Source organism: Streptomyces caeruleatus, assembly GCF_001514235.1.
GTDB classification, from domain to species: Bacteria; Actinomycetota; Actinomycetes; order Streptomycetales; family Streptomycetaceae; genus Streptomyces; species Streptomyces caeruleatus.
Window position 1 is genome coordinate 114,292 of the sequence record NZ_KQ948925.1, and the last position, 57,267, is coordinate 171,558.

A 57,267-nucleotide genomic window follows, 5' to 3' on the forward strand; every position below is an offset into this window, starting at 1 on the left:
TGCCTCCCGGCGGACGAGCCGGCATGACCATCCGCGACGCCGCACCCTCGGACGCCGATGACGTCTACCGTCTGTTGAGCGGGTTCGTGACGAGCTATGGGCCCAACCGCGCGGTCTTCGACGACGTCACGTTCCCCCGGATCATCGAAACCGCCGCAGACGGCAGAGCCGAGTTCCTGGTCGCCGAGCAGGACTCGCGCGTGGTCGGGTACCTTCTCGCGCTGCGCATGCCCACCCTTTTCGCCGGCGGAACGATCCTCGAACTGCTGGAACTCACCGTGGACGCGCCCGTGCGTGGCCGCGGTACAGGTTCCGCACTGATCCGGGCCGCGCAGGCACGGGCCTGGGAGGCAAAGGACGTCGAGGTGACCGTGCCGACCCGCAGGGCGGCCGATTTCTATCGTGCTCTGGGGTTCCACGAGACCGCCGCCTACCTCAAGTGGTCCACCATGTGATCGGGAAACCACGGCCGGACCGGACGGGCGAGCGCGAGTCAAGGCCATGGGCACGGACGGCGAGGCGGCGAGGCGGCGAGGCGGCGACGCATGAGTGAAGTCGTCCCCTATCTGGTGGTGTCCCGCTGTCTGATCGCGGTGATGGGGTTCTTCACCTGGCTGAAGCGCCTGGTGATCCGCCGCGGACTGGCCGGGTCCGCTCTACGCGGCGCACTGGCCTCCTACGAGGAGGCCATACACATCACCTCCTACGAGTCCCACATCGAGATCCGCGCCCACGCCGACCGTCAGACACCGGTCGTCTCCGACGCCCCAGGGTGGACCGGCCGCACCGCAGCAGGCACGAGCGCGGCCCGGACGCGGCGGTCCCGCCGCCCAGGCAGGCGCCGCCTGCGCCGATGGTTGGGCCGTTAGCGACCCGAGCGGCAACTGCGCCGACGTACTCCTGCTCGACGGTCACGCTGCCATAGGTGCACACTCCCAGGCCGGGACACCTTGCCCCTGACGACAGAGGCCTACCCCCAACCGTGTGGCCCGCGCACTCGGTCACTACTTCGCAAACGCCGCCTAGCAGTAGCCATCCACCCTGGCGCCGGCTGGAGCGAGGTTGGGCCAGGGATGCCCTGCTCTGTCGGAGGCGGCGGACCGCAGGAGGTCAAGAAGGGTGCACCCCGGGTAGCCGCGAAAACTCGCGTAGGCGCCCCGGTAGTAGCAGCTCCAGTAGCTCACGACGCGCCGTTGAGTGCGCGCGAAGAAGGCAGGGTTGTCCACGATGAACTGCCCGTAAGCGAGGTTGCCGCGGGTGCCGGGCGTGGCGAGATCACGGAGCTCATCGCAGATGACGACCAGGATCTCCAAGACGTACTCGCCAGCCAGCTGCACGACGAAGGGGACGACCCATGGGTCCGTGGAACCAACGACCTTCTCCAGGTGACGCTGTCTGACCATCCCGTCGCAGTGCCTTGAGTACAGGCAGTGCAGAAGCTGCCGTTGACGCGACGAGAGCGCCGCCACCGCGTCGGTTGGCGGCTCGTCGTTGTAGAGGCGCCCGGGAATCAGAACCTGCTGCCCCTCGACAGCGACCGAGAACGAGGCATGCGGCTGGAGCCGAGAATCAGGCATCACCGCCAGGACCGCCTCGGCATCGCCTGAAAGCTCGGCTGGGAACACCGTGATCAACGGATTGCTGCTGTCGGAAAGCGGCTGCACGAGCCGAGCATAGGCGGATGCCTCGGCCAGGCAGCCGGCCTCAACGATCCCGCATCCGCCCGACCCGGCAAGGGGATGCAGTCAGAGCACCAGACGGCTCCCCCGCCTCCGACCGCCTCGGCGACTACGCCCGCACCCTCTGGCGGCTGACGATGCGCCGTGAATACGCAATTCCGGGGCTCTGCACGCAATCGTCGCGACGGCGGCACCGTAAACCGCGGGTGTGACAGGCCACCGGCGGGAATGTATTAGGTCTCGCCCGGACGGCTTCCGTCCGGGCGAGACCCAATTCAGGAGGCATCCCGCGATGCCGGCGCGATGAGAATCCGCCAAGCGGAGCGAGAACGAATGTGCATCCGAGAGCCTCAACGCGACAGGACATGAAGCTCGTTTCGCCGCCGTGAGCCTGCCCGGCTGGCCGACGTGCTCGACGTGGTCCGTGTGCTGAGACAGGTCGAGCGCCTGCACCTGGACGGCTGCGAGTGGTGGCTGAAGGGCCCGGTCTCCATGACAGCGGTCATCGATCAGAATTCGAGGGGACTCAGGCCCGGGTAAACGTTCTGCCAGCGGTACCGGGAACTGCGGAAATGCCAGTGGATGAACGCCCGCATGTAGCGATCCAGCCAGGGGCGTTGTTCGTCGCTCGCCAGGGCCAGGATGTGCCGGTAGGCCGCCAGACCGTTGTGCAGTGTCTGGCGATAGACCTCGAGGTAGGGGCGATCCCCCTGGACCGCCTGGCGGTACAGCCGGCCGACCACGAAGTCCTCGCCGTGGACTGCCTCCTTGTAGAAGGACAGAACATCGTTGATGTCGTTCAGGAAAGTCACGCAAGGGCTGAGGGCCGCTGACCAGAACGCCTGATGAGAGCGAGCGTTCAGGCAGGGGTCGGTGAATTGCAGTGATGTGAACCAGAACTGGGAGAAGCCGTTGAAGATGCGCACGAAGTCGCTGTCGACCTCGTCGGATGCCTGCCGGCTGAACTGTGCCTCCATCAGGACGCCGGTGATCGCCTGGTAGAAGAAGGTCTTGTAGACGGCGAGGAACGTGGGATCGCAGAAGGGTGCGATCTCGTCGAACATGTACTGGATGTAGCGCGTGTTCGGGGATTCCGTGGGAGGGGATGTCGACATGCCGGAACGCAGGATCGCTTCGGCTTCGGCCGGATCGTGGCAGCACACGTCGTCCGTTCGGGTCGTAAACACCCAGATCCGATCCAGAGCGAGAGCAAGCGCGTCGTCGGCGACGGGCACCATCAGGGCCCGCATCAGGGTGATGTGCCGCGTGGTGGCGGCGGAAACGGTGACGCCGAAGGCGTCGAACTCGGCGCTGAGGACATGGGCATCCGCGCGGGCCTGCTCCACGTCAACGGGTGGATCGAAGGGCTGGGTGAAGGCGATCATCTCGTCGACAAGGCCGGAGGCCAACACGCTCCCGACCATCGCGCGGTGACCCGGATCGGGAACGGCTGCGAGGCCTCGTCGCGGGGTGTAGTGGAGGGTGTCCACGCCGGGTGGCCGAGTGTGCCTGGCCATGAGGCGGGATGCCTGTTTCACGCCATGTCCTCCCCTTGTGCCGATTCCTCCGGACAGCATGTCCGTGGGCGCCGCAGCGCATGCGCACCATTGAGGGAGGGGCCGCCGCGACCTCTCACGCGCGGGCGCGCGCCGAAGGTGCGCCTGTGCCGGGTCCTGCTGTAGCGGTGAAGGCGACATCACCAGCGGCTGCCCGTCCGCCGAGGGGGCGGAGAGGTCGCGGGGTCGTGGCGGTACGGGCGCGGAGGGCGCTCGTGCTGCGCGCCCGCTGGGCGGGCTGCGGTCGGGCTCCTCGGTCGGGCTGAGCGTCAAGATCGATTGTCAGTGGTGGGTGAGAGCATCGGGGTATCGAGTCGGATGAGGGGGAGTTGTGATGTCCGGAAGCCAGAACTACATCAACCACGTTGCTCTTGTGCTGGATGCGAGTTCGTCCATGTCGCATCTGAGCCGCAAGGTCGTGGAGGTCGCTGACCAGCAGATCGCCTATCTGGCTCGCCGTTCGCAGGAGTTGGATCAGGAGACCCGTGTCACGGTGTACGTCTTCGCGGACCAGGTGGAGTGCGTCATCTATGACAAGGACGTGCTGCGGATGCCGTCCTTGAAGCAGTTGTACCGGGTCGGCGGGATGACGGCGCTGCTGGCGGCGACGCTCAAGTCGCAGCGGGAGCTGGCGCAGACGGCTCAACTGTACGGCGACCACAGCTTCCTGACGTTCGTGCTCACGGACGGACAGGAGAACGCCAGCCACCGTTGCCCGGACGCGCACAGCAGGGACCCGCGCGCGCTGGTCGGGGCCGTGGCCGAGATGATCGACAGGCAGGAGGACAACTGGACGCTGGCCGTTCTCGTACCGGATCAGATGGGCAAGCGGGAGGCCATGCAGTGCGGGTTCCCGAAGGACAACATCGCCGTCTGGGACGCCACGAGCACCCAGGGGCTGGAGGAGGCCGGGCAGGTCATCCAGCAGGCCACCGAGCAGTTCATGGTGGGTCGCTCCCGGGGTATCCGTGGATCGCGGGCGGTGTTCTCCACGGGTGCGCAGGCGGTCAACAAGGACACCATCGAGGCGGCCGGTCTGACGCCGGTGGATGCGTCGGCGTACCAGCTGATCCCGGTGGCCCGTGACGCGGCGATCCGTGACTGGGTCACCGAGTGCGGGCACACGTACCGCACCGGTGGTGCGTACTACCAGCTGAGCAAGTCGGAGAAGATCCAGGCGAAGAAGCAGATCGCGGTGCTGGAGAAGAAGACGGACCGCGTCTTCACGGGGCCGCAGGCACGGGCGCTGCTGGGCCTGCCGGATACGGAGATCCGTGTCACGCCGGATCACAACGACGAGTTCACGATCTTTGTGCAGAGCACCAGCGTGAACCGGAAGCTTGTGAAGAACACGCGGCTGCTGCTCATGCTCTGACGCAGCCACCACCACCGTGGGCAGTGCCGGCGCTGCCCACGGTGCCAGGCCAGTTCGACGGGCGTTCGACCTCGGGGGCCGAGTCGGTGAGTGCGGGCAGGATCGGTGAGTGCGGGCGGGCGGGCGGACGGAGATACGAACGGCGCCGCCGGCCCCGAGGCGGGTACCGCGTAGGGCGCCCGGAACTCCTCACCCGATCAAGAAGGTCGCACCAGGCGCGGCATAGTCGACCGGCCCGTCGAACCGGGTCGAGGCGCGTGTCGCCGCCTGGTGCGGGGTGAGGAAGGGTCCGACGTGGGTGACGATCAGCCGGCCGGCCCGGGCGGCGTCGGCCGTGTCCCCGGCGTTTTCGGGCGTGTGGTGCACCTGATGCACCTGTTCGTTCTCGGCGGGTGCGTCGGCGCTCTCGGCCTCGCACAGCAGCACGTCGCATGCCTCGGCCAGCCGCGTGAGGTTCACGCACGGTGCTGTGTCCCCGGAGTAGACCAGCGATCGGCCCTCGGTCTCGATGCGTACGGCGAAGGCCGGGAGGCCGTGGGCCACTGCGCGGCTGGTCAGGGTGAGGGCTCCGATGTGGGTCTGATGGCCGTCAGCCAGCTCATGGATGGCGAAGGCGGACTCGACGGGGCTGCGGGTCGGGCCGTTGGTGAGGAAGTGAGCCAGGCGGTCGGCGATGCCCGGTGGGGCGTACAAGGGGATGGGTGCGGCGAGTTGCAGGTCCGCGTGGAGCGCCGCGTAGTAGGCGGTGAGCAGGTCCGCGCTGTGATCGGCGTGCAGGTGGGAAATCCAGATCGCGTCCAGCTGATCGAGGCGGGCATGTCGTTGCAGTTGCGCCAGGGTCCCGCTGCCCGCGTCCATCCAGACCTTGGTGCCGGCGCTGGAGAGCAGGTAGCCGGAGCACGGGTTGTCCACGCTCGCGTAGGGCGTCGCACTCCCCAGGACAGTGAGGCGGAGAAGGTCGCCGACCATGGAGGGAGTCTAGGGAGTCCCGCGAACGCTTGCCCACAGGTGGTGACGAGATCCCCGGGCTGCGGCCGCGCGATGCGAAGTCGGCGTCCGACTTGAGACGAGCCGTCTCGTCTTGCTATGGTGGTGGTATGCGTTTCTTCTACTTTCTCTGAGTCCGGGCACGGCCGACGCCGCCGTTTCTGCTGCCCGTAGACCCTTCACATCCCCAGGGAAAGTCACATGCGCGAACGCGCCCGAACCGCCATGCCCGCTGCCGTGGCGCAGCTGTCCGTCAAGGACGTCACCAAGTCCTTCGGCACCCGGACCGTCCTCGACCAGGCCTCCTTCACCGTCCGGCCGGGCGAGAAGGCAGCCGTCATCGGCGAGAACGGCTCCGGCAAGTCCACCCTGCTGCGGCTGCTGGCCGCGGCCGAGACGCCGGACTCCGGTGAGATCACCGTCGGCTTCCCCGGTGGTGTCGGCCACCTCGCCCAGACCCTCGACCTCGACCCGGACTGCACCGTGCGGGACGCGATCGATCTCGCCCTGACCGAGCTGCGCGACATGGAACGCCGGCTGCGCGCCGCGGAGGAGGGTCTCGGTGAGGCGTCGCAAGGTGAACTCGCCGCGTATGGCGAGCTGTTGACCGCGTACGAGGAGCGCGGCGGATACGAGGCGGACGTCCGGGTCGACGCCGCCATGCACGGTCTCGGGCTTGCCGGGATCACCCGGGACCGTGTGCTCGGCTCGCTGTCCGGCGGCGAGCAGTCACGGCTGGCCCTGGCCTGCGTGCTGGCCGCCGCCCCCGAGCTGCTACTCCTGGACGAGCCGACGAACCACCTCGACGCGACGGCGGTGCGCTGGCTGGAGGAGCAGCTGCGCGCACACCGCGGCACCGTCGTGGCGGTCACCCACGACCGCGGCTTCCTGGAGAACATCGCCACGACGATCCTGGAGGTGGACCGGGACGCCCGCACGGTGCGCCGGTACGGCGACGGCTGGGCCGGCTACCGCTCCGCGAAGGCCGCTGCCCGGCGCCGGGCGGAGCAGGAGTACGCGGACTGGCTGGAGGAGGTGGCCCGGACCGAGGAGCTGGTCGAGGCCGCCGGGAAGCGGCTCGCCACGACCGGCAAGGACCCGCGGCAGGGCTTCGGCAAGCATCGGCGTTCGCACGAGGCGAAGCTCGGCGGACAGGTGCGTGCGGCCCGGGAACGGCTGTCCCACCTGCGGCGCAACCCGGTGGCGGCGCCACCGGAACCGCTGCGGTTCACGGCGGCGCTCACGTCGTCGGGCGGCGGCCAGGACGTCAAGGTGCCGCTCGCCGAACTCCACGGTGTGACGGTCGGCGAACGGCTGTGCCTGGACGGGACGTTGACGATCGTGCCCGGGCAGCGGCTGCTGGTCACGGGTGAGAACGGGGCGGGCAAGACGACCCTGCTGCGTGTCCTGGCGGGCGACCTGGAGCCGGACGCCGGGACGGTCCACCGCCCCGCCCGGATCGGCTACCTGGCGCAGGAGCTGCCCGCCCGCTCCACGCGGCTCCCGCTGCTGGCCGCCTTCGCGGCCGGGCGCCCGGGGTTGCCGGAGGAGTACGCCGAACAGTTGCTGACGCTGGGGCTGTTCCGTGCGGAGGACCTGCACGTGCCGGTGGCCGCCCTGTCCGCCGGGCAGCAGCGCCGGCTGCAGATCGCGGTCCTGGTGACCCGGCCCGCGGACCTCCTCGTCCTCGACGAGCCGACGAACCACATCGCGCTCGACCTGATCGAGGACCTGGAGTCGGCGCTTGCGGTGTACCCGGGAGCGGTGGTCGCGGTCTCCCACGACCGCGGCTTGCGCGGGCGCTTTCCCGGGGAGCGGCTGGAGCTGCGCGACGGCCGCAGGCACTGAACCCGCCCCGGCCTCCTGGGGCGTACTGCCTGCTTTGTCACGTACGTATCTAGACCTGTGCGCATCGCCGGTTCACGGTGGTCCCTCCTGTCCGTCCGATCCGTCTGGAGGGGATCCAGCAGTGAGACGTAGGCGATTTGTGGCAGGGGCGATCGGTACGTTGTCGGGGCTCGCGCTCGGCCCGGCCGCGGCGCGGGCCGAAGTGCCGACGCCCCGCGCGCAGGACTGGCAGGCCGTGCCGGCGCCGGGCAGTACTCCGGCCGCGCAACTGCGCCGTATCGCCGCGGCCGGGCCTCGGCTGGCCTGGGCGGTCGGCGAGGAGGGCCGGGCGGGGCCGTCGCAGGGGCGCGCTCTGGCCATGCTGTGGAACGGCGATGCCTGGATGAAGACCGACCTGGCGCACCTCGGCCACACGCGGTTGCTCGACGTCGCCGGTACCTGCTCGGCCGCCGCGTGGAGTGTGGGCCAGCCTGTCGGAACCGGCAGCGCGCTGCTGCGCTGGGACGGAACCACGTGGCGGGAGGCGGCGTTCCCGGGTACGGGTGAGACGGACGTCCGGCTGAACTCGGTGGCGGCGGGCTCCGACCGTCAAGTCTGGATCTGCGGGAGCCGGGGCGGCGGCGCCGGTCTGCTGTACGGCGACGGGGGCGGGGAGGTGTGGCGCTGGCTGGAGCCGATGCCCGTCACGAGCGTGAACCTGTACCGGGTGGTGGTGCGCCCGGCCGGGGAGGTCTGGGTCGGCGGCGACCAGTCGAACGGCGGTGGCTGGTCCGGCCTGGTGGCCCGCTGGGACGGTGCGTGGACGGTGCTGCCCCCGGTCGCGGGCCTGCGTCTGAGCATCGCCGATCTCCACGTGGCCGGGCCGGACGACGTCTGGGCCGTGGGCACCGAGGCCGGCATCGGCGGCCCGCCCGGTCGCCCGGGCAACCCCGCCCTGTGCCACTGGGACGGTACGGCCTGGACTCGGGCGGAAGCGGGCTTCACCGTCGGGTCGTTGAGTGGCATCGCGGGTGACGCGCAGGGCCGTGCCGCGTGGATAGCGGGCTGGAACTACCGGGATCAGGGCCGTAGTACGTATCTGCGTCGCGACGGTGACGCCTGGACCGTCATGCGAGGTCCGGCCGGTACGGCGCCGGCGCCGTACCTCAACGACGTGACGTCCGTTCCCGGCACCGGAGGGTTCTGGTCGGTGGGCATGACGAGTGCGACTCCGGCTCCGCCGACCGAGGCCTACACGGAGGGGCTCGAAGGCTGACGCGATCGGCGACTCTCCGGGGGTCAGTGGCCGTGCCGGCCGTGGAGGAATGCGATGAGAACGGCGGTGAGTTCCGCGGGGGCGTCCTCCTGGACGAGGTGGCCCGCGTGGGCGATCGGTTCCCATCGCGCGCCCGGGATCAGGGCGGCGAGTTCCCGTCCCCTCTCCGGGGGGATCCAGGCGTCGTTCTGGCCCCAGCAGATCAGTGTCGGGACGGTGATCTCGGCGTAACGGTGCTGGACCTCGTCGGTGTAACGCTGGTCGGCCTGGGCGATCTGCCGGTAGAAGGCCGCTTGGCCGGGGTCGCCGAGCCAGGGCTGGACGAGCCGGTCGAGAACCGCGGGGTGCAGGCCCGGGCCGCTGGCGGAACCGACGTACTCACGGACGAGGGCCTGGTGCAGTGGGGGCGGCAGCTGCTCGAAGACCTCGGCGTGCTCGCGCACGAGCCGGAAGAACGGGGACCCCCACGGCGCCAGCGCCACCGGGTCGACCAGGGCAAGGGCACGGTAGCGGGCACCGTGCAGCAGATGAGCCCGCAGGGCGACGGCGCCGCCGAAGTCGTGGGCGACGACGAGCGGTTCCTCCAGTTGCCAGTGGCTCAGGAGTTCGGTGAAGACGCGGCCCTGTGCGGCCAGGGACACGTCCTGGTCCGCGGACTTCTCCGACTGGCCGTAGCCGGGCATGTCCCAGACGAACACCTGGTGGTCCCGGGCGAGGGAGCGGGCGATGGCGCGCCAGACGTAGGAGGAGAACGGCGTGCCGTGCAGCAGGACGACGGGAGGCCGGTCGGTGTGTCCCAGCCGGTCCCAGTGAACCTCACCGGCAGTGCTGGCAAACGTCCTGGTCAGCTGCCATTCGCTCATGCATGCCCCTCCGCTTCCTGACCGTGCTGTCCGTGCAGCCCGTGCTGTCCGTCGAGTCCGTGTCCTCTGTCCAGGAACAACGTGGTCACCTGCTCGGCGAGTTCGTCCTGCGTCATCGTGATCCCGACCTGGACGGTGTGCAGTTGGAGACGGCGGGTCTCCGTACGGAGGCGACTGGTGAACATCTGATCACGTTCGGCGAGGTTGCGGGTGGCCTTGGCCGGATCGCTGGTCTTCCGGACGAAGCCCTCTCCCGCCGCGGCCCGGCTCCGGAAGACGTTCTGGCGGAACTCGGGGGTGGGCAGGAGCCAGACGGCGTGTTCGGGAACGGCGAGCAGCGGTTTCACGAGGTGGGGCAGCAGCCGGAAGCCCTCGACGACGACGCACGGCTCCCGCGGCAGCCGGAGGAGGTCTTCGACGATCAGGCCGAATCCTTCGCCGTGATACCAGTGGAACGTGTCGAGCATGGTCCGCGGGGACCGGTTCACCCAGCGTTCGTCCATGTCCATGGCCATGAACCGGTGCAGGAAGGGCGCCTCCTGGGGCGTGGTCCGTCGGGCGTGCTCCCCCATCACGTCGTCCGTGGCGTAGAGACGCCAGCCGTAGCGGTCCGCGAGGCGACGGGCGATCGTCGACTTGCCGGCTCCGCTGCCGCCGCCGATCCAGTAGACGTGCCGCAGCCGGGCGGCCGACGCGGCGGCGTCGGTCACCTCTTCGTCCTGTCCGGACAGCATCCCTCTCCCCCTGCGTAGGCCGGTCGATGCGAGGAGACCCAGTCTGGCGGCTCGTCAGCCGGTGGGGCCCTTCGACACCTCGGCGCACAGGTACGGGCGGGCGAGCAGCAGGCCGGTGCCGGTCAGTGCGATGCCGACGTAGACCGGCGCGAGGTGGAGGAAGTCGGTGTAGTGGATCGCGCCGTGCACCACGACGGCCGGGAGGAAACCCGCGGTCGCCGCCGCGGTCAGGGTCCAGAAGACCCAGCTCTCCCCGCGTCGCCAGCCCCACGCGCTGAGCAGCGTGATCGCGACGGCGGCGGACATCAGCGCGCCGCCGAAGCCCGCCCGGTCGTGGGCGACGAAGGGCACCAGGTGGGGGTTCACGGCTTCCAGCACGGGTGTGCTGGTGCCCAGGAAGGTCAGGTCGCTCGGCACGAACACCCCTGTCAGACCGACCACCGAGATCACCGCTCCGCCGGCGAACAGCCCGGCTCCGGTGACGATGAGCAGCAGTTGGCCGACCAGCGCCCGCCGTCGCTCCGGCTCCGGTCCTTCGGGCGCGAGGCGCCATCGCGGCGTGTGCGGGGTTCGGCGTACGGCGGCCAGGTACATCGGGAACAGCACGACGGCGGTGGCCGTGTGCAGGGGTTCCACGAAGCCGGTGGCCAGGAAGTAGAACAGGGTGGGGAAGCCGATCGCCCCCGAGATGAGGTACACCTCGCGGGCCCAGGGCCAGCCGCGTCTGATCCCGCCCACGGCGAGGCCGGTGTAGAGGGCGCCGATCGCCACCATGGTGCCGGCCATGGTGATCCGGTCGTGCTGGAGGAAGTGCACGAGGTGGTGGTTGGCGGCATGGAGTTCGTGCAGGGTCATGCCGAGGTAGTCGCGGTCGTACCAGAGCAGTACCGGTCCGAGTGTGATCAGCGCGGCGCCGAGTCCGGCGCCGGTCATGCCGAGCCCGACGAGCAGTGCCCAGCACCAGGCGGGCCAGCGGCGGGGGTCGCGGCCGAGGTCGCGCAGGCGTGGAGCGGGTGCCGTGGGTGTGGCGGCCTCGGTGACCCGTGCGAACCAGCCGGGTCCGGCTTCGACGAGCACCTCGGGGCGGGCGAGTACGACGGTGTCCGGATCGGCGAGTGCGGCTGCCGCGGCGGTGACCGACGGGTCGGACACGCGGACCAGGTGCGGGGCGTCGTCGCCGGTGAACCCGTCGACATGGGGCGCGAGAGCGGCCTCGGTCTGCGCGTCGCGGGCCCCGACGACCACCGGGATCGAACGCCCGGCAGCGGCCTCCCGTACGGTCTCCACGTCGGCGGCCGACACGGGTGACACCTCGACGACACCGGCCCCGAGCGGGGGCATGGCGCGGATCGTGTCGCGGGCGAGCGAGGGCGGCACCGATATGCCCAGGCGGACGGCCAGGGGCACGCCTGCCGTCTCGCCGGCGAGCCGCTCGGGTGGATGGCGGTGGCCGAAGCCCCGGGCGATCAGTCGTGCGCCGGCGGGACGGGAGCCGATCGAGGCCAGCAGCCGCAGCGCGGTGCGCTGCGAGCGGCGGTCGCCGAGGACGGCTGCGGCCGCGCCGCGCAGTGGGTGGTACGTCCAGTCCGGCATCAGTGGCTCTCGCTCCGGGAATCGCTGTGGCTCTCGCTCGGTGGCGTGGTCGCCGGGTCGTCGGGCGGGGTCCAGCCGAGGATCGGTGTCATGGATCGCAGCGTGGCCCGCGTCGGCGTCAGCCGGGCTGCCGTGTCGCGCAGCAGTACGGCGGGCGGCCATGCCAGCTGGCCGAGCGTGCCGAGGCGGGCGGAGCGGCGGGCGACGGCCTGGGTGCGAGGGCGGCGCTGGAGGTCGTACGAGGTGAGCGCGGCGGTGATGTCCGGGGTGCCGTCGAGGCAGTGGGCGAGAGTGACCGCGTCCTCCAGGGCCTGGCACGCGCCCTGACCCAGATTCGGGGTCATGGCGTGGGCGGCGTCGCCCAGCAGCGCGACGCGGCCGTGGGCGAAGGAGGGCAGCGGCGGCAGGTCGTACAGGTCGTGCCGGAGCACCGAGTCCGGGCGGACGGCGGCCAGCAGAGCGGGGACGGGATCGGGCCAGGCCCCGAAGCGGCGCAGCAGCTCTGCGTGCTCGGATGTGGCGGAGGCCGCTCCGGGTGGCAGGGAGGCGGTGGCGAAGCAGTACATGCGCCCGCCCGGCAGCGCCGTGTAACCGAACCTCTCGCCGCGGCCCCAGGTCGCGGCGCCTTCGGCGGGCGGGTCGGCGAGGGGGTCGGTGACCATGCGCCAGGCGGTGTAGCCGACGTACCGGGGACCTGCCGCCGTAGGCCACAGGGCGCTGCGGACCACGCTGCGCAGGCCGTCGGCGCCGATCACGAGGTCGGAACGGGACTCGCCCCCACGGTGTTCGACGATCACGCCATCGGCGTCGTCGCGGACCGCGGACACTTCGCTGCCCGGCCGCAGGCTGTCGGCGGGCAGTGCCTCGGTGAGCGCCCGCAGCAGGTCGGCCCGGTGCAGGACGACCAGGGGGTGGCCGAAGCGGCGCGTCAGTTCCGCGTTGTCCGTACGGGACAGCCAGCGGCCCCGCCGGTCGCGTACCCCGCCGGTGGCCTCGACGGCGCCGAGTGCCCGGACGGTGCCGGCCAGGCCGAGCGCCTCCAGGGCGCGCAGCGCGTTCGGCCACAGGGAGATGCCGGCGCCGATCTCGGTGAACGCGGGGGCTCGTTCCAGCACTTCGACGCGCCAGCCCCGGCGGTGCAGGGCGATGGCCGCCGCGAGGCCGCCGATCCCGCCGCCGACGACGGTCGCGGCACGCTGCGGCATGGGTCCTCGCTCTGGGCTCTGGGCGCCGCCCTCGGTCGGGCGGCCGTCGATCCGGTGCCCGAGCGGCGTGCGATGCGACGCGAGGCTGCTGAGCAGCGCTTATAGCAGCATGTCGACAGAGGCCTGTCAACGTGCGGCAGGGCACGCGACGGCGTGCCGCGAGCTGCCGACAGCGGGCAGCGACGCGGGTTTCGAAGAGGGGGGGCGGGCTCCGCGCGCTGTCCCGACGGACCGTACGCCGCGGACCCGCCCTCCCTCACCGCGTCAGGCCGCGGCGGTCCGGCGTTCGCGCCACCAGGAGGCCGCCCAGGCGAGCAGTGCACCGCCCGCCGCGTAGGCGCCGAGCACCCAGAGGGCCGACGTGGTGGCGTTGCCCGCGAAGTAGACGGTGTTGCGGACGAGGGTGGTGCCCGCGCCCGGGGGCAGGGCCTGGCCGATGGCGCTCCAGAAGGACGGGAGCAGCGGCGCCGGGTAGACGCCGCCGGAGCTCGGGTTGCCCAGCACGACGAAGAGGAGGACGACGACGCCGGTGCCCAGCAGGCCGAGCAGGGTCTGGAGGGCGAGCGCGGTCGTCGCCGAGGCGAGGACGACGAGGGTGCCGATGCCAGTCAGGGCCCAGAAGTGGCCGCCGAGCGCGTCGAACACCGGCCCCACGATCACCGCCCCGGCAAGGCCCGACACGATCGCGTACGGCACGAGGACGGCGAGCCGGATGAGGGTGCGGTGCCGGTTGGCGGGACGGGAACCGGCGGCCATGCCCATGATCGTCGCGGTGAGGTAGCCGCCGATCACCCAGCCCAGCACGAGGTAGAAGGACGTCATGCCGCGCCCGTCACCGGAGTTGGGTGACCGGATGTCGGTGACGGTGATCTGGCGCTTCTGGGCCGCCTCGATCTTCTGGGCGATCTGCGTGGCGGTCTGCGACACCGACGGTCCGCCGGCCGAGGCGACCAGGAGGGTGTCCTTGGTGCCGGTCGCGTCGAAGAGGAAGGCGGCGTCGGCCTCGCGCGTGAGGACCGACTGGCGGGCGGCGGCGGCGCTGGCGGCCGCCGTTGCCTCGACCGGGTTGCCGTCGAGGGCGTTGAGCCGGTCGACGATCTTCGCGGACGCCTGCTGCGGAGCGGCCACGGCGACCGGGATGCGGTGCGGCGTGGGCGAGTGGAAGGCACCGACGTACGAGACGACGAAGGCGAGCTGCACGAGCAGACCGCCGAGCACGAGCCCGAACGCGCGGAGCGTGACGGCGTCCTTGAACTCGGCGGCGAAACCAGGGGACTTGGCGGCGGAACCGACAGGGGTGTCGGCGGCGGAGTCCGTGGGGGACATGCCCGAAGGCGGGCTGGACTGGGAGTTCACGGGGGTGATCGTCGCACGGTCAGGTGAACGACTCTCTTACCGGGATCTCGCCGCCGCTCCTCGGCCGCCCATCCTCGGCCCCCTCCTCGGGCCGCCCCTCCCCCGCCGCCGCCTCCCGGTGCATCAGCCCTAAGGGAGTGTTAGGACTTCGTTCGCCCTGTTGAACGGCACTGTCGTGCCGTCGACTCTGTGTGCTTCCGGGCCGCAGACAAGGGAGTTTTCGATGGCCACACAGACCACACCCGTGAGCGCGCGGGAGTCGCGCCGCGGTGAGCGCAGGGTCGTCAGCAACATCGTGCGCGGATCGATCGGCAACTTGATCGAGTGGTACGACTGGTACGCGTACACCGCGTTCAGCGTGTACTTCGCCGCCGCGTTCTTTCCGTCCGGCGACCAGACGGCGCAGCTGCTGAACACCGCCGCGGTGTTCGCCGTCGGCTTCCTGATGCGCCCGATCGGCGGCTGGGTGCTCGGCCGTTACGCCGACCGGCGGGGGCGGCGCGCGGCGCTGACGCTGTCGGTGACGCTCATGGCGGCGGGTTCGCTGATCGTGGCGCTGACGCCGTCGTACGGGGCGATCGGGGTGGCCGCGCCGGTTCTGCTGGTGACCGCGCGGCTGTTGCAGGGCCTGTCGGTGGGCGGTGAGTACTCGACCTCGGCCACGTACATGTCGGAGGTGGCCTCGCCCGGCCGGCGCGGCTACTACTCCAGCTTCCAGTACGTCACGCTCATCGCCGGCCAGCTGACCGCGCTCGGCCTGCAGATCGTGCTCCAGCAGGTGCTCAGCGCGACGCAGATGGAGGCGTGGGGCTGGCGGGTCGCGTTCGTCGTGGGTGCGGCGGGGGCGATCGTCGTGCTGTGGCTGCGGCGCGGCATGGACGAGTCGGAGAGCTTCGAGCGCGCGGCGGCCGCAGGGGAGGAGGGCAAGGACGGCGGGCCCGCGCGCGGCAGCCTGCGGATGCTGCTGTCCTACCCCCGGCAGTGCCTGGTCGTGGTCGGGCTGACCATGGGCGGCACGCTGTTCTTCTACACGTACACCACGTATCTGCAGAAGTTCATGGTCAACACCAGCGGCATCGCCAAGCCGACGGCGGCCTGGATCAACTTCTTCGCGCTGCTGGTGTTCGTGCTGCTCCAGCCGGTCATGGGTCTGCTGTCCGACCGGGTCGGTCGCCGTCCGATGCTGATCGCGTTCGGGGTGCTCGGAGCCGTGGTCGTGGTGCCCTCGCTGACGCTGCTTTCGCACACCAGCGATCCGGTGTACGCGTTCCTGCTGATGGTCGGGCCGCTGGCGGTCAGCTCGCTGTACACCTCGATCAGCGCGGTGGTGAAGGCGGAGCTGTTCCCGACGTCGATCCGGGCGCTGGGCGTCGGTCTGCCCTACGCGCTGACGGTGGCCGTGTTCGGTGGGACGGCCGAGTACGTGGCGCTGTGGTTCAAGAACGCCGGGCACGAGAGCTGGTACTTCTACTACGTCACCGCCTGTGTCCTGATTTCGCTGCTCGTCTACATTCGGATGCGCGAGACGTCCGACGGATCGCCGCTGGAGAGCGAGACCCGCGATCACTGACGGAAGGAAGGCGACCGTGCGCGTGCTGCTGGCCGAGGACGACGACGGGGTGGCCGACGCCCTCACCGAGGCCCTGTACGAGCACGGTCATCTGCCCAGTCGGGTCCGGCGCGGCGAGGAGGTCCTCGTCCGGCACCGGCAGGCCGACCTGCTGCTGCTCGACCTCGGCCTGCCCGACCTCGACGGACTGGAGGTGCTGCGCAAGCTGCGTGCGGTGAGCGGCCTTCCGGTGGTGGTGCTGACCGCGCGGGGCGACGAGCGGTCGGTGGTGCGCGGCCTGCGCCTGGGCGCCGACGACTACCTGGTCAAGCCGGTGCGGCTGGCCGAGCTGCTGGCCCGGATCGAGGCCGTCACCCGCCGCGCCACGACGGCGGCCGTGACTGCCGCCGCTCCGGCGCCGCGTACGGTCCGTGCCGAGGACGTCGAGGTCGACCTCGGCGCGCGCCGGGTGACGGTCGGCGGGGCCGAGGTGCGGCTGACCACCAAGGAGTTCGCGGTCCTCGCCGCGCTGGCGGCCAGGGCCGGTACGGCGGTCAGCCGCCAGCAGCTGATGGACGAGGTCTGGGGCGACGCCTACCTGGCCGTGTCCCGTTCGCTCGACGTCCATCTCACCCAGCTGCGGGCCAAGATCGGCCGCCCCGAGGTGCTGACCACGATCCGCGGCTTCGGCTACCGGTTCGGCGGCTGAACGGGCCGGGGATCTCGCATGCGTACCCGGGTACTGACCGTCGTCCTGGCCTTCGCCGTGCTCGCGGTGGCCGGCTTCGCCGTGCCGCTGCTCGGCGTCACCGCCACCCAGCGCACCGAGCAGTTCGTCGCGGCCCGCGCCGCCGACCTGGACCGCTTCGCCGGGCTGGCCGAGCAGGCCGCCGTCAGCGGCGACACCGGCGCGCTGACCACCGAGGTCACCCGGTACACCGAGCTGTACGGCGAGGCGGTCGTGGTCGTCGACGCCCGCCGTGCCCCGGTGGCGCAGACCGGCGGCATGCGCGCGGCCGACCCGACCGTCGCCCGCCTGGTCGACGCGGCCTTGCGCAACCAGCCGGTGTCGCCCGGGGGCACGCTGCGCCCCTGGTCACGCGGCGACAAGCTGCTCGCCCGGCCGGTGGGCACCGGCACGCGGGTGTCCGGTGCCGTGGTGCTGCGGGCGTCGGTTCGGGCCGCCGCGGACGACATCGCGCTGCGCTGGGCGCTGGTCCTGGCCGGCGCGGGCCTGTTCGCCGTGGCCTGTCTGCTGCTCGCCCGCGCCGCCACCCGGTGGGTCGTACGCCCCCTGCACCGCCTGGACCGGGCGGTCGGCGCGCTCGCGGCAGGGCTGCCCGCCGAGCACGCCCGGGAGGGCGGCCCGCCCGAACTGCGCCAGCTCGCCACCGGCTTCAACCGCATGGCCGACGCCGTGTCCACCGCGCTGGAACAGCAGCGCCGCCTGGTCGCCGACACCTCGCACCAGCTGCGCAACCCGCTCGCCGCCCTGCGTCTGCGCATCGACTCGCTCCAGCCCCGCCTGCCCGACTCCGCCACCCGCACCTACACCGGCGTGACCGCCGAACTCGAACGGATGGAGCACCTCCTGGACGACCTGCTCGCCCTCGCCGACGCCGAACACCGCGCCGGCGAACTGGCCGTGACGGACGAACGCGAGGCGTCCTGCGACGCGACGGCGGTCGCCGCGGCCCAGACCCGGCTGTGGCACCCGGTGGCCGAACAGGCGGGCATCCGCCTGGAGTTCCTCCCCGGCACCGCCGTCCCGGCGAACTGCACGGAGGGCGAACTGGCCCAGCTGGCCGACATCCTGCTCGACAACGCGATCAAGTACGCCGGGAACGGCGCCCGTGTCCGTACGCGCTGTTTCGCCCAGGGCCCGGAGGCGGTGTTCGAGGTACAGGACGACGGACCGGGCCTGGCCGAGGGGGAACTCCCGCAGGCGGGCATCCGTTTCTGGCGCTCGCAGCGTCACCGCGAGGTGCGGGGCAGTGGGCTCGGTCTGGCCATCGCCGAGCGGTTGGCGGCCGGCCGGGGCGGACGGGTCGAGTTCGCGACGGCCGAACCGCACGGCCTGCGGGTCCGGGTGGTGCTCCCGCGCGGCGAGCACGGGGCGTCTGGTCCGAAGGGGCCTGCGGCATGACCAGCCCCGCCCGCCGCACCGCGCTGCGCGCCGCCCTCGGCACAGCCTGCACGGCCCTGCTCGCCGGCGCCGGGACGGCCGACGCCCGGCACACGGACCGTGGCCCCGAGGGCCGGCTGCGGATCGCGACCGGCGAGTCCGGCAACTTCTACGCGGCCTTCGGCCGGCTGCTCGCCGCCCAGGTGACGGCGGCCTACCCCCGGTTGTCCTGCGAGGTGATCAACAGCGAGGCCAGCGTGGCCAACATACGGCTGCGCGCACGCCGGGCCGATGTGGCGCTGGCACTGGCCGACATCGCGGGGGCCGCGTACGGCGGCTCGGCACCGTTCGGCCAGCGGGTACCGCTGCGGGCCATCGGCCGGGTCTACGAGAACTACCTTCAGCTGGCCGTGCGCGCCGACACCCGGATCGCCACCGTCGCCGACCTGGCCGGGCACACCGTCTCGCTGGGCGCGCCCGCATCCGGCGGTGCCGTCCTCGGCGACCGCCTGCTGCGCGCCGCGGGGCTGACGCCGGGCGCCGACGTCCGCGTCCGCCATCTGTTGCTGCCCGAAGCGGTGGGCGCCATGCGGGACGGCGCGATCGACGCCCTGCTGGTGTCGGGCGGCCTCCCGCTGCCGGCGCTCTCCGGCCTCGACACCCGCCCCGGCATCCGCCTCCTGCCGCTGGCCGACCTCCTGGCCCACCTGCGCGCCGACGCGGGACTCCTCGCCTCGGGTGTGGAGCCGGTGACGGTGCCGGCCGGGGCGTACCGCGGCACGCCCGAGGTCACCACCATCGGCGTCGCCAACCTCCTCCTGTGCCGCCCCGACCTGCCCGCACCCGTCGCCGCCGCCCTCACCCACGTCCTGGTACGCCGGGCCACCCGCCTTGTCCCCACCACGGCCCTCGGCACACAGTTCCTCGACGCACGCAGCCTGATCTCCACGGGGGTGGTGCCGCTGCACTCGGGGGCGGTGGCGGCCTACCGCGAGCTGCATGGGTAGCGTCAGCGGCGCGAGGCCTGGGCGCGGGACGCTGTACAGAGGCCCTTGTTTCCGACCCAGGGCTGCTCATGGAGGCCGGGGTGGGTCGGGTTCACGGCGTCGAGGGCGTCCAGGGCGTCGAGTGCCGGTCGGACGAACGGCTTGGTGGCCTTCTGGTGCTGGGGCAACTCGTAGGTGGACAGGCAGCCGCCGGGTGCCCCCGGACCCGGCCGAGCCTCTCTCCGTACAGCTTCTGGTAGCCCTTGGACGTCGCCCAGGCAGCAGGAAGGGCGACTCGCCGTGGTACGGCACCGCGTACTGGCCGCCGTTGTACGACAGCGACTCGCGCACCGTGGGGATGAGTCCCGTATGTCGTAGTCGCCTTGGCGGGCGTAGCCGTCGAGGCGGGTCAGCCATCCTCGCGACGCCCAGATCGGTGCCTCGTACGGGCCGATGGCGACGACGTCGTAGTGGCCGGATCAGGGCCGCCGACGCCGCGGTACGGGTCAGTCGTGCTCGGCGTTCGTCCGGCATCGATGCTCCCGGATTGTCACTCGGGGAGTTGCTCCGAGCTTGCGAACGAGACGTAGTCGGACAGGTTCAGGAGGCAGCCGGGGACGCGGTCGGCCGTGGACGCGCCGAAGTAGGTGCCGACCTGTTTCTCGCCGTCGGCGGGGACCCCCATTCCCAGCACGTAGAAGACCCCCACGACCTCGACCAGGAAGGTGACACAGAGATGCCGGCCTGAACGGGGACCCGCACGGCTCAGCGGCGTGCGCGGGCGAGCAGGGCCGCGTGGGGCAGCGCCAGCCGGCCGTGTTCGTCGGTGAACTCCGCGCCGAGGAGGTCGAAGTGGCGCTTGATCTCCGCGCGCATCCGGGGTGTCTGGCTCTGCACGAGCCGGCCTCCGGAGGCTACGCCCGCCGCGGGACCGGCCCACCACTCGGCGGCGTCGGTGTGGTGGTCCCAGCGCAGGGTCTCGCAGGCCGCCTCGCGCAGTCCTGCCGCCGTCATCAGGCCGGTCAGGCCGCTCTCGTCGCGGGAGAAGTCGTCCTCGGGGGCCAGCCCGTCGGGCAGTTGCGGTGGACGTGCCGCGCCCGCTGCCTGGATCGCGCGGCCGAGCAGGGTCTGGCCCGGTGCCGGTGGCGCCGCCCAGATCGTCAGGGCGATGCGGCCGTTCGGCCTGAGGACGCGGCGCAGTTCGGCGAGGGCGATCCGGGGCCGACCTACGTGGTTCAGGACGAAGTTGGCCACGACGGCATCGAATTCCCCGTCGGTGAAAGGGAGTTCGGGGAGCACGGCCAGGCGGACGTCGGCCGTCGGTGCGGCCCGCGCGGCCAGCTCGACCATGGTCGGCTCCGCGTCCACGGCGGTGACCTTCGCGCCACGGGCACACGCGGCGGCCGCGACCGTCCCCGGGCCCGTGCCCACGTCCAGCACCCGCGCGTCCGGACCGACACGAGCGGCGTCGAGCAACCGGGGCACCGGGTGGGCACACAGTCGGGCGTAGCTGCGGGCGTAGGCGGCTCCTCGGCCGGCCCAGATCAGCCGTTCGCTCGCGTCGAAGGCCGTCATCGTCAGCGAGGCTTGTGGGCCGCGGCGAAGGCGTCGGCGGCGGCGAGGTCGAAGTCTCCGTGATCGCTGCCCAGGCCCTGGGCCACCAGGGCCGCCGCGGCGGAGCCGAGGACCGCCGAGTCGTACGGGGTGCGGCCCAGGCCCGTGCCGCGGACGAAGCCGGCCGAGAACGCGTCGCCGCAGCCGGTGGTGTCCACGACGTCGATCGCGAAGGCGGGGACGTTCTCGGTGCCGTCCGGGGTGACCAGCAGGGCGCCGTCGCCGCCGCGGGTGACCGCGACGAGGCCGGCTCCGGCGGCGAGGAGCTTGTGCGCGCCCTTGACGAGGTCGTCCTCGCCGGTGAAGCCGAGGACCTGGTCCTCGTTGGGCAGCATGTGGTCGACGAAGGGCAGGAGGGCCTCGATCTGCTCGAAGCTGCCGAGTGCGCCGGGTGCGAGAAGGTCCACTGACGTGATCACGCCGTGTTCCTTGGCGTGCGACAGGATGCGCGTGGCGGTGTCGGCGCCGATCAGTTCCGGGCCGCCGAGGTGGAGGTGGTCCGCTTCGGCGAGCGCGCCCCAGGGCACGTCGTCGGGGCCGTAGGTGATGTTGGCGCCGAGCAGGTGGAGCGAGGGCCGGTCGCCGTTGGGGCGGATCGGGAGGACGCTCGCGGACGTGGGCGTGTCCGGACGACGGACGAGAAAGCGGGTGTCGATGCCGGCCGCGCCCAGGAGTTGGACCACCATGTCGCCGGTGGGGTCGGAGCCGATGGCACCGGCGCTGCTCACGGAGGCGCCGAGTTTGGCGAGGGTGAGGGCGGTGCCGCCGGCTGTCCCGGCGGCGGTCATCCTGATGTCCTCGACCAGGGTGGCGCCCTGCCCCTCGGGTATGGCCTCGACCGGCCGCACCAACACGTCCAGCACATGTACGCCCAGCGTGACGACCTTCATCGGTTTCCCTCCTGCACGGGTGGTACGGGGTGGGTGGTGCCGTAGTTCCGGGCGAGCGCGGCCTCGATCACCGCGCGTTGCTGCCGCTCGTCGAGGACGCGGGGTTTTCCGAGGGCGGCCGCGTGCTGGTAGACCCCGCACGCCCACTCCAGGAGCAGTGCGTGCTCGACCGCCTTGTCCAGCGTGGGGGCGTGGGTGAGGGCGCCGTGGCTGGCCAAGAGTGCGGCGCTGCGGCCCTCCAGCGCGGTCAGTACGGACTCGGCGAGCTCGGGGGTGCCGAAGGTGGCGTACGGTGCCACGCGCACGGAGCCGCCCAGGGTCAGCAACTGGTAGTGGATACAGGGCAGTTCGTCGAGGACGCAGGACAGTGCGGTCGCCATCGGGGCGTGGGTGTGGACGACCGCGCCCGTGCCGTAGCGGCGGTAGACGCCGAGGTGGAGGTCGAGTTCCGAGGTGGGCGCGAGCGTTCCGGCCACGAGGTTTCCGTCGAGGTCCACGACGGTCACCTGGTCGGCCGTCAGTTCGGCGAGCACCGCGCCGGTCGCCGTGATCGCGACCCGGTCGTCGACCCGCATGCTGACGTTGCCGGCCGTGCCGATGAGCAGCCCCTCGGCCCCGAGTCGACGGCTCGCTTCGGCCACCGCGGCGCGCTCCTGACCCAGCACTGAGCTTGAGTCGGTCATGTACGCGACGGTAACCTAAACCTGAAACAAAGTCACGTTCAGGTTCGGAGGCCGTACATGGGCGATCCCGTCGCGCAGCCCGGCGACGGCGGCCGGCCGCCCGTCGCCCTGCGTCGTACTCCCCAGCAGGCGCGCAGCAAGGCACGGCTGGCCCGTGTCCTGGAGGCCGCGGAGCGTGTCCTGATCGGCGAGGGGGTCCAGGCGCTGACGACGACGCGCATCGCGGCTGAGGCGCAGGTCTCGGTCGGCTCGCTGTACCAGTACCTGCCCGACCGGGACGCGATCGTGGACGCCCTGGCGGCCGGCTATTTCGCCCGGCTGGAGAGTGCCATGGACGACCTGGTCCGGGCGGCGGCGGCCGAGCGGTGGGACGACCCGGTCGGTGTGCTCATCGACGCGTACGCCGCGATCTACCGCGCCGAGCACGGCTTCCGGGCCCTGTGGTTCGGCAGCGGCCTGACCGAGCGGACCCGCGCCGCGGACCGAGCGCACAAACGCCGTATGGCGGACGGCGTCCGGCGCGTCCTGCTCGCCCTCGGCCTCGCCCGGGACGACGAGGCCCTCGCCCGTGCCTGCCATGCCGCGGTCCTCGCCGCCGACGCGCTCTCCCAGGAGGCGTTTCGCCGTGACCCCGAGGGCGACCCGGGCCTCCTCGACGAGGCCAAGTTCATGCTGCGCGGGTATCTGACCGGGGTCGCCGCCCGCTATCCGGGGCTGCCATCCTGACCCGATGCCGAATCCCGCTCCCGTCACCCCGGACGCCCCCGCCGCCATACGCATGCCCCTGCTCACCCAGCAGTGGCTCGACCTCGCCTTCATCCACTGGTCCGTCGAACCGGAGGTCGTGGCGGGGCTGTTGCCGAGGGGGACCGTTCCGGACACGCATGACGGGGTCACGTACGTCGGGCTCGTCGCGTTCCGGATGCATCGGGTCGGCTGGCTGCGGCTGCCCGGGGTGCCGTATCTCGGGACGTTTCCCGAGACCAACGTGCGCCTGTACTCCGTGGACGCGCACGGGCGACGCGGCGTGGTGTTTCGGTCGATGGACGCCTCGCGGCTGATCCCGGTGCTGATGGGGCGCGTGGGCTTCCGGCTGCCGTACCTGTGGTCGCGGATGGCCGTCCGCACGGCCGGCGACACCGTGACGTACACCAGCTCGCGCCGCTGGCCCGGTCCGCGCGGCGCCGCCAGCCGGATCACCGTACGGACCGGTGAACCCATCGAGGAACCCACCGAGTTGGAGCACTTCCTCACCGCCCGCTGGGGCATGCACAACGCGTTCTTCGGCGGGCCCGAGGCGCTGGCGTACTTGCCCAACCACCACCCTCGCTGGCCGCTGTACCGCGCCGAGCTGATCACCTGCGAGGAGAACCTCGTGGCGGCGGCCGGCCTGCCCGCCCCGAGCGACGCCCCGGTCAGCGTCCTCTACTCCCCCGGCGTCCCGGTCCGCCTCGGCCGCCCGGCCCGCCCGGCGGGCATCCCGACGCCCTGATCCGCTGATCCGCTGATCCGGTGATCCGGTGGTGCGTGTCGAATTCCGGAGTCAGGCGGCCTAGGGAATCGCCCGCGTCGGAGTGTCCTCAGCGGCGCGGTCGGGCTCGCCGAGAAGGGCCCGGACTGGAATGACCAGTCCGGGCCCCGGTGGCACGTCCGCAGATCAGGCTCCGTCACGGCGTCCGATCGCCGTCAGCCGGCGCGGCGCCTCGTGCGCATCAGCAGCAGGAAGCCGGCCATGAGGAGGACGGCTCCGGCCGCGGCCGGCCACAGCGTGGTGCCGGTCTCGGCGAGGTCTCCGACCGCCTGCGGCTCCGTACCCGAACCGCCGCCGGACTGCTCGCCGCCCGCGGCGGGCTGCGTCTGCGCGGGAGTGCTGCCCGCGCCGGCGCCGTCGTCCTTCGAGCCGTCCTGTGCCCGCGCGGTGGCCGACGGGGTGCCGTAGGCCTTGGGCGCCACGGTGCTCGACACGGTGGGCTTGTCGTCCTTCGCCGGGTCGGTCGCGGGCGTCTCGGCCTCGGGCTCGTCGGCCTCGGGCTCGTCGGTCTTGGGCTCGTCGGTCTTGGGCGCCTCGGTCTTGGGCGCCTCGGTCGCGGGGGCCTGCGTGGTGGGTTCCTCGGTCGCGGGCTGCTCGGTCGGCGGGGCCTCGGTCGGCTTGTCGCCGCCGTCGCCGGGCTTCGGGTCGTCGTTGTCGGCCGGCGGGGTGGTGGGCGCCTCGGTCGGCGGCTGGGTCGGCTCCTCCTGGCCCGGGTCACCGCCGTCGTCGGCGCCGACGCCGCACTCGCGGCCCTCGTTGATGCAGTCGACCATCTCGCCCATCAGGTCCTCGTCGAAGACGTTGATGAAGTCGCCGTGGTCGGTGACCGGCTTGTGCAGGTTCTCGGGGAAGGAGTCCACCGCGAACAGCGGGGTGGTCCGGCCGCCGTCCTGCAGGCTCGGCGCGTCGATGTCGTACACGATCCGCTGCACCAGCTGCGGGATGGGCTCGAAGCCGCTCGGGCAGCTGCCGTCGGCCGCCGCGAACGCCACGTGGGTACGGTGGTTGGCGCTGTCGATGTTCTGACCGTCCCAGCAGCTCTGGAACTTGAAGGTGCGCACCACGTCGCTGCCCTGCGGGCACAGCGGGTACTTGTCCTTCAGCTGCCGGTCCTCGAAGCCGGTGCAGCTCCAGGACGCGTTGGCGTTGGCGGTGCCGTTGACGAAGGCCTTGGCGTCGCCGGTGATGATGCGCAGCAGCCGCGGCATCTCGGTGACCTTGCCGCGCGGGTTGCCGACGAAGGTCAGCGTCACGTCCTTGGGGGTGACGATCTCGCCGGCGTTGCCCTCGATGCCGCCGCCGGGCGAGTTGGCGTCCTGTTCCTGGGCACCGTTCTGAAGGCGGATCACGGGCCAGTAGTACGTGGACTTGTCGCCCTGGTCGACGCAGGTCGTCTTGGCGTTGGCGAGGTCCTCGTCGCTGGCGAAGGCGTTGTTGGACTGGTTGCCGATGTAGTCGTGGAAGTGGTGGGCGCCGTTGGAGACGCCGGGGGCGGCGATGATGTTGTCGGAGTTGAACAGGCCGTTCTCGTTGACTCCGCAGCTGGTGGCGAAGGTGCCTCGGGAGGCGCCCTTCTGGAGCGCCGGGGCGGCCACGTTCGGCTGTACGGCCTTGATGTCCGCGAAGTCCGCGGCGACCGGGCCGTTGCCCGCCTGTCCCCCGTTGCCGGGCTGTTGGCCGCCCTGGTCCGCGCCCTCGCCCTCGCCTCCCTGGTTGTCGCCGCCGCCGTCCTGGCCGTCACCGTTCTGGTCCTCACCGGTGCCGTTGTCCGCGGGACGCAGGGTGCAGGGGGCGAGGGCCTCCAGGCCCTGCGGGCGGTCTCCGGTGCGGTCGACGGCGATGGCGATCCGCTCGATGGTCGCGGCGCGCTTCTCCTTCAGCGGATTCATGATCGCGTTGTCGGCGAAGCCGGCGTCCTGCTGGATGGCCTGGGCCGACTCCTGCAACCGCTGGTAGGCGTCGGCGATCTGCTGGTCCAGGAGCGCGAGTTCCTTGGCGACGTCCTCCTTCGCCGTGTCCGGAACGGCCGTCAGTTCGCTGCCCACGTCCGGGCAGTCGATCGTGCCGGCCGGTGCGGACAACGTCCTGACGGGGTCCGTGCCACCGTCCTCGGTCGCCGAGGCATAGACGTTGGCCGCGACCAGACCGCCGCCGCCCAACATCAGCGCGACCGCTGCAAAGGTCGCGCGCCGTGCGCCCGTGGGGCGTCTTCGCGTGCTGCGTCCCAAGGAAGTACTCCTACGCCTCGTGGTCGGTCAGGGCATGAAAATCCCCTGGTCCTATACGGAGACGGGCCGCGTGGTGTTCAAACGCCTCACGGATTCACAGAAATTTCTCACAGGGAGGGTAAACACGCTGGTGGGGACGGGGTGTTGCGTCCCAGGTCAGTCCATCAGGCCGGCGGCGAGCGTCGCTCCCAGTTCCCAGCACGCCTCGGTGTCGGTCTTGGCGGGTTCGCCGGTGACGGTCACCGGGTTGGCCGTGCGGCGCCAGCCGAGGCCGGTCGTGATCGAGTCGATCGCGCGTACCGCCCCGGTGACGTCGCTGCCGCCGTGCACGTAGTAGCCGAAGGGCCGGCCCTGTGTGGCGTCCAGGCAGGGGTAGTAGACCTGGTCGAAGAAATGCTTGAGGGCTCCGGAGATGTAGCCGAGGTTCGCCGGAGTGCCGAGGAGGTAGCCGTCGGCGGCGAGCACGTCGGAGGCCGTGGCCGACAGCGCCGGTCGGCGCACGACCTCGACGTTCTCGATCTCCGGCGCCGTCGCACCGGAGATGACGGCTTCGAGCAGGGCCTGGCAGTTGGGCGACGGCGTGTGATGCACGATCAGCAAGGTGGGCACATCCGAACCCTGCCGGTGCGCCACCGCGCGACGCAACCCTGCCGGCCGGGGTGTCGCCGTCACTGCTCGGGAGCCACGGAGCTGACCCTGGCGACCGCGGCCGACAGATGTTCCTGCACCTCGTCGGGCAGGGCGTTGCCCTTGACCGCGGTGACGAGGTCACCGGCGAGGGAGTGCAGTTTGGTGTTGGTGTTCTGGGAGGCCGTGACCAGGACCGACCAGGCCTCCTCGGAGCTGAGGCTGAAGGAGGCCATGAGGATGCCGCGGGCCAGGTCGATGGTCGGCCGGGTCTGCATGGCCCGGCGCAACTGGGCGACTTCGATCCGCAGGTCGTGGTGGGCGTCCTCGAAGGCTTCCTCGTCAGGCTCCGCGTCCTGGGCCGTGTCCTGGGCGTCCTGGCCCTGCGCAGTCGGAACGGCGTCCCCGTCCGGGGCCGCGCTGCCGAACAGCGGGCGCGTGCCGGTCAGGGTGAGCAGCCGGTCGACCGCCGCGCTGGTGGAGTGGATGACGACCGTCTTGGACTGCTCCAACGCGCGGTGGCGCAGGTAGAGCATGATGTTGAGGGCGGAGCAGTCGCAGAACGAGACGCCCTCCAGATCCAGGTCGATGCCACGGACCGAGCGGCTCAGGGCTTCGCGCAGAACGCGTCGGAAGCGCTCACTGGCGTCGAGGTCGAGCTCCCCCGAGACCTTCACCACCAGTCGGTCACCGTCCGGGCGGACGGTGGTGACCAGTGCGTACAGCGGGCTCTCCGTTGGTGTGCCCAGGGCCGCACGATCGGCAGCGCCCCCGTCCGGGGGTTGTGCAGAGGACGCGAGCTCCGGCATGACCGCCTCTCCCTCAGGTGCTGCTTCCCCGTCGTCCGTACCAGAGTGAACCCGAACAGCCGAACACGTCAACAGATACATGAAATGCCGTGCGTGTTTTTGTATACGTGAACGCGCAGTCGTAGGGTTGGTCCATGGACGGAGTCCCTGAGCCGCACACCGGATGGACATTCCTCACCAACCATGCCCGGGTGTTGGCGGCCATCGCCGACAATCCGAACGTGCGTATCCGGCATATCGCGGCGCACTGCCGCCTCACGGAGCGCGCCGTGCAGAAGATCATTGCCGATCTGGAGCGGGACGGCTATCTCTCGCACACCCGTGAGGGGCGCACCAACACCTATCGGATCGACCCTGCGAAGGTGCTGCGGCACCCCGCCGAGGCCGGGCTGAAGGTGGCCGAGCTGCTCTCACTCCTCGTCCAGGCCGAGGCCGGCCGCGGCCCCGCCCCCTCGCAGCAGTTGGAGGCGGCGCGGCAGCGGATGCCGATGGACGGCAGCTGAGCGGATGGGCCCCCGGCTCATGACCCGGCCGCGGCCGCGGGGGAACGACCTGCGGGCCGGGGTGGTCAGGCCAGCACGCGCAGTGCTCCCGGCAGCACCCTGACCGTGACCGGGAGGGTGGCCTCGACCTCGCCGTCCGCGCCGTAGGGCACCGCGCGGTCGGCGGCGATACGGATCTCCTTGCCGCGCAGGATCCGCACCTGGGGGCGGTGGACGTGGGCGCCCGTCTTGAGGTCGTTCATCAGGGCGAAGAACAGCCGGCGCGGCGCCTCGCGGATCAGCACGATGTCGAGCAGACCGTCGTCCACGCGGGCGTCGGGGGCGATGTGGCGGCCGGAGCCGTAGTAGCCGGAGTTGGCGGCCACGACCGTGTAGCCGGTGTGCAGGTGTTCCTGGCCGTCGACGGTGACCCGGTAGCGGGCGGCGCGCCAGGTGGTGACGGCGCGCAGGCCGCCCGCGTAGTAGGACGCGGCGCCGCGCAGCAGGGTGGAGTTGTTGGCGTGGCGGTTGGCCAGTGCGTCGACGCCGGCGTACACGCTGCCGAGGACCACCGTGCGGTGGTGGACGGCCGATTCGACCTCGATGGTGTCGACCCGTCGGGGCTCGTGGTGGAGCAGCACCTGTGCGAGGGCCGCCGGGTCGGTGGGCAGGTTCAGCGCCCGTGCGAAGTCGTTGCCGCGGCCGGCCGGGACGAGTCCGAGCAGGGCGTCCGTGCCGCTGAGGGCGCCGCCGATGCCGCCGGCGATGCCGTCGCCGCCGACGGCGAGCACCACCCGGCCCCGCTCCCCGGCGTCCCGGGCGAGCTCCCGGGCGTGTTCCAGGCTGCGGCTGTACTCGGTCTCCAGGTCGGCCCCGGCCTCCCGCAGCGGCCGGGCCACGTCCAGCAGCGCGGCAGCTGAGGCGGATCCCCCCGCCGTGGGGTTGACGATGGCGGTGAACTGTCGCATCGATGTGCCTTTCGGGCCGACGGGAGGGCGCTGCCGGAGGCGGGCGGGTGGGCGAGTGGCTGAGCCGGCGGGTGAGCGAGTGGCTGAGCCGGCGGGTGAGCGAGTGGCTGAGCCGGCGGGTGGGCGAGTGGCTGAGCCGGTGGGTGGGCGGGCCCGGGGTCGGGCGCGCCGGTGGGGTGGGTCAGTCGAGGGGCAGCAGGACGCCGGGGTTGAGTACGCCCGCCGGGTCCAGCCGTCGCTTCACGGCACGCAGCGCCTCGACGCCCAGGGGGCCCGCCTCGCGGACGTACCAGTCGCGGTGGTCGGTGCCCACGCCGTGGTGGTGGGTGATCGTGCCGCCGGCGCCGAGGATCGCCTCGTTGGCGGCGTGCTTGGCCCGCTCCCAGTGCGCCACCGGGTCGTCGCCCTGTGCCGAGACCACGGTGAAGTACAGCGAGGCGCCGTTCTCGTAGACGTGGGAGATGTGGCACATGATCAGTGGCGGGGTGCCGGCCTCGGTGAGCGTGGTAGTGAGGGCGTCGCGGACGGACGCGTACAGCTCGGGGACGCGTGACCAGAACGTCGCCGTCTCCAGTGTCTCCGCGAACGCGCCCGCGTCCAACAGGGCGTCCCGGAGGTAGGGGGCCGAGTAGCGGCCGTGCGCCCAGCGCTGTCCCGGTTCCTCGCCCAGCGGGGTTCCGCCGCAGTCGCGCAGGACGGCCGCGGCACGCTCCCTGCGGTGCGTGGTGTCCTCGGGCGTGCCTTCGTAGCCGGTGATCGCCGTGCATCCGGCCGCGGACTGTGTTCCGGCGCCGATCGCGTCGGGCTGGGCGAGGCCGACGAGGGTCTCGGTCTCGTCGGACAGCCGCAGCACCGTGGGGCGCGGGCCGTCCTGGGCGAGGCGGCGCAGGGCTGCGGCGCCCTCCTCGAAGGAGGCGAAGCGCCAGCCCTCGTAGACGCGCGTCTCGGGCACGGGGCGGATCCGGACCGTGACGGAGGTGATGACACCGAACGCCCCTTCCGAGCCCAGCAGGAGCTGGCGCAGGTCGGGTCCGGCGGCCGAGCGCGGGGCGCGGCCGGTGTCGACGGTGCCCTCGGGGGTGGCGAGGGTCAGGCCGAGGACCATCTCGTCGAAGCGGCCGTAGCCGGCGGACGCCTGGCCGCTGGAGCGGGTGGCGGCGAAGCCGCCGATGGTGGCCCACTCGTAGGACTGGGGGAAGTGGCCGAGGGTGAAGCCGTGTTGGGTCAGCAGCGCCTCGGCCTCGGGGGCGCGCAGGCCGGGCGCCAGGGTGGCGGTGCGCGAGACCGGGTCGAGGGCGAGCAGCTGGTTCATGCGGCGCAGGTCCAGTGCGACGAAGGGGCCGCGGCGGCCGGGGGCGAGACCGCCGACGACGGACGTGCCGCCGCCGAACGGGACCACCGGCAGGGCGTGTTCGGCGCAGACGCGCAGGACGGCGAGCACCTCGTCGTGGCCTGCGGGGAGTACGACGGCCGCGGGGAGGTCGTCGACCTCGCCGGCGCGGATCCGCAGCAGGTCGGGGGTGGACTTGCCGCGCGTGTGCCGGATGCGGGTCTCCGCGTCGGTGCGGACGTGCTCCTCGCCGCCGACCGCGGTGAACAGGGCCTGGCGTGCGGCGGGTTCGAGTCGCGGCTCGGGTACGGCGATGTCCTCGAGGGCGATCGGCGCGGCGGTGCGCGGCTTGACGCCGAGCAGGTCGCGCAGCAGCCCGGTCACGGTCTCGGGCAGCGGCGCCGCCTTGGCCGGGTCGCCCCAGCCGCTCCACAGCATGTCCATGGCTGTCGTCCTCACCGGTCGATTCGAGCGATGCCGTGTCCCGGACGGCCTCGCAGGCGTTACACTGTGACACATGACGCCTATTCGTCACAACCACTCGGACGGCGACGCGGTGCTCGACGCGGTGCGCGACTGCGTCCTGGCCGTCGGAGTCCGCCGTACGACGCTGACCGACGTGGCCCGCCGCGCCGGGGTCTCCCGGATGACGCTGTACCGCCGATGGCCCGATGTGCGCTCCCTGGTGGGGGACCTGATGACGCGGGAGTGGGTCGCGGTGGCCACCGGGGCCATGCCCGAGCGGCGGGCCGGGGCCCACGCGCGCGGTCTGATCGTCGACGGGCTGGTGGCCGGGGTGGAGGCCTTCCGCGTCCATCCGCTCTTCCGGAAGATCGTCGACGTCGATCCGGAGCTGCTTCTTCCCTACGTCCTCGACCGCCGCGGCGCGAGCCAGGAGGCGCTCATCGCGCTGCTGGCCGACGCCGTGCGCGAAGGCCACACCGACGGCTCGGTGCGCGCCGGTCATGTCGAACGGCAGGCGCGGGCCCTGCTGCTGATCGTCCAGTCCTTCACCCTGTCCCTGCGGACCATGACCGACGAGGACGACGCCGACCTGAGCAGTGAGGCCTTCCTGGCGGAACTGCGCAGCATCCTGGAAAGGACCCTCACGCCATGAGCCCCGCCACTCCCCCGGTCCCCGGATCCGCTCCGGCTCCCGGGTCGTCGCTGTCCGGGGCCCGGCGCTCTCGCGAACTCGCCGAGAGCGTCGGCGGTCCCGTCGTGGACGTCCTGGTCGTCGGGCTGGGCGCCACCGGTGCCGGGGCCGCGCTGGACGCCGCGGCCCGCGGGCTGACGGTGGCCGCCGTCGACGCCCACGACCTGGCCTTCGGCACCTCACGGTTCAGCAGCAAGCTGATCCACGGCGGGCTGCGCTATCTCGCCTCCGCCCAGCTCGACGTCGCCCACGAGAGCGCGGTCGAGCGGGGCGTGCTGATGGAGCGCACGGCGCCGCACCTGGTGCGCGCCCAGCCCTTCGTACTGCCGCTGACACCGCTGGTCTCGCGCGGTCAGTCCGCGCTGGCCTGGGCCGGGTTCCGGGCCGGTGACACCCTGCGTCTCGCCGCCCGCACGGCCCGCGCCACCCTGCCCGCCCCGCGCCGGCTCTCCGCGGTGGAGACCCGGCACCTCGCCCCCGCACTGCGCACCCAGGGCCTGCGCGGCGGCCTCCTCTCCTGGGACGGCCGGCTCACCGACGACGCCCGCCTGGTGACCGCCCTCGCCCGCACCGCGGCCGCCCACGGCGCGCGGATCCTGACCCGGGTCAGGGCCCTGGAGCTCACCGGGTCCGGCGCCCGGGTGCGGGACGAACTCACCGGCGAGGAGGGCGAGATCAGGGCCCGCGCCGTGATCAACGCATCCGGCGTCTGGGCGGGCGACCTGGTGCAGGGCATCCGGATCCGCCCCTCCCGCGGCACCCACCTCGTCCTGCGCTCCGACCGCCTCGGCCCCCTGCCCGCGGGGCTGCACGTGCCGGTCCCCGGCGAGACCAACCGCTTCGTCCTCGTACTGCCCCAGGGCGACGGCCGGGTCTACGTGGGACTCACCGACGAGCCCGTCGAGGGCGACATCCCCGACGTTCCCGAAGTGCCCGAGACGGACATCGGTTTCCTCCTCGACGTCCTCGGCTCCGTCCTGGACGTCCCGGTCCAACGCGACGACGTCGTCGGCGCGTTCGCCGGACTGCGCCCCCTGCTGGACACCACCCCGCAGGCACGCTCCGGCGCCGCCCCGCGCACCTCCGACATCTCCCGTCGGCACGCGGTCCTCACCTCGCCGGACGGCGTGGTCACCGTGGTCGGCGGCAAGCTCACCACCTACCGGCGCATGGCCGAGGACGCCGTGGACGCCGCCGTCGCCACCCGCCGGCTCACCGCCGGCTCCTCACCCACCGCCAGGCTCCCGCTCGTCGGCGCCGCCTCACCCGGCACGCTCGGCTCCCTGCGGGCGCCGCGCCGCCTGGTCCAGCGCTACGGCACGGAAGCACCGGCCGTCCACGCCCTCGCCGCGCGCGATCCCCGGCTGGGCGAACCCGTACTGCCCGGGCATCCCGTCACCGGCGCCGAACTGCTATGGGCCGTACGCCACGAAGGTGCCCTGGACGAGGCCGATCTGCTGGACCGGCGGACCCGTATCGGGCTGGTGCCGGCCGACCGCGCGGCCGCGCTGGAGGCCGTACGCGATGTGCTGGGCGAGGTGTCGGCGCAGGTGGGTGAGGCGTAGCCGCAGCGGGCGGTCAGGCGTCGCCGCCGCGCCTGATGCGCCATACGTGGTTGTCCCGGAAGCCTTCCACGCCCTCGGGCGACACGCTGACGCTGCGCACCGTCTCCAGTGTCTCCACGGTCCAGTCGGTCTCCGGCAGGGCGAGTTCGTCGAGGACGCTTCGCAGTGTGGGGAACTCGGCCTCGAGGGGCGGTTCGGTCTGCCACGACGGCCAGTTGGCGTGCATGGCGAGGAGCAGGGTGCCGCCCGCCGTGACGGCCCCAGCGGCCTGTCGCAGGACCAGCTGCTGGTCGAGCGGGGCCGGCGACTGCAGGAACTGGGCGTTGACCAGGTCGAATGATCCCTCGGGGAACGTCTCTCCCAGCTCGTGGCGTTCCCAGGCCGTCCGGTCGCGCACGCCGGCCTCGGCGGCGTGCCCAGCGGCGCGCTCCAGCGCGGTGTGCGAGATGTCGACGCCGGTGACCTGCCATCCCCGCGAGGCGAGCCACACCGCGTCGGCGCCTTCGCCGCAGCCGAGGTCGAGTGCGGTGCCCGGCACGAGGTCGGTGGCCTCGCGCACGAGGAGGGCGTTGGGGCGGCCGCTCCACAGCCGGCCGCCGTCGCGGTAGCGGGTCTCCCAGAACTCGGCGGCGTTCGGGGCGGGGGTCTCGGTCATGACGTCTCCCGGTGCGCGGGGGTGGTTGCGTTCACGCTTCAGAAGCCTGCGGGACGCTCCGAGCGACGACAAACAGCCTTGCCGGTTCGGCAAAACCGAAAAGCCCGGGGCATGAGCGGGGCCACAGGACTACGACCTTGGTGCCGGTCCCCCTGAGGCCGCGGCCCGATCCGCAGGGCCCGTCGCCCCGCCTAGCGTCGAGCCATGCGTATAGGACTACTTGGCACCGGCAACGTCGCACGGGCGCTCGCGCAGGGCTGGCGAGCCGCGGGACACGACGTCCTGCTCGGTTCCCGCGCGCCGGAGGAACGAACGGACCTCGGCCTGCCCGTCGCGGACCTGAGCGAGACGACCGCCCACGCGGAGGTGCTCGTGAACGCGACCCCGGGGAACGTGTCCGTGGAACTGCTGCACTCCGTCGGGGCGCCGGCTCTGGCCGGCAAGGTGCTCATCGACGTCGGGGTCGGGGTCGGCCTCACCGATGACTACACCGAGCTCTCGCACCCCAACAGCAGCCTGGCGGAACAGATCCAGCGGGCCTTCCCGCTGACGCCCGTCGTCAAGACGCTGTGCACGATGGACTCTACCGCGATGACCGCCCCGGACAGCCTCGAAGGGCCGAGCACCGTCTTCCTGTCGGGCGACGACCCCGCATCCAAACAGCTCACCCGCCGACTGCTCACCGACCTGGGCTGGCCCCCGTCGTCCCACCTGGACATCGGGGGCATCACCACCGCTCGCGGGCAGGAGCACTTCGCGCTGCTGTTCATGGGGATCGCGGGCGGGCTGGGCTCCCACACGTTCAACATCAAAGTGGTCCCCGGCGTCACCGGGCTAGGTCAGTCCTCCGCCGCAGGCTAGGTCAGTCCTCCGCCGCAGGCTAGGTCAGTCCTTCGGTGCTTCCAGCCAGAATCCGGCGCGGGTGCGCCAGAGGTCGAGAAGCGCCGTATCCCCCTTGGTCTCTACGGCGGTTGTGGGCCGCTTGTAGAAGTACAGGAGGAGGTCGGTCACCGGGCCCCGCGCGAGAGCGGTGGCGCCGCCGTCCGCCCCGGGCCGCCAGGCGGGGCGCTCGCCGGTGAGGTCGACGAACCACTCCCCGGCGTCGGTCGCGTCGAAGTGGAGCGTACGGTCCGCGCCGAGGAGGTCCGGCAGGTCGGGCCGGGGCTCGAACGCCTCGGGGAAGGTGGCGAACTCCAGCCACTCCTGCACCGCGTCGACGGCGAGGTCGCGGTCCAGTGCGAACTCCGTCCCGGCCGTGCGGGCCGCGTCGGCGCGGTGCACAGCGGTCTCGTAGGTCATCCGGCGCGCCCAGAACGCCACCGGCGCCGACCGGTCGGCGGAGGGGTTCCACGCCAGGGCGTCGGCCCCGGCGGCACGCAGGGTGGAGCTCAGCCGTGCCGCGCCTTCGACGAGCCACGGGACCAGGGACGACGCGTCCTCGTGGGCACCGTCGGTCGGGTCGTTCACCAGGCCGTCGGGGATCGGGCCGGCTGCGCGGGTCCGTACGATCTCCTCCGCCCACCGGTGGTCGCCGCCCACGTGCCGCAGCAGCTGACCGAGGTTCCAGCCGGGGCAGGAGAGCACCGGGGCGGTCATGTCCGCGCCGTGCACCTGGGCGGTGAGCCGTTCGGTCTGGGAGACGATCTCGTCGCAGTAGCGCTCGAAGCTCAGCGAGGTCATCGGTTCATGATGCCCGAGGGCCGGGATCCGCCCTGCGGGGATATTGGATCGGCCTTGTCGTGGCCTCGGATACTGTATGCCGCCTGAACAAGATCAGTGTGCGGTACAGGGTGCACAGGGTGGGGAGAGGAACCATGTCGGTGGGGGCAAGACGGATGCGGCGTCGGCTGGCCCAGGTGGCGGTGCTGGCGGGGGTGCTGACGGGCTGTGCGGGGGCGGCCGAGGACGACACCAAGGCTTCGGCGAGCGCTTCGGCGTCGGCCGGCGCCACGGCGTCGGCGGAGGCGGCCGGTGACGGCGACGGTGGGTCGGCGGTGAAGAGCGGGGGCACCATCGGGGCCGCCGGATCGGCCTGCGAGCTCCCTGTCACCTTCGACATCGCCCAGTACTGGGAGGCGGAGGCCGTCGACTCCGGCACGGAGAAGGACGAGTCGGCCGGCAGCGGCGACGGCTCGGCCGACGCCGAGGAGGACGAGCTGGCCCAGGAGATCGCCGACGCGCTCCTTCACCAGGGGCCCGTCACGGCGGCCTGCGAGGTCGACGCCAAGCCTGCCGGGAACATCGGCTTCCTGCGCATCTGGACAGGCAAGCCGGGCTCCGACGACGCGCGCGGCGTCCTGAAGGCGTTCCTGGCGGACGAGACCGGGGTGAGCAAGGCGAAGTACAGCGCCTTCAAGGCGGGCGGCGTCGCCGGGGCCGAGGTGAAGTACCTCGTCACCAGCGAGCTCCTGGAGGAGACCAAGGAGGAGACCGCCCTGGCCGTCACCACGGAGAAGGGGCCGGTCGTCATCCACCTCGGCGGGATGGACACCGAGGAGCACCGGGCGATGCTGCCGGCGTACGAACTGGCCAAGAAGACCCTGCGGGTCGGCTGAGCCGCGGCTGGCGACGGGTGTGTCCGGCGCGGGCGGACAGTGCGCCGCGCCGGACGTCGACCGGGAGTCGGTCAGGACGCGGTGCAGGAACCGATCGCCGGGGCCGTGCCGGTGCCGTTCTTCATGACCGTGAAGCCGAAGCTCGTCGACGCTCCGGCGGCCAGGCTGCCGTTGCCGTTCGACTTCATCGTCATGACGTTGCCGCTGCTGTCCCAGCTGGGGGTGCCGTTCCAGGTCGCGGAGATCTTCTGCGGGGAGGTCACGGTGACGGTCGCGGTCCAGTTGCTGATCGCCGAACTCCCCGCGGTGACGGTGACCTTGCCGTTGAAGCGGTCGCTCCACTCCTCGGCCTTGCTGTAGGTCGCCGTGCAGGCGGCGCCGGGCGTGCCGCCGCCGGAGGAGCCGCCGAGTGCGGTCAGCACCGCGTTGTACGCGGGCTTCCTGGCGTAGTTGTCGTCGAACAGCAGGGGCGTGCCGCCAGCGCGCCAGGAGTACTTGTCGGTGACGCCCCAGACGGTGATGCCGGTGCAGCGCGAGACCGCCAGGCAGGCCCGTACGACGTTGCGGGTCGACGGGTGTGCGGGTCACCATCTTGTCCCCTTCCGTTACGAAACTTTCGGATGGATTTCCGAATTTCGCGGCAGACCCTAGGAGCACCCGTCCCGGGCGTCAACAGACGCAGAGAGTTCTACAGACGCAGAGAGTTCTAGGACCGTCCGCCCTCGGCGAGGAACCGGTCGAGGGCGGCCGTCAGTTCGGCCGGCTTCTCCACCGGCAGTTCGTGGCCGGCGTCCAGGACACGGATCACGGCGTCCGGGTAGGCCTTGGCCATGCGGAGCATCTGGGCGAGGGGCAGTTGGATGTCGTGGTAGCCGTGCACCATGAGGGTGGGCGTATGGATGTCGCCGACCCTGTCCAGCACGTCGAAGGCCCGCATGGCCCCGTAGAGCGTCATGACGACCTCGCGGGGGGTGTCGGCGGAGGCGCGGACGTACTCGCGGATCTCCTCGCGCGGGTAGCCGGGGGCGAAGGCGCGCTGGATGTTGGCGGCGACGAACAGTTTGAAGGGGGCGAGCGTCGAGGCGGCCATGAGCAGGGCGCGGCCCCGGCTGTAGGCCATCCTGCCGATGGAGTTCACCAGCACCATGCGCTCGACGCGCTCCGGGTGGGCGAGCGTGATGGTCTGGGCGATCATCCCGCCCATGGAGTGGCCGATGATCGCGAACCGCTCGATCCCCAGGTGGTCGAGGAGGGCGAGGACGTCGCGGGCCAGATCGTCGATCGTGCGCGCCCCCGCCCCGCTGCTCTCGCCGTGCCCGCGCAGGTCGAGCCGGACGACCCGCCGCGCCTCGGCGAAGTGGGCCACCTGGTGGTCCCAGCGATGCCGGTTCGCCGTCCAGCCGTGGACGAACACCAGGGGCACACCCTCGCCGTCGCGGGGGCCCTCGTCGTCGTACGTCAGCGTCGCGCCGTCGACTTCGAGCTGCGGCATGGGTGGCCTCCTGAGGTGCGTGTCTCCGGTTACTGACCGGTACGGTATCCGGCCGTGCGGGCTGCCGTCACCGGCGTTCTTCCAGGAAGTCGAGGATGTGCCCGAAGACGTCGAGGGCCGCTCCCCTGCCGAGGAACGTGTCCAGGTGGCCGTAGCCCGGGATCTCGGTGTAGGTGACGTCGAGTTGGGGTTGGCGGCGGGCGAGGACGTCGCGGCACAGCCGTTGGGAGTCGAGCCACAGGCCGTTCTCGCTGCCCGCGAGGAGGAGGACGGGGGTGTCGATGCGGGCCGCCGCGTCCAGGGCGTTCTGCGGGAGGGCCCGGTAGCGGTGGTCGGTGTCGTGCCAGCGGACGACGGTGCGGGCGAGTTCGATACGGCGCAGGTGCGGCAGGATCCACAGCGGGGCCGGGCCGAGGAGGTCGGCGAGGCGGTCGTGGGTCGCGTCGGTCAGGTGCTCGTGGACGAAGAGCGAGGCGCCGGTCCCCCAGGCCGAGTTGTGCAGGATCTGGCAGGTCGGGTCCGGGCAGGTCGCCTTGCGGGAGGCCAGGGCGAACAGCGGGGTGTACTTCGAGCGCAGGCCGACCTTGCGGAAGTCGACGGGGATGTGGTCGATACGGGACTTCAGCAGCTCTCCGGCCAGGGTCATGCGCAGGGAGGTGCGGCCCGCGAGCTTCGGGGTGAGGAAGACACCCTGCGAGACCACGCCCGCGAGGCCGGGCACCAGGCCCGCCGTCATGCTCAGGGAGAGGGTCAGGGAGCCGATGCAGTGGGCGACGACGAAGAGGGAACGGTCGCCGATGCGGGTGCGGATGTGGGCGACGGCCTCGGGGATGTCGTAGAGGGCGACGTCGTCGTAGGTGTAGCGGCCGCCGGTCTCGTTGTAGGGCAGGCGGCAGCTGCCCCGCCAGTCGAGCAGCCAGGGTTCGTGGCCCTCGTCGAGGAGGGCGTCGACCAGGTTGCGGGTCTCGGGGAGCAGGAACATGTCGGCCGACGCGGTGTGTCCGTGCAGGAGCAGGACGGCGGGGCGGTCATGGGCGGGGGCGCGGTCGCCGGGGTCGACGCGGGTCAGGCCGAGGCGGACGCCGTCGCTGGTGCGGAACGGGATCTCCTCGACGCGCGCCGGGTCGAGGCGGTGCCGGAGGGGGCGCAGGGTCGTCGTGGTCCTGACCTTGCGCAGGGCAGGCCTGGCGGTCCTGGGGTTCGTCGTACGGAAGATCATCGGTGGTGCTCCGTAGGGGTCTGGGGGCGGCGCAGGTCGAGCAGGTCCGCGGCGGCCCTGGCGAACGGGCCGAGCAGGCCGCGGCCCATCTCCAGGCCGAACCAGGCGAGCCAGGTCAGCTTGGCGGCGCGCTTCTCCTGGCTGGTCAGGCGCGGGTCGACCTTGATGCCGTCGATCTGGTCGCGTACGTAGGAGTCGGCGGGGACGACGACCTCGCCGGCCAGGCGCGCCGGTTCGCCTTCGCGGCCGAGCCGCACGGTCAGGGCTCGGGTCTGGCGCCAGATGTCGCGGCGGGCGCGGGCGTACTTGTGGCCCTCCAGCCACCATCGGCCGCCCTCGGGGTCGGTCAACTCCAGCCGGCAGCGCAGCAGTTGGTGACGCAGGCCGTGCCGGTGCGGGATGCCTTCCTCGGGGCGGATCCAGATGTCGCCGCGTGCCACGGTCAGTGGCTCGGGGTGCAGGGCGGGGCAGATGACCTCGCCCCGGACGTCGACGCGGCGTTCCGTTACCAGCTGGTGCATGCTCGCGATGGAGAGGGTGAGGGACATCGACATGGGGCACGGGGTGCCGGGTGTGGCGGCGCCAGGAGACGCTCCATCAGGACTGGCTCCGTCAGGAATCGGCCCGTCAGAAATCGCTTCGTCAGAAATCGCTTCGTCAGAAATCGCTCCGCCAGGATTCGTGCCGCCGGGACCGGCTGCGACAGGGCTGACGCTGCCCTCGGTGTTCTCGGAGAACCACAGGTAGGGCTGGTCGTCCTTCTGCGGGAGGCGGGCGAGGCCGTCGCCCGCGAGCCGCTCGAACGTCTTCAGCTGGGCCCGGGCGTCGTAGCGGGTGGCGGGCGGCAGGCCGAGGGCTTCGACGAGTGCGGTGGTGCGGTCGGCCGTGGCGGCGGGGCCCTTCAGGGTCGCCTCGCACAGTTTCAGGGCGGTCGGGCTTTGCAACACACGGCTGAGGAAGGCCAGTTCGGGGATCGGGTCGGCCGCCAGACGGGCGAGGGCGTCGACGCGCCACTCGTCCCAGTCGTGGACGCGGACGTGCATGCCGCCGAACGCCATGTCCCCCACGACGTCGTCGAGGGTGTTGGGGACGCCGGTGAGGTTGTAGTCGAAGCCCCAGGCGTCCGGTTCGCAGACGACGGCGACCGCGACGCGGCTGACCCAGTCGACGGGGGCGGCGTTGAGGTAGCGGAAGGCCGGGACCGTGCGGAAGCGGCCGAAGGCCGAGATGAGGCCGCTGCTGAGGTCCTGGGCGTTGTACGCGCCGGTCCTGGTGTGGCCGCCGATGCCGCCGGGGCGCAGGGCGGTGACGACGAGGCCGTGGTCGCGGGCGCGGCGCAGGGCGACCTCGGCGGCCCACTTGGTCTGGTCGTAGCCGGCGACGAGCCGGTCGATGTGGGCGAGCGGGTCGTCCTCGCCCATGGATAGGATGCCGACCTCGTTGAAGACGGCGATGGACGAGATGTGGTGCAGGGGCTTGGGGCGTCCGGTGGCCGCCAGTTCGGCGAGGGTCAGGGCACCCAGGACGTTGCTGGTGCGCAGGGACTGGTAGCCGCGCAGGAAGTCCACGGCCGCCGCGACTCCCACGATGCTGTCGAGTTCGTGGGCGAGGGTGTTCCAGAGGTCGTCGGACAGGCCCAGGCGGGGCCGGCGGATGTCGCCGGGGAGCATGGTGACGCGGCGCCGGACCTCCGACGACCAGGGCAGCCCGTACTTCTTCAGCGCCTCACCGAGCCGGGCCGTGGCCGCCTCCTCGTCGGCGGCGCGGACCAGGCAGTGGACGTGCGCGTCGCTGTGCCGCAGCAGGTCCAGCAGCATGTGGCTGCCGAGGAAGCCGGTGGCGCCGGTCAGCAGGACCCGGCGGGGTGGGACCGGGTCGGGCGAGGCGGTGAAGGGGAGACGGTCGGCGAGGGCCAGGTCGGCGAGGATCTGGGTGAGGTCCTCGGGGCGGGCGGTGGGGGCGGACGGGGGGTTGTGGGGGCGCACGGCTGCGGCGGGTGCCGGGACGGGCCGTGGGGCCACGGGGGCGGCCGTTTCCGGCAGGGCGGTCGAGGGGGCGGCGCTGCGCGGACCCGTTTGCACGGCAGGTCGTCGAGTCGGCCGTGCCGCCAGGGGATCGGCCCTCTCCGGCGCCGCAGTCGACGGGGCGCTGTCGGTGAGCGTGGCCACGGCAGGTGGCGGAGTCGTCCACGTAGCCACGGCAGGTGGCGGAGTCGTCCACGTAGCCACGGCAGATTGCGGAGTCGTCCACGTGGCCACGGGGTCGGCCCTCTCCGGCACGGCGGCCGACGGAGCGCTGTCGGGACGCGCGGCCACGACAGTAGGCCGCGTCTCCACGGGACCGGCCACTTCAGGGACGGCAGTGGCAGTTGCCCTGAGATGCGGCTGGCCCTTGGCGAGCGCGACCGGCCGCGCGTCGGCGAAGACCTCGTCCAGGTCGAGCGACACACCGAGCTCGTCCTGCAGCGCCGAGACGAGTTCCACCGCGCTCACGGAGGTGCCCCCGGCGTCGAAGAAGTCGGCGTCGGGCGACAGGTGTCCCGCGGGGACGTAGCGGCCCGCGACGGCCGCGATGGCGGCGGCTAGCTCGTCGGCGTCCTGCGTCGCCGGCGCGCTCTCGGCGGGCGGAGCGGACCCCGTGACCTTGGCCAGCAGGTCGGAGACGGTCAGACCGACGCCGCCGCGCTCGATCGCCTCCCCGGTCGCCCGCTGGTCGGCGCCTGCCGACACGTTCTCGTTCACCTCACGCATGGGGAGCCCTTCACGGTGTTGCCCTGACCTCTTCGTCGCTGCTGTCCGTATGTCTCGTACCGTCACGGGCGCCGCCAGGAGCGGAACGTCCGAAGGTGCTCCGGCGTGACCACGGTCTCCAGCCGGTCGTCGTCCTGGTCGCCGCCGCCCAGCGCCGACAGCAGGCGTCGGGCCGGGGTGTTGCGCGCGGTGCGTTCCGCTGTGAGGCGGACCTTCGCGCAGTCCAGTTCCTCGGCGCGGTCGGCCAGCCAGCCCAGCAGGCGTTCCTCGACGCCTCGGCCGAGTGCGCGGCAGCTCATCAGCCAGGCCAGGACGTCGAGCCGGTCGCCCTCGCGGCGTACGGCGAGGAGGCCGATCTGGCCGTAGTCGCCGAAGCGGTCCCGGGCCGTCGCGGTCCAGACCTCGCCGTGCTCGCGCCAGCGGGCGACGTCGCCGCCGTCCGCCGAGCGGGCGTGGAGCGTGAACTGGTTGGTGCGGCGCACGAGTTGCTCCGCACGCTGCACGTCAGGCTCGGACAGGGCCCGTACGTCCACCTCCAGCTCCAGCTGTGCCAGGAACGCCTCGAAACCGGCCTCCGCGCGGACGGCGTCCCGTTCGCGTTCCTGCTCGTAGAACCGCGCGCGCAGCGCGTCCTCGGCGGTGGCCGCCGCGGGCACCAACGGCCACAACCGGCCCAGGAACTCCGGCAGTTCGGCCGCCGACGGACAGGTCACCGACAGCACCTGCGGCAGTGCGGCGCGCATCTTGGCGATCTCGGCCGGGTTGTCGTCGAGGAACAGGAAGCTGTCCAGGCCGAGGCCGAGGGTGCCGGCTGCTTCGGCCAGACGGGCCGGTTTCGGGTTCCAGGCCGCGGAGATCACGCTGAAGTGTTCCGCCTTCAACGGGCTGTCCGGACGGTTCAGTACGGCCCGGACGACGTCCTCGTCGTTGTTGCTGACCAGCACCAGCAGCGCACCCGCCGCTCGCCAGCGCAGCAGCCTGCGGGCGAGCAGGGCGCGCGGACCGGTCAGGTCCACGGCCTCGGAGCCGATCTCCCCGGCCACGCCGCCCCACAGGGTCTCGTCACCGTCGACAGCGATCACCTTGGGCGCCGGACGCCGTACCGCGCGGACAGCCTCGGCGAGACGCAGGGCCACGGCCGCCTGGAAGGGCGCGGTGAAGGGGAGGTGGGCCAGGTGTTCGGTGCGTCCGTCGAAGCGTTCCTCGACGGGGTGGTGACGGGTCCAGTCGTCGGGGCCGAGGACGGCGATACCGGGCTCCTCGGCCAGCTCGGCGGCGATCTGCTGTTCCCATCGGCGCAGGCGGTCCTCCGCCTGTGCGGTGGGCGGGAAGCCGACGATCAGCGGCTTGCGGGTGCGCTCGGCGACCGCGCGCAGTGCCGCCGGGTAGGCGGTGCGCAGTTCGGCGAGCAGCGTGTCGTCGACCGGTCCGAAGCGTTGCAGGTCCGTGGCCCGCAGCAGGACGACGCCGGTGGTGGTGGCCGGGTCGGCGAACACCCCGGACGGGTCGCGCAGGCCCGCCAGGACGTGGTGGTACGGGGCTTCGGCGACGGTGGCCGGGCTGTCCGGTGCCGCGGCGGCGAGGGCCGTCTCGCACATCAGGGGCAGGTTGCCCAGCGCGAAGGTGGCGGCGAGGGCGAGCCTGTCGGGCCTGGCCCCGGCCGGAGCAGGGGCCGGTGCGGCCACCGGAGCAGCGGCCTGTTCGGCGACCCGAGCAGCGGCCTGTTCGGCGACCGGTGCCGGGATGCGCGCCGGGCCCCTCGGGTCGTCGGCCGTCTCCGCCAGCAGCCGCAGCAGTTCCTCCCCCAGCTCGGCGACCGCTGCCGCGTCCAGGATGTCGAGGTTGTGGTCCAGGCGAATACGGCCCGCGTCCGGTGTCATGGTGATCATCAGGTCGAGGTCGGAGTAGCCCGTCCCGGCCGGAAGCACCTCAAGTGCGCTCAGTCCGCGCGCGGCGCGTATGTAGTTGAAGTACACCTCCACCAGCGGCGCGTTCGCCCGGTACAGGCCCTGTCGGGCCAGTGCCGGCAGCACGTCGGAGAACATGGCGCCCTTGGTCAGCACCCGCTGCAGCCGCCCGTCGGTGCGGCGCAGCACCTCCTCGATCCGCTCCCCCGCGTTCGCCTCGGCGGGGAAGGGAACCGGCACGCCGAAGAAGCCCACCGCGTCGTAGGCGTCGGCGTGGATGCGGGTGTCCACGGGCACGGCGAGGACGAAGCGTTCGCGCTCGCGCTTCCTGGCCAGGAGGACGGTCAGGGTGCCGAGGCAGAAGGCGGCGGGGGTCACGGCCAGGCGGCTCGCGGCGGTGGAGATCCGGTCCATGAGGCCGTCGGGGATCGGCACGGTGACGCTGCCGGCCCGGTAGGAGCGGGTCTGCGGGCGCGGTCGGCTCAGGGCCAGGTCGAGGCGTGCGCTGCCCTGGAAGGCCTCGCGCCACTCGTCCGCGCGGGCCGACCCGTCGACCTGTCCCTCGACCTGGCCGCCGGTCCGGCCGCCGGTCTGCTGGGCCTCGATCAGCAGACGGACGTCACGGTTGGTGACGGTGTCGTCGAGCGCGTCGCCGGAGAGCTCGGCGTCGATCTCGGCCGCCACCAGCAGCAGCGACTGGAGATCGCTGACCGCGTGGTGGGCGCCGTAGACCAGGATCTGGCCGCGCTCTGCGCCGTCCAGCAGCTCGAAACGCCACAGGGGCGCGACGGTCAGGTCGAACGGCGGCTCCAGAAGCCCGCGCAGCCACTCGGCGGCGTCGAGGGCGGTGTCCTGCGGCACGACCGTCCATCGCAGCAACGTCTCCGGCGGTTCGCGGTCCACCCTCAGCTGCCGTCCGCCCTCGTCGGCGGTGACGACGGCGGTGCGCAGGGCGGCGTGGCGTGCGGTGAGGCGGCCGAGGATGCCGGTGAGGGCCTCGCGGGTGGTCGGGGTGGTGAGGCGTACGGCGAGGCCGACGGCGTGGGCCGCGTCGGGCATGCCGGGCCCGGCGCTGCGCAACAGGCGTACGACGTCGCGCGTGACTGGGTGCAGCTCGGTCGACGGTACCTCGGCGGGGCGGCGCGGCTCGTGCGGTGCCGGGGTGTCCCGTTCGGGCAGCGCGGTGCTCAGGGCCTGGGCGAGGCCGCGGATGTCGGCGGCCGAGAAGACGGTGGCGGCGGGGAGCTCGACGCCGAGTTCGCGGGCGAAGGCGTTGCGCAGCCGCACCAGCATGAGGGAGTCGAGGCCGAGTTCCTTCAGGGCCGTGGTCGCGGACACCTGGACCGCCCCGCCGGACACCTCGCCGACCCGGGCGCGCACGTATGCCTCAAGCCGTACGGCGCGTTCGGTGTCGGTCGTCGCCGCGAACACGTGCTTGACGAGGTCGTCCGCGGCGGGCGTGCCGGTGGGGGCGGTGATCAGGTCGGCCAGGGTCGGGCGGGTGCGGGCGGCGTCGGGGTCGAGGGCCAGCAGGTCCCAGTCCAGGGCCATGGGGGCGAGCTGGCGGCGGGAGGTGGTCAGCACCCGCTCGAACAGTTCGCCGCCGTCCTGCGCGGAGAGGGCGAGCAGTCCGGAGCGGGCCGTCTGCGCTTCCCGTACGCCGGACTCGGAGACCATGCCCACGCCGGCCCAGGCGCCCCAGTCGAGGCTCAGCGCCCGGCGGTCCCGCAGGGAGAGGTGGTGTGCCCAGGCGTCGAGGAAGGCGTTGGCCGCCGAGTACGGGCTCTGTCCGGCCGAGCCGAGCAGGCCGGCCGCCGAGGCGAACAGGACGAAGTCATCGGCGTCCGGGGTCAGTTCGGTGAGCAGGGCGGTGCCCAGGACCTTGGGGCCGAGGACGCGCAGGACACGCTCGTCGGTCTGGTTGGCGATGGTGGCGTCGTCGAGGACACCGGCCGCGTGGACGACCCCGGTGATCGGGCCGAGTTCCTGGCGTACGGTTTCCAGCGCGGCCGCCAGTCCCTCGCGGTCGGCGACGTCGGCGCGGGCCACGTGCACGGTCGCGCCCCGCTCTTCGAGTCCGCGGATCCAGCCCAGGGCGTCCGCGTTCGGCGCGCCGCGGCTCATGAGGGCCAGTCGGCGGGCACCCCGGCGGACCAGCCGCTCGGCGACGACCCGGCCGAGACCGCCCAGACCACCGGTGATCAGATACGCGCCGTCCGGGGAGGTCGCGCCCTGCCCGGAGTCGTCCGGGCGGGTGCGGACCAGCCGGGGTACGAGGCGCGCGTCGTCCCGCAGTGCGACGAGCCGTTCGTCGTCGGCGTGCCACAGCTGGGTCCACAGGGCGTCGGCGCCGTCCGTGGGCGGGAGGTCGACGAGGGTGGTCCTCAGCTCGGGGTGTTCCTGCGCGAGGGCGAGACCGAAGCCCCAGGCGAGTGCCTGCTGAGGGTGCGTCACCTGGGCGCTGTCGCCGGCGGCTTGGCTTCCCCGGGCGACGACGAAGAGGCGGGGCGCCTGCGCCCGGTCGGCGAGTGCGCGCACCAGGTGCAGGGTGCTGAGGCAGCACAGCCGGGCCGCCTCCTCCGCCGTACGTCCGTCCTCGATCGCCGGGGCGTCGAGCGCGGAGAGCTGCACGACCCGCTGGGGAGGTTCGTGGGCGAAGGCCTCGTCGAGCAGGCGCGCCAGCTGGCCCGGGTCGGCCGTGTCGAGGACGTAGCGGCCGGGGCCTTCGGCGGCGAACTCCTCGCCCCTGCGAGCGATCACGCAGGGCACGGAGGTGCCGAGCCGCTCGACCAGGTCGGCGGCCACACCCGACTCGTCGGCCAGGACGAGCCAGCTGCCCGGTGCGGGCGGCTGGTCGGCGGGCGGGCGCGGCTGCCAGCGGGTCTCGAACAGCGCTCCGTCCAGCGGCGAAAGCGCGGCCAGCCGGAACTCCTCGGCCTCCAGCAGCAGTTGGTCCTCGTCGTCGTACAGGCGGAGGTCCAGCGTCGCGGTGTCCCCGGACACGGACCTCAGCTCGCAGGTCACCCAGGCGGGGGTGGTGCGCAGCCCGGTGTGGCGCAGGCGTGCGACGCCGGCGGGCACGAACGCCCGTCCCTGGGGCGCGTCTTCGGGCAGTGCGGCCGTGTGGAAGGCGGCGTCGAGGACGGCCGGGTGGAGCAGATGGCCGGCGGCGGGCCGGTCGGCGAGGCGGGCGACAGCGGCGGCGTGGGAGCGCCGGCCCGACTCCAGGCCCCGGAAGGCGGGGCCGTACTCGATGCCGAGGGCGGCGAGGGTGCCGTAGACGGTCGGGAGGTCGGCGGGCTGCGTGCACTGGGCGCGTAGTACGGCCGGCGGGGCGGTCGGGTCGGCGGTGGGTTCAGTGGGTTCAGTGGGTTCGGTCGGGGTGACGGCGATACGGCCGTCGACGTGCCGTTCCCAGCGGGCGCGCGGTCCGTCGGTGGCCGGGGCCGAGGAGATCGTGAAGTCCCGGAAGCCGTCGACGGCCGGCTTCAGGACGAGTTGCAGCCGGGTCGGCCCGGACTCGTCCAGGCGCAGTGGCTGGAGGAAGCCGACGTCGTGGAGCCGTACGTCGTCGCCGTCCCGGACGGTGGCGGCGGCCTCCAGCGCCATGCCCAGGAAGGCAGCGCCGGGCAGCCAGACCTCGCCGGTGACCCGGTGGTCGGTCAGGTAGGCGAAGCGGTTGTCGCGCAGGTCCACCTCGGTCTGGAAGAGGTGCCGGTCGGCGTCGTCGCTGGCCTCGACGTGCGTGCCCAGCAGCGGTGAGGCGCCGGTCGCGGTGGCCGGAGCGGGGGCGGGTGCGAGCCAGTGGCGTTCGCGGGCGAAGGCGTAGGTCGGCAGGTCGACGCGGTGGCCGGCCGGGAACAGGGCGGACCAGTCGGGCGTGTGCCCGGCCGTGTACAACTCGCCCAGCCTGCACAGCAGTACGTCCCGCCCGCCCCGCTGACGGCGCAGCGAGCCCACGCTCACCGCGTCGATTCCGGCCTCCGCCGCCACGGCCTCGATGGTGGACCCGAGCGAGGGGTGCGGGCTGAGCTCGACGAAGTAGCGGTAGCCGTCGTCCAGCATGCGGCGGATCGTGTCGGCGAAGCGGACGGGTTCGCTGAGGTTGGCGTACCAGTACGCGGGGTCCAGACGGTCTCCGGGCACGGGCTCCGCCAGCACCGTCGAGTACAGCGGCACTGCGGTGCGCGCCCCTCGGATGCCGCGGAGGCGGTCGAGGAGATCCTGTCGCAGCGGGGCCATGAGCGGGGTGTGGGAGGCGAACGGGGTCGACAGGGACCGGGCCTCGATCCCCTGCTCGTCGGGGCTGCGGCGCAGTTCGGCCAGCGCGTCGCCCGTACCGGAGACGGCCGTGGAGTGGGGGCTGTTGACGGCGGCGACGAAGAGCCGGCCGGCGTAGGGCGCGAGGAGTTCCTCGACCCGCGGGCGCGGCAGGTCCAGGGAGAGCATGCCGCCCTTGCCCGCGACCGGTACGACCGCCCGGGCGCGCCCGGTCACCACCGTCACGGCGTCGTCCAGGGTGAGCGCGCCCGCGCTGTACGCGGCGGCGATCTCACCCAGGCTGTGCCCGGTCACGGCGTCCGGGGTGACGCCGAGCGAGCGCCAGGCGGCCGCCAGCGCCGCGTTCACCGCGAACAGCGTCGGCTGGAGATACTCGGTGCGCTCCAGCGGGGAGAACTCCTCCGGCGCCCGCAGCGCGTTGAGCACGGACCAGCCGGCCTGCCGCTCGACCGCCTCGTCGATCCGGGTCAGCTCCTCGCGGAACGCATCCGACTCGGCCATCAACTCCAGGCCCATTCCGGGCCATTGGCCGCCGTGCCCGGCGTGGACGAAGGCGACCTTGCCCGTGTGCTCCTCCCGAGGCGAAGGCAGCGGGATCCGGCCGGACGCCAGCTCACCGAGCACGGACCGCAGTTCGTCGCGGCCGTCGGCCAGGATCGCCGTGCGTCGCTCGAAGTGGCTGCGGTGGTGGGCCAGGGTGTGGGCCGTGTCCGACAGCGCGGTGTCGGCGTCGGCGGCGGAGTCGACGGCTGCCAGGTGGTGGGCCAGTGCCGCGGCCTGGCCGCGCAGGCCCGTCTCGCTGCGGCCGGACAGGACGAACAGCCGCTTGCCCGGGAGGACTTCGGCCGGCGGCTCGGCGGTCGCCGGCCCCGCCTCCTCGACGATCACATGTGCGTTGGTGCCGCTGATCCCGAAGGCGCTCACGCCCGCACGCCGGATCCGCTGTTCCGAGGCGGGCCAGGCGGTCTCCTCCCGCAGCAGGTGCAGTCCGCTGTCCGACCAGTCGACGTGCCGGCTCGGGGTGTCGGCGTGCAGGGTGCGCGGGAGGGTCTCGTGGGTGAGCGACTGCACGACCTTGATCAGGCCGAGCACGCCCGAAGCCGCCTGCGCGTGCCCGATGTTGGACTTCAGCGAGCCCAGGTGGAGCGGGCGGCCCTCGGGGCGTGTGGCGCCGAAGACCTCCGCGAGGGCGTTCGCCTCGATCGGGTCGCCGAGGGTCGTGCCGGTGCCGTGCGCCTCGACGTGGTCGATGTCTGCGGGCGTGAGCCCGGACCGCTCCAGTGCCTGTCGGATCACCTGCTCCTGCGCGGGGCCGTTCGGCGCGGACAGGCCCTGGCTGCGGCCGTCCTGGTTGACGGCGGTGCCGCGCAGTACGGCCAGCACCCGGTCGCCGTCGCGCCGGGCGTCGGTCAGTCGTTTCAGTACGACCATGCCGGCGCCCTCGGCCCAGATCGCCCCGTCGGCGCTGTCGGAGAAGGAGCGGCAGCGGCCCGTCGGCGACAGGCCACGCAGCCGGCTGAACTCGACGAAGGTCTGCGGGGTGACCATCAGGGTGACACCGCCGGCGAGCGCCAGATCGCACTCCCCCGCGCGCAGCGCCTGGGCCGCCAGATGCACGGCCACCAGCGACGACGAGCACGCGGTGTCCACGGTGAGCGCGGGCCCGTTCAGCCCGAGGGTGTACGCGAGCCGGCCCGAGGCGACGCTCAGGGCGGAGCCGGTGCCGACATAGCCGTCCAGCTGGTCGAGGCGGGTGCCGGAGAGGTAGTCGCTGCCGAACATGCCGACGTAGACGCCGGTGGTGCTGCCCGCCAGGTCGGCGGGCACGATCCCGGCGCGCTCCAGCGACTCCCAGGCCGTCTCCAGCAGCAGTCGCTGCTGGGGGTCCATGGCCGCCGCTTCCTTGGGGGTGATGCCGAAGAAGCCGGCGTCGAAGGACTCGATGTCGTCGAGGAAGCCTCCCTCGCGGGCGTACGACTTGCCGAGCGCGTCCGGGTCGGGGTCGTACAGCGACTCGACGTCCCACCGCCCCGCCGGGAACGGCCCGACCGCGTCCCGGCCCTCCGCGACCAGCCGCCACAGCCCCTCCGGGTCGCTCACGCCACCGGGCAGCCGGCAGGCCATGGCGACGAGGGCCACGGGCTCGTCCGACGCCAGCGCGGGCGTGGACGGGGACGCGGACGTGGACGTGGACGTGAGTTCACGGCCCGCGCTGCCGGTGGTCGCCAGGACGCCGGTGAGGAGGTACTCGGCGAGGCGCGTGGGTGTGGGGTGGTCGAAGAGGAGGGTGGCGGGGAGTCTGGTGCCGAGGCGGGTGCTGATGCGGTTGCGCAGGTCGACCGCTGTCACCGAGTCCATGCCGAGGTCACGCAGCGGCTGGTCGGGGCGGACGGATTCCGCCGAGCGCAGGCCGAGCGCGTGGGCGGCCTCCTCGCGGACCAGGGCGAGGACACGCGCGGGGCGTTCGGGCTCCGGCAGCCGGGCCAGCCGGTCGGCCAGGGTGCGGCCGCCGGCCCGGTCGGGGCGGCGGGCGGGAAGCAGCGAGCGCCACAAGGCCCCTTCGGGTGCGGCGGCCCGCAGCCGGGGCAGGTCCAGGGCCCAGGCGACCAGGTGGGCGGTGTCGCGGCGCAGGGCGAGCTCGGTCAGTTCGCGGCCCTGGTCGGGGGTGAGGGCGCGGTGGCCCAGCCGGGCCATCCGCTCCAGGTCGGCGTGCTGTGCCGCGAGCCCTTCGCCCGCCCAGGCGCCGAAGGCCACCGAGACCCCGGGCAGGCCCAGGGCGCGCCGGTGGTGGGCGAGTTGGTCGAGGAAGGCGTTGGCGGCGGCGTAGTTGGCCTGGCCCGCGTTGCCGACGACCCCTGCGGCCGAGGACACCAGGAGGAAGAGGTCGAGCGGCCGGCCGGCGGTGAGCCGGTGCAGGTGGGCGGCGCCGTCGACTTTGGGGCGCAGCACCTGTGCGAGGCGCTCGGCGGTCAGCTCGGCCACCACACCGTCGGCGAGGACCCCGGCGCAGTGGACGATGCCCCGCAGCGGCGCCTCGTCCCCGATGCCGGCCAGCAGCCCGGCCACGGCGGAGCCGTCCGCGACGTCGCACGCGGCGATCTCCACCTCGGCGCCGAGCCCGGCCAGTTCGGCGACCACGTCCGCCGCACGAGGGTCGCCAGCTCCCTGACGGGACGTCAGCAGCAGGCGCGGGACGCCGTTCTCGGCGAGCCAACGGGCGATGCTGCGGCCCACCGCGCCGAGGCCCCCGGTGATCAGGACCGTGCCGTCGACGGGGATCGGTGCCGATCTGCCGGACGGCGCGGGGCGGGCCCGTACGAGGCGCGGGACGAGCAAGTCACCGTCGCGCAGGGCGATTTCCGGCTCATCGGCGTGTGCCGCCGCGGTGAGCAGCGGCGTTTCGTCACCGTCGAGGTCGAGGTCGAGCAGGGTCAGCCCGAGGCCGGGGTGTTCAGCGCGGGCACTGCGGGCGAGGCCCCACAGCACCGACTGGGCCAGCCCGGCAACCGTGTCCCCGTCGGCCGCCGCGACCGCGCCCCGCGTCACCCAGATGGTGCGCGCGGGCGCCCTGTCCGGCGGGAGCGCGATCAGGGTCTGGAGTTCGGTCAACGCGGTGGCCGCCAACTCCTGTGCGGCTACGGCCGGTTCGGCATCGGGGGCGGTGCGCGGCCAGACGCGTAGGACGGTGTCGGCGCCCTCGTCGGTGATCCGGATGCCCGCCGCCCGCAGGTCGCGCAGGGCCGTCGCGACGGCCGGGTCCGACCCGTCGCCGTGGACGGCCCATGCGGTGCCGGGTGCGCCGGTCGGCGTCTTCGGTACGGCGGTCCAGGCCACCTCGTACAGGTGGCGGCCGTTCTCCGAGGCACTGTGGAGGTCGGCCGGGTTCGCGCCCCGCAGGCGTACGCCCTCCAGCCTGCCTGCCGGGAAGCCGTCGGTGTCCCACAGGGTGACGTCCAGCGTGGCGTCCGTCCCGGAGCCGTCGGCCCGGCGCACGGACGCGATCAGGTCCGTCGCGGTGCCGGGCGGCAGGACACAGCGTGCCATCGCGACGGGCAGCAGGACCCGTTCCTCGGAGCTGTCCAGGGCGGCGGCCACGTGGAGGGCGGCGTCGAGGAGTGCGGGGTGCACCGGGTAGGGGTCGGTCGTGTCGCGGGCCACGGCCGGGAGCGTGAGGCGGGCCAGCACGGTCCCGTCGCCGGTGACGGCGGCCTGTCGTACGCCTTGGAAGGCCGGGCCGTAACGGAGGCCGAGGCCGGTCAGGCGCTCGTAGGTGTCCTCGTGCCAGGCCGGTTCGGCCGTCTCCGGCCACGCCGGTGGTTCGCCGGCCGGGAGGGAAGCGGGCTCGGCCGCGGACGCCGTGGCGTGCAGGGTCCAGTCCGTGGCCTCCTGGCCTCGGGGACGGCTGTGGATCGTGATCTCCGGGGCGGCCCCTGCGGTGACCACCTCGACGGACACCTCGACCGTGCCGGTGGCGGGCAGGGTGAGGGGTGCGAGGAGGAGCAGGTCGCCGATGTCGGCGGGGGTGTCCGGGCGGGCCGTGGCGAGGGCGGCGCGGCAGAGTTCGAGCAGGGTGGTGCCCGAGACCACGGTGTGGCCGAAGACGGTGTGGTCGGGCAGCCAGCCGGCGGTGGCCGGGGACCACTCGTCGCGGAACGTCCAGCGGGTCCGGTCCGCCGACTGGAGCTGGATGCCGAGCAACGGGTGCGCGGCGCGGTCGAAGAGGCCGGGCGCGGTGGCGGAGGCGGCGGGTTCGGTCCAGTGCCGCCGCGCGTCCCAGGCGTAGGTCGGCAGGTCGGCCGGGGTGGTGTGCGGGACCGGGCGGCGCCAGTCGATGTGCCGTCCGTGGACGTGGAGTTCGGCGGTGGCGCGGTCCACACAGGCGGGGCCGTCCTCGTCGCGGCGGAGGGAGCCGACCGCTATCAGGTCCTCGTCGACGGTGCGCAGGGCGGTGAGGAGCGCGGGGTGCGGGCTGAGCTCGACGAAGTAGCGGTAGCCGTCGGCGGCCATGCGCTCGACGGTCGGCGCGAAGCGGACCGGTTCGCGCAGGTTGGTGTACCAGTAGTCGGCTTCGAGTTCCTCGGTGACCGGCTCGCCCGTGACCGTGGAGTACCAGGTCACGGGGGTGGGGCAGGTGGTGACTCCGTCGAGTTCGTCGAGGATCGTGGTGCGCAGCGGCTCGACCTGGGCGCTGTGGGAGGCGTAGTCGACATCGAGGCGGCGGACGAAGACCTGCTGCCGGTCGAGGTCGGCGAGGAAGGCTTCCACGGCGTCCACGGCACCGGCGACCACGGTCGAGCGGCCGCTGTTGACGGCGGCGACGCCGATCTGGCCGCCGTGGTCGGCGAGTTTGGCCTCGACGTCGGTGTGCGGCAGGGCGACGACGGCCATGGTGCCGGTGCCGGACAGCCCGGTCAGCGCCTGGCTGCGCAGGGCGACCACGGCCGCGGCGTCGTTGAGGCTCAGCGCTCCGGCGACGCAGGCGGCGGCGACCTCGCCCTGGCTGTTTCCGACGACCGCGTCCGGCCGAATGCCGCGAGCCCGCCAGACGGCGGCCAGCGACACCATCACGGCGAACAGGACCGGCTGGACGACGTCGACACGCTCCAGGTTCGGGGCGCCTGTGTCGCCGCGCACGACGGAGGTCACCGACCAGCCCGTGAACGGACGCAGGGCGGCGTCGCAGCGGTCGAGTTCGTCGGCGAACACCGGGTCGCGGTCGAGCAGATCGCGGGCCATGCCGGACCACTGGGAGCCCTGGCCGGGGCAGACGAACGCCAACTTGCCGGTGGTGAGGGCGAGTTCGGGTCCGGTGATCAGCTCGGTGTCGGGGCGGTCCTCGGCGAGTTCCCGCAGGGCGGTGAGCAGTTCGGCGCGGTCGCTCGCGCGGACGACGGCCCGGTGCTCGAAGTGGGTGCGGTGGTGGGCGAGGGTGGCAGCGACGGCGGGGAGGGGCGGAGCCGGCTGCCGTTCGAGGCTCTCCCGGAGTCGGGCGGCCTGTGCGCGCAGGGCGGACAGGGTGCGGGCGGAGAGCGGGAAGAGGGCTGGCCCGGGGAGGTCGGCGGCCGGTTCGACCGGCTGTTCCTCGGGCGCTTCCTCCAGCACCACATGGGCGTTGGTGCCGCTGATCCCGAACGCGCTCACCCCGGCGCGCCGCACCCGCTCGGGGTGGCGTGGCCAGGACTGCGGCTCGTCGATCAGGCGCAGTCCGCTGTGCGCCCAGTCGATGTGCCCGGTCGGGGCTCCGGCGTGCAGGGACGCCGGTATGCGTGCGTGGTCGAGGGCGAGGACGGTCTTGATGACGCTGGCGATGCCCGCGGCGGCCTGGGTGTGGCCGATGTTGGACTTCAGTGAGCCGACACCAAGGGGGCGCTCGGCGGGGCGGTCGGGTCCGAAGACGGCGGCCAGGGCGCCGCCCTCGATCGGGTCGCCCAGCGGGGTGCCCGTGCCGTGTGCCTCGATGTGGTCCAGGTCGTGCGGCTGGAGGCCGGCCTCGTCGAGGGCGGCCCGCAACACCCGTTCCTGGGCAGGGCCGTTGGGGGCGCTGAGGCCCTGGCTGCGGCCGTCCTGGTTGATCGCCGAGCCCTTGACGACGGCGAGGATCCGGTCGCCGTCGCGCCGCGCGTCCGCGAGCCGCTTGAGCAGGACCACGCCGCAGCCCTCGGCCCACACCACGCCGTCCGCGTCGGCCGAGAACGGACTGCACCGCCCGGACGGCGACAGTCCGCGCAGCCTGCTGAACTCGACGTGTCCGCGCGGGGTCACCAGCAGTGTCGCGCCGCCCGCCAGCGCGAGATCGCACTCGCCGCCGGCCAGAGCCCGCGCCGCCAGATGCAGGGCGACCAGGGAGGACGAGCAGGCGGTGTCGACGGTGACGGCGGGGCCCTGGAGGCCGAGGGTGTAGGCGATACGGCCGGACGCCACGCTGGAGGCCGAGCCGGTCCCGACGTGCCCGTCGAGCTGGTCCAGGGCGGCCGAGGCCAGATAGCCGCTGTCGTAGAGGCCGACGTAGACGCCCGTGGAGCTGCCGTTGAGCGTGTCCGGGACGATTCCGGCGCGTTCGATCGCCTCCCAGGCGGTCTCCAGGAGCAGGCGCTGCTGGGGGTCCATGGCGGCGGCCTCGCGGGGCGAGATCCCGAAGAAGGCCGCGTCGAAGCGGTCGATGCCGGAGAGGTAGCCGCCGCGCAGGGAGTACGCCTTGCCGGTGGCGTCCGGGTCGGGGTCGTGCAGCCCTCGGGTGTCCCACCGGCCGGACGGCACCTCGGTGATGGCGTCCTCGCCCGCGGCGAGCAGCCGCCAGAGCGCCTCGGGGTTGTCGGCGCCCCCGGGGAAGCGACAGGCCATGGAGATGATCGCGATGTCGTCGTCGGCTCGCGCGGGCGCGCGGTCCGTGGGTGCGGCCGCTGCCCGGGTGCGCGTGGGTGTCTCGTCGAAAACCGCCTGGGCGAGGGCGGCGACGGTGGGGTGGTTGAAGATCAGGGAGGGGTCCAGGGTGCGGCCGGTGGCCGCGGACAGGTCGGCGGCCAGCGTCACCAACTGCCGTGACCCCAGGCCGAGTTCGGCGATCGGCCGCTCCGGGTCGACGGCCAGCGGGTCGAGCCCGGCCGCCTCGGCGACGGCCGACTCCAGCCAGGCCCGCACACCGTCCGGCGTGGTGAGCGACGGCTCGGAGAACTGCTTCGGGGAGTCGGGCGCAGGCATCTGGAGAGGTGTCCTCGTGGATTCGGGCAGGGGTGGTGGCCGTACGGCCCGGAGGGCGCGCGTGGGGCGGTACGGCTGCTGGGGCCTGCGGTCGGTAGGCGGACGCGCAGGCGTCCGCCGCTCGACGGGGCGGGGTCAGCTCGGGTCGGGCGCGGCGACGGCGGCGAGGGTACCGGTCAGGTAGGCCGCCCGGGTGGCGTGGCGCTGGATCTTGCCGCTGGACGTCTTGGGGATGGTGCCCGGCTCGACCAGGACGACGTCACGCAGCGCCAGGCCGTGGGCCTCGCCGATCTCGCCGCGGATGACGTCGATGATCTTCTCGGCCTCGGACGCCGCGTCCGGGGCGGTCTCGGCGACGACGACGGCCTGCTCACCGCCGGCTCCGCTCCCCGCTGCGCCCGTGTCCCGCGTGCGCTCCATGCTCCCGGCGTCCCCCTCGTCCAGCGCGTCGACGGAGAACGCGGCGGTGCAGCCGGGGCGCAGGGCCGGGTGGGCCATCTCGGCGGTCAGTTCCAGGTCCTGCGGGTAGTGGTTGCGGCCGTCGATGACGATGAGGTCCTTGAGGCGGCCGGTGACGAAGAGTTCGCCGTCGTGGAGGAATCCGAGGTCGCCGGTGCGCAGGAAGCGTCCCTCGTGGCCGGCGAGGGTGGCGCGGAAGGTCGCGCGGGTGGCGAGGGCGTTGCGCCAGTAGCCCTTGGCGACGCTCGCGCCGCGCACCCAGATCTCGCCGACCTCGCCGTCGGTCAGCTCCTCGTGCCGCTGGGGGTCGGCGATGACGACGGTCACGTGCCGGCCGGGGCGGCCGCAGCTGACGGTGGCGGCGTCGGTCTGGCCTGCGTGCGGGCCGGATTCGGCGGGCTGGAGGAGGGTGGGCGCGGTGTGGGCGGTGCTGCCGGTGACCATGAGGGTGGACTCGGCGAGGCCGTAGCAGGGGTGGAGGGCTTCGCGGCGGAAGCCGGCCGGGGCGAAGGTCTCGGTGAAGCGGCGGAGGGTGGCGGCCCGGACCGGTTCCGCACCGTTGACGGCGACCTTCCAGCTGCTGAGGTCGAGGCCGTCCAGGAGTCCGGGACCGGCGTGCTTCAGACAGAGTTCGTACGCGAAGTTGGGGCCGCCGCTGGTGTGCGGGCGGTAGCGGCTGATCGCGGTCAGCCAGCGCCGGGGATCCTGGAGGAAGTGCAGCGGCGAGAAGAGGGTGGCGGTCACGCCGAGGTAGACCGTGTTGAGGACGGGGCCTATGAGGCCCATGTCGTGGTACACGGGCAGCCAGCTGACGAACATCTCGTGGCCGTACTCCTCGATGGCGTCCGGCGTGTGGCCCATGGACTCGGTGAGGATCCGCTCGTTGTCCAGCAGGTTTCCGTGGGTGACCATCACGCCGCGCGGGGCGGAGGTGGAGCCCGAGGTGTACTGGAGGAAGGCGACCGAGTCGGCGGTGAGGTCGGGCTCGCGCCAGCCGGCGGACATCTCGTCGGGGATGTCCTCGGTGGCGACGCAGGTGAGGTCGGCTAGCTCGGGCAGCTGCTCCGCCATGCCGGACAGGGCCGCGATCACCTCGCGGTCGCCCAGGATCACCCTGGCGTCGGCGTCGGCGATGAGCCGCTTCATCCGGGTCACGGCCCGGTGGTTGTGCACGCGGCCCTGCGGCGGGACGCCCGGTACGGCGACGACGCCCGCGGCGAGGCAGCCCAGGTAGCCGCTGATGAACTCCAGGCCGGG

Annotated in this window: 42 protein-coding genes and 1 pseudogene (2 of these 43 cut by a window edge); 17 read left to right on the forward strand and 26 right to left on the reverse strand. The window is 72.7% G+C overall.

Translation table 11 applies throughout. The features are described from left to right. The 3 genes from AQJ67_RS05450 to AQJ67_RS44430 all read left to right on the forward strand — a co-directional run. A protein-coding gene (locus tag AQJ67_RS05450; protein WP_062716884.1) for an aminoacyl-tRNA deacylase crosses the window boundary here: on the forward strand, positions 1-27 show its 3' end. It extends 471 nt beyond the left edge of the window; the window shows 27 of its 498 coding nt (coding positions 472-498); its start codon lies beyond the left edge, outside the window; it ends in the stop codon at positions 25-27. Next, complete coding sequence (locus AQJ67_RS05455) at positions 24-455, forward strand: GNAT family N-acetyltransferase (RefSeq protein WP_062716886.1); 432 nt, start codon at positions 24-26, stop codon at positions 453-455. Before AQJ67_RS05450 ends, AQJ67_RS05455 begins: the two co-directional genes overlap by 4 nt. A 90-nt stretch (positions 456-545) precedes the next feature. Next, positions 546-869 (forward strand): hypothetical protein, encoded by a 324-nt coding sequence (locus AQJ67_RS44430; RefSeq protein WP_107122794.1) that lies wholly within the window; start codon positions 546-548, stop codon positions 867-869. 153 nt (positions 870-1,022) lie between these two features. Here the strand turns inward: AQJ67_RS44430 and AQJ67_RS05465 are convergent, their stop codons facing one another. Both AQJ67_RS05465 and AQJ67_RS05470 read right to left on the reverse strand, forming a co-directional pair. Then, entirely contained in the window at positions 1,023-1,664 is a 642-nt protein-coding gene (locus AQJ67_RS05465; protein ID WP_062716888.1) for a hypothetical protein, read from the reverse strand. A 524-nt stretch (positions 1,665-2,188) separates the two neighbouring features. Beyond that, positions 2,189-3,217, reverse strand: coding sequence for an isoprenoid biosynthesis enzyme family protein (locus AQJ67_RS05470; RefSeq protein ID WP_159058723.1), 1,029 nt, complete (start codon positions 3,215-3,217; stop codon positions 2,189-2,191). A gap of 352 nt (positions 3,218-3,569) precedes the next feature. Here AQJ67_RS05470 and AQJ67_RS05475 point away from each other — a divergent pair, with 352 nt between their 5' ends. After that, complete coding sequence (locus AQJ67_RS05475; protein ID WP_062716892.1) at positions 3,570-4,610, forward strand: vWA domain-containing protein; 1,041 nt, start codon at positions 3,570-3,572, stop codon at positions 4,608-4,610. Positions 4,611-4,799: 189 nt separating this feature from the next. Here AQJ67_RS05475 and AQJ67_RS05480 read toward each other — a convergent pair whose 3' ends face one another. Continuing rightward, on the reverse strand, positions 4,800-5,579 hold the full coding sequence (locus AQJ67_RS05480) for an MBL fold metallo-hydrolase (RefSeq protein ID WP_062716894.1): 780 nt from the start codon (positions 5,577-5,579) through the stop codon (positions 4,800-4,802). A gap of 219 nt (positions 5,580-5,798) precedes the next feature. On the opposite strand from AQJ67_RS05480, the gene abc-f reads away from it, so the two are divergent. Together abc-f and AQJ67_RS05490 are read left to right on the forward strand one after the other, a co-directional pair. Then, positions 5,799-7,445, forward strand: a complete 1,647-nt coding sequence (gene abc-f, locus AQJ67_RS05485) for a ribosomal protection-like ABC-F family protein (protein WP_062716896.1) — start codon at positions 5,799-5,801, stop codon at positions 7,443-7,445. Between the two features lie 121 nt (positions 7,446-7,566). Continuing rightward, positions 7,567-8,700 carry a ligand-binding sensor domain-containing protein gene (locus tag AQJ67_RS05490; RefSeq protein ID WP_063807287.1) on the forward strand — a complete coding sequence of 378 codons (1,134 nt, stop codon included), beginning with the start codon at positions 7,567-7,569 and terminating at the stop codon, positions 8,698-8,700. A gap of 23 nt (positions 8,701-8,723) precedes the next feature. Here AQJ67_RS05490 and AQJ67_RS05495 read toward each other — a convergent pair whose 3' ends face one another. The 5 genes from AQJ67_RS05495 to AQJ67_RS05515 form a co-directional block, all read right to left on the reverse strand. Next, on the reverse strand, positions 8,724-9,563 hold the full coding sequence (locus AQJ67_RS05495; protein WP_062716900.1) for an alpha/beta fold hydrolase: 840 nt from the start codon (positions 9,561-9,563) through the stop codon (positions 8,724-8,726). Further along, positions 9,560-10,297 carry a hypothetical protein gene (locus AQJ67_RS05500; RefSeq protein ID WP_107122795.1) on the reverse strand — a complete coding sequence of 246 codons (738 nt, stop codon included), beginning with the start codon at positions 10,295-10,297 and terminating at the stop codon, positions 9,560-9,562. The genes AQJ67_RS05495 and AQJ67_RS05500 overlap by 4 nt, the downstream gene beginning before the upstream one ends. 54 nt (positions 10,298-10,351) lie before the next feature. Further along, positions 10,352-11,890, reverse strand: coding sequence for a hypothetical protein (locus tag AQJ67_RS05505; protein ID WP_062716901.1), 1,539 nt, complete (start codon positions 11,888-11,890; stop codon positions 10,352-10,354). Further along, a complete protein-coding gene (locus AQJ67_RS05510) occupies positions 11,890-13,095 on the reverse strand; it encodes an FAD-dependent monooxygenase (RefSeq protein WP_062716902.1) in 1,206 nt (401 codons plus the stop codon). The genes AQJ67_RS05505 and AQJ67_RS05510 overlap by 1 nt, the downstream gene beginning before the upstream one ends. 264 nt (positions 13,096-13,359) lie before the next feature. Beyond that, positions 13,360-14,421, reverse strand: a complete 1,062-nt coding sequence (locus AQJ67_RS05515) for a DUF3533 domain-containing protein (RefSeq protein ID WP_062716903.1) — start codon at positions 14,419-14,421, stop codon at positions 13,360-13,362. A gap of 253 nt (positions 14,422-14,674) precedes the next feature. On the opposite strand from AQJ67_RS05515, the gene AQJ67_RS05520 reads away from it, so the two are divergent. The 4 genes from AQJ67_RS05520 to AQJ67_RS05535 are packed head-to-tail and all read left to right on the forward strand — an operon-like array spanning position 14,675 to position 19,132. Next, the gene (locus AQJ67_RS05520) at positions 14,675-16,021 is read left to right on the forward strand and encodes an MFS transporter (protein WP_062716904.1); all 1,347 of its coding nucleotides are present in this window, start codon (positions 14,675-14,677) and stop codon (positions 16,019-16,021) included. Positions 16,022-16,037: 16 nt separating this feature from the next. Continuing rightward, complete coding sequence (locus AQJ67_RS05525) at positions 16,038-16,709, forward strand: response regulator transcription factor (protein WP_062716905.1); 672 nt, start codon at positions 16,038-16,040, stop codon at positions 16,707-16,709. Between the two features lie 18 nt (positions 16,710-16,727). Beyond that, the gene (locus AQJ67_RS05530; RefSeq protein WP_062716906.1) at positions 16,728-18,146 is read left to right on the forward strand and encodes a sensor histidine kinase; all 1,419 of its coding nucleotides are present in this window, start codon (positions 16,728-16,730) and stop codon (positions 18,144-18,146) included. Then, positions 18,143-19,132: a TAXI family TRAP transporter solute-binding subunit gene (locus AQJ67_RS05535; protein WP_062716909.1), complete on the forward strand. Its 990-nt coding sequence runs from the start codon at positions 18,143-18,145 to the stop codon at positions 19,130-19,132. Before AQJ67_RS05530 ends, AQJ67_RS05535 begins: the two co-directional genes overlap by 4 nt. 2 nt (positions 19,133-19,134) lie before the next feature. Here the strand turns inward: AQJ67_RS05535 and AQJ67_RS47490 are convergent, their stop codons facing one another. From AQJ67_RS47490 to AQJ67_RS05550, 5 genes are all read right to left on the reverse strand, one after another. Next, positions 19,135-19,299, reverse strand: coding sequence for a hypothetical protein (locus AQJ67_RS47490; RefSeq protein WP_159058724.1), 165 nt, complete (start codon positions 19,297-19,299; stop codon positions 19,135-19,137). 362 nt (positions 19,300-19,661) lie between these two features. Then, positions 19,662-19,820, reverse strand: coding sequence for a hypothetical protein (locus tag AQJ67_RS47495; protein ID WP_159058725.1), 159 nt, complete (start codon positions 19,818-19,820; stop codon positions 19,662-19,664). A gap of 56 nt (positions 19,821-19,876) precedes the next feature. Further along, positions 19,877-20,686, reverse strand: coding sequence for a class I SAM-dependent methyltransferase (locus AQJ67_RS05540; protein WP_062716911.1), 810 nt, complete (start codon positions 20,684-20,686; stop codon positions 19,877-19,879). A 2-nt stretch (positions 20,687-20,688) separates the two neighbouring features. Continuing rightward, entirely contained in the window at positions 20,689-21,615 is a 927-nt protein-coding gene (locus tag AQJ67_RS05545) for a carbohydrate kinase family protein (protein ID WP_062716913.1), read from the reverse strand. Then, positions 21,612-22,298, reverse strand: coding sequence for a class II aldolase/adducin family protein (locus AQJ67_RS05550; RefSeq protein ID WP_079055795.1), 687 nt, complete (start codon positions 22,296-22,298; stop codon positions 21,612-21,614). The genes AQJ67_RS05545 and AQJ67_RS05550 overlap by 4 nt, the downstream gene beginning before the upstream one ends. 57 nt (positions 22,299-22,355) lie before the next feature. On the opposite strand from AQJ67_RS05550, the gene AQJ67_RS05555 reads away from it, so the two are divergent. Both AQJ67_RS05555 and AQJ67_RS05560 read left to right on the forward strand, forming a co-directional pair. Beyond that, positions 22,356-23,024, forward strand: a complete 669-nt coding sequence (locus AQJ67_RS05555; RefSeq protein ID WP_062716917.1) for a TetR/AcrR family transcriptional regulator — start codon at positions 22,356-22,358, stop codon at positions 23,022-23,024. Between the two features lie 4 nt (positions 23,025-23,028). After that, on the forward strand, positions 23,029-23,790 hold the full coding sequence (locus AQJ67_RS05560) for a YqjF family protein (protein ID WP_062716919.1): 762 nt from the start codon (positions 23,029-23,031) through the stop codon (positions 23,788-23,790). A gap of 194 nt (positions 23,791-23,984) precedes the next feature. On the opposite strand, the gene AQJ67_RS05565 is transcribed toward AQJ67_RS05560, so the two are convergent. The 3 genes from AQJ67_RS05565 to AQJ67_RS05575 all read right to left on the reverse strand — a co-directional run bounded on the left by AQJ67_RS05565 (position 23,985) and on the right by AQJ67_RS05575 (position 27,493). Continuing rightward, complete coding sequence (locus AQJ67_RS05565; protein WP_062716921.1) at positions 23,985-25,991, reverse strand: DUF1996 domain-containing protein; 2,007 nt, start codon at positions 25,989-25,991, stop codon at positions 23,985-23,987. A gap of 222 nt (positions 25,992-26,213) precedes the next feature. After that, positions 26,214-26,666 (reverse strand): flavodoxin family protein, encoded by a 453-nt coding sequence (locus AQJ67_RS05570; protein WP_062717476.1) that lies wholly within the window; start codon positions 26,664-26,666, stop codon positions 26,214-26,216. A 59-nt stretch (positions 26,667-26,725) separates the two neighbouring features. Then, positions 26,726-27,493, reverse strand: coding sequence for an anti-sigma factor antagonist (locus tag AQJ67_RS05575; RefSeq protein ID WP_079055796.1), 768 nt, complete (start codon positions 27,491-27,493; stop codon positions 26,726-26,728). A 134-nt stretch (positions 27,494-27,627) separates the two neighbouring features. Here AQJ67_RS05575 and AQJ67_RS05580 point away from each other — a divergent pair, with 134 nt between their 5' ends. After that, positions 27,628-27,996, forward strand: a complete 369-nt coding sequence (locus tag AQJ67_RS05580) for a helix-turn-helix transcriptional regulator (protein WP_062716922.1) — start codon at positions 27,628-27,630, stop codon at positions 27,994-27,996. Between the two features lie 65 nt (positions 27,997-28,061). Here the strand turns inward: AQJ67_RS05580 and AQJ67_RS05585 are convergent, their stop codons facing one another. Continuing rightward, positions 28,062-28,943, reverse strand: coding sequence for a YegS/Rv2252/BmrU family lipid kinase (locus AQJ67_RS05585; protein WP_062716923.1), 882 nt, complete (start codon positions 28,941-28,943; stop codon positions 28,062-28,064). Positions 28,944-29,124: 181 nt separating this feature from the next. Next, positions 29,125-30,717: an FAD-binding oxidoreductase gene (locus tag AQJ67_RS05590; protein WP_062716924.1), complete on the reverse strand. Its 1,593-nt coding sequence runs from the start codon at positions 30,715-30,717 to the stop codon at positions 29,125-29,127. Between the two features lie 73 nt (positions 30,718-30,790). Here AQJ67_RS05590 and AQJ67_RS05595 point away from each other — a divergent pair, with 73 nt between their 5' ends. After that, positions 30,791-31,390: a TetR/AcrR family transcriptional regulator gene (locus tag AQJ67_RS05595; RefSeq protein ID WP_063807288.1), complete on the forward strand. Its 600-nt coding sequence runs from the start codon at positions 30,791-30,793 to the stop codon at positions 31,388-31,390. Beyond that, complete coding sequence (locus AQJ67_RS05600) at positions 31,387-32,994, forward strand: glycerol-3-phosphate dehydrogenase/oxidase (protein ID WP_062716926.1); 1,608 nt, start codon at positions 31,387-31,389, stop codon at positions 32,992-32,994. The genes AQJ67_RS05595 and AQJ67_RS05600 overlap by 4 nt, the downstream gene beginning before the upstream one ends. Positions 32,995-33,007: 13 nt before the next feature. Here AQJ67_RS05600 and AQJ67_RS05605 read toward each other — a convergent pair whose 3' ends face one another. After that, positions 33,008-33,649: a class I SAM-dependent methyltransferase gene (locus AQJ67_RS05605; protein WP_062716927.1), complete on the reverse strand. Its 642-nt coding sequence runs from the start codon at positions 33,647-33,649 to the stop codon at positions 33,008-33,010. Between the two features lie 204 nt (positions 33,650-33,853). Between AQJ67_RS05605 and AQJ67_RS05610 the strand changes: the two genes are divergently transcribed. Further along, complete coding sequence (locus AQJ67_RS05610; protein WP_062716928.1) at positions 33,854-34,510, forward strand: NADPH-dependent F420 reductase; 657 nt, start codon at positions 33,854-33,856, stop codon at positions 34,508-34,510. A 24-nt stretch (positions 34,511-34,534) separates the two neighbouring features. Here the strand turns inward: AQJ67_RS05610 and AQJ67_RS05615 are convergent, their stop codons facing one another. Beyond that, on the reverse strand, positions 34,535-35,329 hold the full coding sequence (locus AQJ67_RS05615; protein WP_062716929.1) for a maleylpyruvate isomerase family mycothiol-dependent enzyme: 795 nt from the start codon (positions 35,327-35,329) through the stop codon (positions 34,535-34,537). A 134-nt stretch (positions 35,330-35,463) separates the two neighbouring features. Between AQJ67_RS05615 and AQJ67_RS05620 the strand changes: the two genes are divergently transcribed. Then, complete coding sequence (locus tag AQJ67_RS05620) at positions 35,464-36,204, forward strand: lipoprotein (RefSeq protein WP_062716930.1); 741 nt, start codon at positions 35,464-35,466, stop codon at positions 36,202-36,204. A gap of 71 nt (positions 36,205-36,275) precedes the next feature. Here AQJ67_RS05620 and AQJ67_RS05625 read toward each other — a convergent pair. The 6 genes and pseudogenes from AQJ67_RS05625 to AQJ67_RS05650 form a co-directional block, all read right to left on the reverse strand. Continuing rightward, positions 36,276-36,764 (reverse strand): annotated as a pseudogene (locus AQJ67_RS05625) (endo-1,4-beta-xylanase); the annotation flags it as partial. 146 nt (positions 36,765-36,910) lie between these two features. Continuing rightward, positions 36,911-37,696, reverse strand: coding sequence for an alpha/beta fold hydrolase (locus AQJ67_RS05630; protein WP_062716931.1), 786 nt, complete (start codon positions 37,694-37,696; stop codon positions 36,911-36,913). A 67-nt stretch (positions 37,697-37,763) separates the two neighbouring features. Further along, positions 37,764-38,915 (reverse strand): alpha/beta hydrolase, encoded by a 1,152-nt coding sequence (locus tag AQJ67_RS05635; protein WP_062716932.1) that lies wholly within the window; start codon positions 38,913-38,915, stop codon positions 37,764-37,766. Then, the gene (locus AQJ67_RS44435; RefSeq protein WP_062716933.1) at positions 38,912-41,665 is read right to left on the reverse strand and encodes a thioester reductase domain-containing protein; all 2,754 of its coding nucleotides are present in this window, start codon (positions 41,663-41,665) and stop codon (positions 38,912-38,914) included. Before AQJ67_RS44435 ends, AQJ67_RS05635 begins: the two co-directional genes overlap by 4 nt. Before the next feature lie 62 nt (positions 41,666-41,727). Then, entirely contained in the window at positions 41,728-55,551 is a 13,824-nt protein-coding gene (locus AQJ67_RS05645) for a type I polyketide synthase (protein ID WP_062716934.1), read from the reverse strand. Between the two features lie 135 nt (positions 55,552-55,686). Further along, positions 55,687-57,267 carry the 3' portion of a fatty acyl-AMP ligase gene (locus AQJ67_RS05650; RefSeq protein ID WP_062716935.1) on the reverse strand. 204 nt of this gene lie beyond the right edge of the window, so the window shows 1,581 of its 1,785 coding nt (coding positions 205-1,785); the start codon falls outside the window, past its right edge — the gene reads right to left on this strand; its stop codon occupies positions 55,687-55,689.

What these genes read in the sequence shown, in the direction of transcription:
- AQJ67_RS05480 (WP_062716894.1), bottom strand. Translation starts at nt 5,579, where the DNA reads ATGGTCGGCGACCTTCTCCGCCTCACTGTCCTGGGGAGTGCGACGCCC.
- AQJ67_RS05555 (WP_062716917.1), top strand. Translation starts at nt 22,356, where the DNA reads ATGGGCGATCCCGTCGCGCAGCCCGGCGACGGCGGCCGGCCGCCCGTC.
- AQJ67_RS05635 (WP_062716932.1), bottom strand. Translation starts at nt 38,915, where the DNA reads ATGATCTTCCGTACGACGAACCCCAGGACCGCCAGGCCTGCCCTGCGC.
- AQJ67_RS05600 (WP_062716926.1), top strand. Translation starts at nt 31,387, where the DNA reads ATGAGCCCCGCCACTCCCCCGGTCCCCGGATCCGCTCCGGCTCCCGGG.
- AQJ67_RS05515 (WP_062716903.1), bottom strand. Translation starts at nt 14,421, where the DNA reads ATGTCCCCCACGGACTCCGCCGCCGACACCCCTGTCGGTTCCGCCGCC.
- AQJ67_RS05545 (WP_062716913.1), bottom strand. Translation starts at nt 21,615, where the DNA reads ATGAAGGTCGTCACGCTGGGCGTACATGTGCTGGACGTGTTGGTGCGG.
- AQJ67_RS05565 (WP_062716921.1), bottom strand. Translation starts at nt 25,991, where the DNA reads ATGTTGGGCGGCGGCGGTCTGGTCGCGGCCAACGTCTATGCCTCGGCG.
- AQJ67_RS05530 (WP_062716906.1), top strand. Translation starts at nt 16,728, where the DNA reads ATGCGTACCCGGGTACTGACCGTCGTCCTGGCCTTCGCCGTGCTCGCG.
- AQJ67_RS05550 (WP_079055795.1), bottom strand. Translation starts at nt 22,298, where the DNA reads ATGACCGACTCAAGCTCAGTGCTGGGTCAGGAGCGCGCCGCGGTGGCC.
- AQJ67_RS05500 (WP_107122795.1), bottom strand. Translation starts at nt 10,297, where the DNA reads ATGCTGTCCGGACAGGACGAAGAGGTGACCGACGCCGCCGCGTCGGCC.
- AQJ67_RS05510 (WP_062716902.1), bottom strand. Translation starts at nt 13,095, where the DNA reads ATGCCGCAGCGTGCCGCGACCGTCGTCGGCGGCGGGATCGGCGGCCTC.
- AQJ67_RS05505 (WP_062716901.1), bottom strand. Translation starts at nt 11,890, where the DNA reads ATGCCGGACTGGACGTACCACCCACTGCGCGGCGCGGCCGCAGCCGTC.
- AQJ67_RS05475 (WP_062716892.1), top strand. Translation starts at nt 3,570, where the DNA reads ATGTCCGGAAGCCAGAACTACATCAACCACGTTGCTCTTGTGCTGGAT.
- AQJ67_RS05455 (WP_062716886.1), top strand. Translation starts at nt 24, where the DNA reads ATGACCATCCGCGACGCCGCACCCTCGGACGCCGATGACGTCTACCGT.
- AQJ67_RS05580 (WP_062716922.1), top strand. Translation starts at nt 27,628, where the DNA reads ATGGACGGAGTCCCTGAGCCGCACACCGGATGGACATTCCTCACCAAC.
- AQJ67_RS05645 (WP_062716934.1), bottom strand. Translation starts at nt 55,551, where the DNA reads ATGCCTGCGCCCGACTCCCCGAAGCAGTTCTCCGAGCCGTCGCTCACC.
- AQJ67_RS05575 (WP_079055796.1), bottom strand. Translation starts at nt 27,493, where the DNA reads ATGCCGGAGCTCGCGTCCTCTGCACAACCCCCGGACGGGGGCGCTGCC.
- AQJ67_RS05495 (WP_062716900.1), bottom strand. Translation starts at nt 9,563, where the DNA reads ATGAGCGAATGGCAGCTGACCAGGACGTTTGCCAGCACTGCCGGTGAG.
- AQJ67_RS05585 (WP_062716923.1), bottom strand. Translation starts at nt 28,943, where the DNA reads ATGCGACAGTTCACCGCCATCGTCAACCCCACGGCGGGGGGATCCGCC.
- AQJ67_RS44430 (WP_107122794.1), top strand. Translation starts at nt 546, where the DNA reads ATGAGTGAAGTCGTCCCCTATCTGGTGGTGTCCCGCTGTCTGATCGCG.
- AQJ67_RS44435 (WP_062716933.1), bottom strand. Translation starts at nt 41,665, where the DNA reads ATGCGTGAGGTGAACGAGAACGTGTCGGCAGGCGCCGACCAGCGGGCG.
- AQJ67_RS05520 (WP_062716904.1), top strand. Translation starts at nt 14,675, where the DNA reads ATGGCCACACAGACCACACCCGTGAGCGCGCGGGAGTCGCGCCGCGGT.
- AQJ67_RS05630 (WP_062716931.1), bottom strand. Translation starts at nt 37,696, where the DNA reads ATGCCGCAGCTCGAAGTCGACGGCGCGACGCTGACGTACGACGACGAG.
- AQJ67_RS05560 (WP_062716919.1), top strand. Translation starts at nt 23,029, where the DNA reads ATGCCGAATCCCGCTCCCGTCACCCCGGACGCCCCCGCCGCCATACGC.
- AQJ67_RS05615 (WP_062716929.1), bottom strand. Translation starts at nt 35,329, where the DNA reads ATGACCTCGCTGAGCTTCGAGCGCTACTGCGACGAGATCGTCTCCCAG.
- AQJ67_RS05590 (WP_062716924.1), bottom strand. Translation starts at nt 30,717, where the DNA reads ATGGACATGCTGTGGAGCGGCTGGGGCGACCCGGCCAAGGCGGCGCCG.
- AQJ67_RS05540 (WP_062716911.1), bottom strand. Translation starts at nt 20,686, where the DNA reads ATGACGGCCTTCGACGCGAGCGAACGGCTGATCTGGGCCGGCCGAGGA.
- AQJ67_RS05605 (WP_062716927.1), bottom strand. Translation starts at nt 33,649, where the DNA reads ATGACCGAGACCCCCGCCCCGAACGCCGCCGAGTTCTGGGAGACCCGC.
- AQJ67_RS05620 (WP_062716930.1), top strand. Translation starts at nt 35,464, where the DNA reads ATGTCGGTGGGGGCAAGACGGATGCGGCGTCGGCTGGCCCAGGTGGCG.
- AQJ67_RS05595 (WP_063807288.1), top strand. Translation starts at nt 30,791, where the DNA reads ATGACGCCTATTCGTCACAACCACTCGGACGGCGACGCGGTGCTCGAC.
- abc-f (WP_062716896.1), top strand. Translation starts at nt 5,799, where the DNA reads ATGCGCGAACGCGCCCGAACCGCCATGCCCGCTGCCGTGGCGCAGCTG.
- AQJ67_RS05535 (WP_062716909.1), top strand. Translation starts at nt 18,143, where the DNA reads ATGACCAGCCCCGCCCGCCGCACCGCGCTGCGCGCCGCCCTCGGCACA.
- AQJ67_RS05610 (WP_062716928.1), top strand. Translation starts at nt 33,854, where the DNA reads ATGCGTATAGGACTACTTGGCACCGGCAACGTCGCACGGGCGCTCGCG.